Source organism: Flavobacterium sp. GSA192, from assembly GCF_006386525.1.
GTDB classification, from domain to species: Bacteria; Bacteroidota; Bacteroidia; order Flavobacteriales; family Flavobacteriaceae; genus Flavobacterium; species Flavobacterium commune.
In genome coordinates this window covers 865,072-922,742 of sequence record NZ_VAHC01000001.1, presented here as the reverse complement: position 1 = coordinate 922,742, position 57,671 = coordinate 865,072, and the positions used below count along the sequence as shown (strand labels likewise).

Here is a 57,671-nt window from a genome sequence, read left to right as displayed (position 1 = left end):
TACAATTTTGCTCGAATGGGATTTTTTCTTTAATGACTATCCTATTATTATATCAATTATTGAGAATGCATACAAATCTGTCTGCCGACAGGCAGGTGAAACTGATTTTAACTGATTTTTTTTTGCAGATTGTAATTTACAAAAAGCTTAAAAAATCTGTTTTAATCTGTTTAATCAGTCCCGATCGATAGCTATCGGGATTGTGGCCTCTTTTTCATTTGGTCCGCTTAGTGGACAGCCATTTTTTCTTTTATTAAAGAGCTGAAATAATTACCTACTCCATTCGTCTATACTGGCTTTGTTCATTTCAACATATTCTTTATTTCCGGCAGCCTCTGAAGCCGAAATAGACCATTTTGCCGTTTCTATAGCACCTTTTTTATCTCCTTGCTTCGCCTGAATTAACGATTTTAATCTCAAATAATAAAAAGGAACCGATTTAGACAATTCAACGGCTTTATCAATATAAGTTCTTCCTTTTTCAATATCACCATTAGACTGATAATAATATTGAGCAGCAGTATAAAATTCTTCCGGTGTAGGACCGGCTAATGTTTTTTCGATACTGGCAATCGCTTTTTTTTGCGTAGGCACTTCAAACTTTAAAGAAACAAATGAATTCTCCCAGGCAATATCCAAAGTAGCCGAATTAGCATCTAAATTTCCAATTGCCAATGTAAATGTTTCAACCGGTTTAATCAAGGCTTCTTCGTTAACAGTAGTTTTCAAAGCCACTTTTGCTTCATCAAATTCCTTAGGTGTACCCCAATTATTGGTTTCGGTATAAAATAATACGTCCCAACTTTGGATATTAGGAATCGTATATAAAGCATATTTACCTTTCTTTAAAGTCTTACCGTTAATCACTACATCATCACTAAAAGATATTGTTGAATTATCATTAGCTCCAGTTCGCCATAATTTACCCAAAGGAACTAAATTTCCTAAAACCGATCTTCCTCTGGCCGAAGGACGTGAATATACAATCTCTACATCAGTTAAACCCACTACTTGTTTTACAACCGATTTTGGGCTTGTTTCAGGGATTTTCACCTGAGCTTCAACAACATAATGAGAAATAATAAGGAATAAAACAACCAATAATCTTTTCATAATTTTGTATTTTTCTTTAATTTCAAATTTACAACTTCCTCTAAAACAAGATGTTAATAATTACATAATTTAGAATCCATTTCTTTAACTCTGGCATAATCCAACTCATCAAAGTGGTTAACAACATAATCCGCCAATGATAAATCCTGATTTTTAGAATGCAAACTATTGTAACCTATACACAAAATCCCTGCCGCTTTTCCTGCAATAATTCCATTAGTACTGTCTTCAATTATAATACAATTCTCTTTTGGAGCTATGGACAAGCTCGCAGCGTGCTCAAAAATAGCCGGATGTGGTTTTGATTTTGGAAAATCTTCTCCACTTACCTTATATGTAAAATATTGATGCAAATCAAAACGATTAAAAATACGCTCGATAGTAACTTTTGAAGCAGAAGAAGCTAAGATTAACTGCACCCCATTTTGATGTAAATCCTCAATTAAATTGCGAACTCCAGCTAATAATTCCAAATCTTTTTTAGTATCAAAAGCATCATTAAAAATACTTCTTTTTCTTTGAATCAAATCTTCAACTTCGTTTTCAAGTTTGAAAATATCTTTTAACTTTTGGAAAATATTTCGAGTAGAATTTCCCGTAAAAGAAGTGTATAATTCTTCACTTACTTCAATGTTTAATTCGGCAAATTGTTTGTAATATGCATAACGGTGTACCGGTTCAGTATCCACAATTACACCATCCATGTCAAAAATTACTGTTTGTATCATCTTTTTTAGTTTGTTGTTTTTAGTTTATTGTTTTTAGTTTATTGTTTTTAGTTTATTGTTTTTAGTTTTTTTCTACACCCTAATTCCAGCTTACCGCTTCCAACCTCTCACTTTTAAGAATATAACGAATTACGGTTTCGGCTGCATGCAAACCAAATAAACACGGCATATAACTGTTCGTCCCGTAAAAAGATTTTTTAAAGTTAGTTCCATCCGTTCTTTTCACACTGCCTTCGTCTGGTTTTTCGACAGAAAATACCGCTTTTACTCCACGGCTCACTCCCATTTTCTTAAGACGTTTTCGAACCACTTTGGCTAACGGACAAACATCGGTTTTACTAATATCTTTTACAACCACTTTACCAGCTTGCATCTTTCCACCGGCTCCCATGTTTGAAATAATTTTCACTCCTTTTTTCTTAGCACCTACAATCAGGTTCAATTTTGGAGTAATACTGTCAATACAATCTAAAACGTAATCAAAATCGGGAGTTACAATTTCGAAAGCACGTTCCGGAGACAAAAATTCCTGTACGCAGGTCAATTGCAATTCAGGATTAATATCCATCAATCGATCCCCAACAATGGTAATTTTAGGTTCTCCTACAGTTGAATGTAATGCTGGCAATTGTCTGTTAATATTGGTAATATCCACCACATCACCATCAACAATAGTCATTTTGCCCACTCCTGCTCTTGCTAAAAATTCAGCCGCAAAAGAGCCCACACCACCTAATCCTACCACAAGAACGTGTGCATTTTGTAATTTTTCTAATCCTTCTTTTCTAAATAATAATTCCGCTCTTTCTGTCCATTCAGCCATAATAAAGTATTCGTTAATTTGGTAATTTATTTATTAAAAACGGTATTGAAATTATTCGAAATAATTTGCTGCAATCCCGTTACAGTTATTTTTTTATATTTTGCTGCCAAGGCATACACTTCTTCGATAGTGTAATCCGAAGTATCGGTTTCCAGAAAAACCCGATTCTCAGGAATACTGTTAAAAACCGATTCCAATTCGGGATTCATCAGTAAATATTTTCCAAAGGAAAGATAAAATCCGTTATTCAATAATTGGGTAGCCAACTGTTGATTTTTAGAAAAACCATGAATTACAATGGGAACGGTTATTTGTAATTGATTCTTGATTTCTACCAATTCCTGAAAAGCAGCCACACAATGAATCACCACCGGTTTCTTATATTTTTCGGCCAAAAGCAGTTGTTTTTCAAAAACGGCTTTTTGTAAATCCATCGAAATTTCGATGCGTTTGTCCAATCCGCATTCGCCCAGCGCGAGACAATTTTGCAAAGGCAATTTACTTTCAATAATCGCTAAATCACTGTGAATTCTGGCTTCAACAATATGCCAGGGATGAATTCCTATCGAATAATTAGTAATCGAATCATCAAATTCCCAAGGATATTGATTGACTAATTCCAGGATAGCTTCCTGATTTTTAAACTGATGTGTATGTAGATTGAAATACTGCATTAATCATGAAATTTCTTTACACCCGCACGAATAGCTACTTTTAAATCGTTTTCTAAAGGTACTTTTGGACAAGAATAATGATAATTATAAGCACAATACGGATTGTATGAAGTATTAAAATCAATGGCGATGGTATTGCCTTTTGGGATTTTTAAATCAATGTATTTCCCGCCTATGTAACTTTCTTTTCCAGATGTTTTATCAAAAAAAGGTAAAAACAAATCGTCCTTGTATTCTGGATTTCTAGCCGAAACCACATCCTGATAAAGATTTAGTTTGCATTTTTGCCCGTCGATTTCAAAATGTACTTCACCATATTTCACATAAACAGGCGTTCTGTTTGTAGTGGTTTTCATTTGGAATGGCTTCTCTTTTGAAGTTCTCACAAAATGAGCGTTAACAAAAAACTTTTTATTGACAGGATAGAAATCTAAACCTTTAAATCCCCTTAAATCTTCAACTTCCAACGGACTCGTTTTCGGGTCAGTATATTCTTTATTCAGTTCTTGTTGGTACTTTTTGGCAGCAGCCGCATCAAATTTTTTCTGGCTAAAGCCAAAACTACATTGAACTAAAAAAACAAATAACAGAATATACCTCATCTTCAAAATTTTAAGCAAAAATAGTTTAAAACTTAGAAAGGCACAAAGTCTTAAGCAGATAATATTTATCAGTAAAACCGTTTAAAAACTAAAATTTTAGTTAAATAACTAAAAAAATAGTTTTAAAACTAAAAATATAGTTGTAATATTGATTTAAAATTAAACAACCATGGAAAAGTTAACCAATAAAGAAGAAGAAATCATGCAAATTTTATGGAAGCTCGAAAAAGCTTTTGTAAAAGAAGTAATGGCTGAAATTACAGATGAAAAGCCACATTATAACACCCTTTCCACCATTATCAGGAATCTGGAAGAAAAAGGATATGTTTCTTATAATGCTTTTGGAAAAACACATCAATATTTTCCAATTGTAAAAATGGAAGACTACCGAAAAAAGTTCATGAACACTGCCATTGAAACCTATTTTAATAATTCCTATAAAAATATGGTTAGCTTTTTTGCAAAAGAAGAGAAAATATCTGCCGAAGAATTACGTGAAATTTTAGCTATGATCGAAAAAAAGGAATAGTTATGGAAAATCTCTTTATTTACCTCATCAAAACCAGCGGCTTAATTGGTGTTTTTTATCTGGCTTATACCTTACTTTTAAGAAAAGAAACTTTCTTTTCAGGAAATCGTTGGTTTTTACTATTGGGATTAATTACATCAGCAATTCTGCCTTTATTTTTTATCACAAAAACAATCTGGGTAGAACCAACGCCAACCAACATAGACTGGTCGCAAATTCCAGTGACAACTTCAGTAACTATTCCCGAACCGGAAACCATCGACTGGTATGCAATTGCAGCTTATGTTTATTTGACAGGGATAGGCATTTTATTCCTAAAACTACTTTTTGATTTTAAAAGTTTATTCGACTTATTAAAAGGAAAAACAATTCAACTGCAAGGAAACTTCAAGCTGGTCGATATTACCGAAAACATTGCTCCTTTCTCCTATTTTAATTACATCGTGTACAATTCGACCTTATACAGCGCTACCGAATTGGAAAACATTTTAGAACACGAGAAAGTCCACAGTTCACAAAAGCACAGCCTTGACGTATTATTTTCAAGATTGTTTTGTGTCATTTTTTGGTTCAACCCACTGATTTGGCTGTATAAAAAAGTAATTGCTCAAAATCTGGAATTCATTGCCGACAGCGAAGCCGCTAAAAAAATAACCGATAAAAAAGCCTATCAATTTACCTTACTAAAAATAACCACTCAGGAAAATTGTGTTGCTATTACCAATCATTTTTACCAATCCTTAATCAAAAAACGAATTATTATGTTAAACCAAAACCAATCTAAAAAATGGAATTCCTGGAAGTACATTAGCGTATTTCCTGCACTTGTTGCCTTTGTGTTTTTATTTCAAATTGAAGTTGTTGCACAGGAAAGGCCTATTAAAAATGAAGTAAAAGAAACTAAAAAAGATTCAACTGAATTAAAATCTTTTAAAATTGAAAAAGATTTATCTAATTTATCAAAAGACAAAGACATTTACATCAATGGAGAAAAATCAACTCAGGAAGAGTTAGACAAATTAAACCCTAATGATATTGAAAAAATTGATGTTGCCAAAATAAAAGGTAAAGAAGCTATTTTAGTTACTCCAAAACACTTAATAAAACCTGTTAAAATCACAGATAAAGATATTTACATTGATGGTGTAAAATCGACCAATGATGATTTTAACCAATTAGATCAAAGCACTGTTGACAAAGTTGATGTTAATACTTTTGAAAATACAATCAGAATAACAACCAAAAAAGTAAATAAAAATGATAATCAAAATAATGACCCAAATAAAGAAACTGAAAAAATCAATGAAAATCCCAACAAGAAAATAATTAAATCTTATCTTAAAGAATTTTATATTGATGAAAAAAAATCGACTGCTACAGAATACAGTAAACTAGATATAAATAATATTGAAAAAGTAGAAACAGATCCTTTTGAAAATAAAGTGATAATCACTACAAAAAAATCCAACACGAGAAATTCTAATCAAATTTTAAAAAAAGATATAAAAACAAATTTAAAAAACGTTAGCAAAGCGATAGATTCTATAGAATCTCGTAAACTTTTTAAAAATGCTTTGGTTATAATTGATGGAAAAAAAACTGATTATGAAAGTTTACTAAAAATAAAAGATAAGAATATCAAATTTACACATGCTGTTATTTTTGAAAGATCCACAGATGAATCCAAAAAAATTGCTTTAGCAACATACGGAGAAAAAGCCCGTAATGGAGTTCTAGTTGTTGAAACCTCTCCCCTTGAAAAAGAAAAATAATTAAACAAAAAAAGACGGTTTCAATCAAAACCGTCTTTTTTGTATCTTTAAATAAAAAAACTGATGTTTAAAATCTTAGCCAAAATCAACAAACTCCTTTTGCCTAGTTTTACTAAGCAAGGGCTTGATTTGGCTAAAGCCAAAAAATGGCAGCTGGCAATAATTGGCTATCGCTATTATGTTACAACCAGAGCCGTTGACTAATAAGCTACCGCAGCAAAAATATCATAACTGTTTAATTTTTCCCTTCCGTTTAGGAAAGTCAGCTCCATCAGGAAATTCAACTGTACAATTTCGCCTCCCAGTTTTTCAACCAATTCGCAAACCGCCTTAGCCGTTCCTCCTGTAGCCAGCACATCATCGTGAATCAATACTTTATCTCCTTTTTGAATGGCATCTTTATGGATTTCTAAAGTATCCGTTCCGTATTCCAAATCGTAAGAAGCCGAAATGGTTTCATACGGCAATTTATTTGGCTTTCTAACGGGTACAAAACCTGCATTTAATTCCTGTGCCAATAACATTCCAAACAAAAAACCTCTGCTTTCAGCTCCCACAACCTTATTTATTTTTTGTCCTTTCAAGGATTCCGCCAAAATTTTAAGACATTCCTTAGTCGCATCAGCATCATTTAACAGTGGAGTTATATCTTTAAACAAAATTCCTTCTTTTGGAAAACCCTGAATATCACGGATGTAATTTTCTAACTTCATTTTTTTTAGTATTTATTGAAATTTATGCTTGCAAGTTACACATTTATCCCTATATTTGCACCCGCAATCACGCTTACAAAGCGACTGCAAAATGGCCTCGTGGCGCAACTGAATAGCGCATCTGATTACGGCTCAGAAGGTTACTGGTTTGAATCCAGTCGAGGTCACAAATAAAATCCTTAAACATACTGTAATTCAGTATTTTAAGGATTTTTTTTTGTTTTATGCTTTTTTTTATTTATAATTAATCTAAATTAATTTAAAAATAAATTTTACATTTGCACTTCTTTGTTAACAACATATAAAATCCTGAATTATGAAATCAAACTTATTCAAAACCGTTTTAGTTACCCTTTTGTTAATTTCAGCACCTGCTGTATTTGCTCACGCCTTATGGATTGAAACTAAAACTACCGGTACTAAAGGAAAACCACAGGAAATCTCGGTTTATTTTGGCGAATTTTCAGAAAACGACATCACAAAAGCCGACAAATGGTTCTCGGATTTAAAAGATTTTACACTGACGGTAATCAGTCCGTCTAAAAAAGAAATTAAATTACAATCGACCGCACTGGAAAACAAATACCAGGCTTTCTTTACCCCTGATGAAGATGGCGTTTACACTGTAGTGATGCAGCATACTGTAAAAGACGTATATGGGACGATGGTACTGGATTACAATTCGAGTGCTAACATCGTAGTCGGAAATAAATTAAATGGTAATTCCGGCACTAACAACACAAACAAAATAGGTGTATTTAGCGAAAACACTACTTCACTAGCAAAAAACACAAAAATTACTGCTGTTGCTCTTTATAACAATGCTATTGCAAAACAACAAAAAGTAAAAGTAATTGCTCCAAATGGCTGGGAAAAAGAATTATGGACAAATGAAAACGGTGAAATTTCGTTTACCCCAATTTGGTCAGGAAATTATATGATTGAATTTTCTCAAACAGAAAAAAAATCCGGAGAACACCACGGTAAGAAATATGACGAAATATGGAAAATGGCAACTTACCAACTGGTTGTAAACTAACCCAAAGTTAATTTTACACAAAAAGGTCTTTAACGCAAATAAGCATTAAAGACCTTTTTTATTTATTATTGTTATTTACTATTGCTTTTAGCCGCTTTTTCAGCCTTAATTTTTTTGGTATAATCGGCATACATTTGACGCCAGTTACGGCCGTTATTGTTTAAATACTGCTCGGCTTGTGTTTTATAAATTTCAAAAATTGCCGAAATCTGCTTCATGCTTTTAAAATCTACAGCCTGTTCACGTGCTTTTTCTAATAATTTTTGAATCTCGGCAGTTTCAGCAGCCGTCATTTGAGGAACAATAGCCTGATAACCTTTCATAGTAAAAGCCACTTTTCCAATGGTGTATTTATCCAAAACCAAAGCTACCTGGTCTTCGCTCAAATCTTTTCTTAAACCGGACATCAAATCCTGATGAATGGTTGATGGCATAGCCGAATCGGCAATAATTTGACGATGCAATTCCGAAAGCGGTTTTCCGTCTAAAGGATTGATTCCGGCCGGAACTGTAGAAGCTGGATGACTATTGTGCCAGTCTTTTATCAGTGAAAGATGTGTTGCAACCACTTGTACTAATCGGTCTTCTTTTGCATCATCCTTCAACGCTAAAGTACTAATCCACTCTTTGGCTTTTTTAACTTCTTCATCCGCTGCCTGAACCGATTGCGCTTTTGCCAAGGTACCCAAAGTCATCAACCCGATAAGCAGTAGTACTTTAATCTTTTTTACTTTCATTTGTAACTATTTTTTAGTTTTAATTAGGAATATAAAATTATGTGTTAAAAACACAATTGCATTAATTATCAAAAAACAAGCCAAAAAGGTTTTTTAAAAATTTATTGGAATAAATTCGGTCATTTGTATCAAAACAATTTTCAATTGCTTATTTTTAACCATCCCTTAAACAAAAAACCTACTCTATGAAAAAACTACTTTTATTTTCTTTTCTTACTCTATCAACCCTAGGCTGGAGCCAAACTGCCGAAAACTATTTTGATCAGGCAATGAAAAAATCAAATGCCGGAAATACCCAAGGTGCAATAGCCGATTATAACAAAGCCATCAAAATGAAACCTGATTTTGTGGTGGCTTATTTAAACCGCGGCATGGAAAAAATAAAACTCAACGATCTTCAGGGAGCATTAACTGATGTGAATAAAACAATAGAAATGCACGATGACAACACCTATGCTTACACAACCAGAGCCAATATTTATTACAAATTAAAAGACTACAAGGCAGCTTTGAACGACTGTAATGTGGCTATCAAATTCAATTCGGGAGATTATATCACTTACAATTTAAGAGGACTTACCTACATTCATCTGGAAGACAAAAAGAGTGCCTGCGCCGATTTTATCAAAGCCCAACAACTGGGAAGCCAGAGCGCAACTAAAAATCTAAAGATGTTTTGCAAATAAAACTCAAAACACAATAGTCTTATAAACTAAAAAAGCGATTTCAAAATTTGAAATCGCTTTTTTGTTATTCAATCAAAAAATTATTTTTGGGTTAATTTCTTAAGTTCAGTTCCGCCGGGAATTTGCATTTTATCCGTTAAAATAGCAATATCACTCAAACTAAAAACTCCGGTTAACGACATTAAAACAGAACGATTAATTCCGTTAGCATCGTCTTCAATAAACATTAAGAACTCTCTTAATTGATTAGTTCCTGTGCGTTTCACATCTATTGTAACTTGTTTTCCATTCTCGTTTACTTTTTTTAATTCTTCCAAATCAGCCGATTTAATGTAACTATCGGCAACTTCTTTCATTTTTCGGGCAGCCAGAGTATTAGTGGTCGAAAAGACTTTTAAATTTTCTAAATTCTGAATTAATTTCAAATATTGCTGTGTTTCCTTGTCCGAAGGATCTACTTTTACCTTACTCATCAATTCAAACATTTTTTTGTTTACTATTACCGAAACAATTTCTTCTTGCCCATCAAACTGATCAAAAACAGCTTGTCCGTAAAAAAAATTCGAAGCAAAGGCAACTACCAATGTAATCAGTACTTTTTTCATTTTCATATCTTTATATTAAAATTATGTTCTTGTTTACAACTACACTTACCATTTCTATGCCAAAAAAAAATGAACCACTTTTGCATTGGTTACAATCATAGAAAATTCAATTTTAGGTAAAAACAGTTGTATTTATTCTAAAAAAACGATTTATAAAATTAAAGATAGTATTTTTACGTCAATAGCCCTAATAGTTAACAAATATGAAAAGCCTATTCAACTATTTACTGCTGATATTCATCCCTCTTTTGCTATTACAAAGCTGTCAAGATCAGGATGATGCCCTGGCAATACCGACTGATCTTGATATTCCTAAATTTATTTGGAGAGGAATGAACCAAATGTATTTATGGCAGGCCGAAGTACCTGATTTAGCTAACAAACGATTTTCTTCGAATGCTGAATATGATTTTTTTTTAAGAAGTTATGCCACTCCGGAAGAACTATTTCAAAATTTACTATTCAAACCTCCCATTCCCGATGATGAATCGGCTGAAGTTGTGGATCAATACAGCTGGATAGTTAGTGATTACCTTACACTGGAACAACAACTGGGCGGAACCTCAAAAAACAATGGAGTAGATTTTGGCTTAAGTACTTTTAATAATAGCGACCAGATTATTGGTTATGTTCGTTATATCATTCCAAATTCGGATGCTGCTGCAAAAGATATCCAGCGGGGCGAGATATTTTATGCTGTCAACGGAATTAGTTTAACCCTGTCCAACTACCGAAGTTTGTTATTTAGTTCAAACGAAAATTATACTTTAAATTTTGCTAATCTCACTTATGACAGCAATAATAATCCTGTGATTACTCCTAATGGAAAATCTCTGGCGTTAACAAAAACAATCCTTGCCGAAAATCCTATTTTTATTAAAAAAGTCATTCCTAGCGGTGCCCATAAAATTGGCTACCTTATGTATAATGGTTTTTTTCCAAGTTATGATTCGAAGTTAAGTGAGGCTTTTGGTTACTTCAAATCAGAGGGAATTACTGATTTACTCGTTGATTTAAGGTACAATAGCGGAGGTTCTGTCCTTAGTGCAGCACGATTAGCCAGCATGATTACCGGACAATTTAGAGGACAGGTTTTTAGTGAATTAGCTTACAATAAAAAAAAATCATACCTCAACAGAAAATACAATTTCACCAGTACTATCAACGGGACAAGCATCAACAGCCTGAATCTTAACCGAGTTTATGTTTTAACAACAAAAAATACCGCTTCGGCAAGTGAACTCATCATTAACGGACTCGATCCTTATATTAATGTTGTACAAATAGGCGATGCAACTTATGGAAAAAATGTAGCTTCGGTTACACTTTATGATTCTCCGAATATGACAAAAGCCAATGCAAATCCTTCCCACCGCTATGCCATGCAATTAATAGTAGCGCAATCTGTAAATTCAGTAGGTTTTGGTGATTATTTAGATGGCTTAGTTCCTGATTACAAATTAACCGAAAGAATTAGAACCTTAGGGGTACTTGGAGACCCCAGCGAACCACTATTAAGCACTGCAATAGGGAAAATAACAGGAACGGCACGATTTATACCGGCAGAAAAACCAAGCGATAATTTTAAATATATCAATGATTCTAAAACTTTAAGAGGACAAAATCAAATGTATATGGAATAAACAAAAAGTCCCTTCTCGTTACAAAAACAAGATGGGACTTTTTTTTTCAAAGCTAGATTAAATCAGCTCTCATTATTCATTTTCTTCAATATGGTGCGATTTAGAATAATTTCGCCATTTTTCGATACAATCCTTAAAATCATCCGGAAGTTCGGTATCAAAACGCATCATTTTACCCGTATTAGGATGCACAAATCCAAGCGTTTTAGCATGTAAAGCCTGTCTTGGCAAAGCCTTAAAACAGTTTTCTATAAACTGCTTGTACTTAGTAAAAGTAGTTCCTTTCAAAATCAAATGACCACCGTAACGCTCATCATTAAACAACGGATGACCTATGTGTTTCATGTGAGCTCTAATTTGATGTGTTCTTCCGGTTTCTAAAATACAGGAAACCAAAGTTACATAACCAAAACGCTCCAAAACCTTATAATGTGTAATAGCAGGTTTTCCAATTTCAGGGTCGGCAAAAACAGCCATTTGCATGCGGTCTTTTAGGTGTCTTGCTAAATTCCCTTCGATGGTTCCGCTATCATCAGCTACATTTCCCCATACCAGAGCCACATACTCTCTTTCGGTAGTTTTAGCTTCAAATTGTTTAGCCAGATGTGTCATCGCAGCTTCGGTTTTAGCAATTACTAACAAGCCCGAAGTATCCTTATCAATTCGATGTACCAGTCCAGGACGTTCGCTGCTGTTCATTGGTAAATTCTCAAAATGAAACGCCAAAGCATTCACTAAGGTTCCGGTGTAATTTCCATGTCCCGGATGCACCACTAATCCCGGTTCTTTATTTACCAATAATAAAGCATCATCTTCATAAACAATATTCAACGGAATATTCTCCGGAAGCACATGATTTTCAAACGGTGGATGCGATAACATTACCGTTACTATATCAAAAGGTTTTACTTTATAATTAGATTTTACCGTAGCATTATTTACAAAAATATTACCATCGGTAGCGGCATTTTGTATTTTATTTCGGGTGGCATTAGGGATTAAACCCATTAAATATTTATCAATTCGCAATAATGCCTGCCCTTTGGGAACTTCAAATTTATAATGCTCAAATAATTCCTCTTCCTCTAATTCAATCGACTCAATATTATTGTTCATTTGGCAATTCTTCTGTTGGTTCAGCAACTACAGTACTATCTGTTTCACTGGTAATATCTTCTTCGTAACTCGCTTTTCCGTCTCCTAAAACCAAGTCAATTTTAGATGACTTCAACACTCTGTCACCTGGTTTTATATTTCTTCCTTTGTAACGCATTTCAAGAACCATATCTTTTCCAAGGTTAGGAATATAAGTAATTGTACCTTCTTCCAATCCTAATGCTCTTAATGTTGGCAGGGCCTCACGATAGGTCTTTTCGATTAAATTAGGAACTTTAACCGATGAAAAACCCGAACTATTAATCTTAATATATACTTTTCTACCCTCTTTTACCTTAGCACCCGGAATTGGATCCTGCTGAACAACACTGTATTTTGGATAATCACCTCTGTAATCTACACTATCAAGTAATACATAATCCAAATCCAATTCGTCCAATTTCTCTTCCACCTGTTCTTCGGTCAATTTTCTCAAATCAGGTACTGTGATTTCATTTCCATGATCGGTGGTAAAAGTCAACCAGTGCATAAAAAGATAACCCAAAACGGCAATGATTAAAGCAGCAAGAAAAACCTGTGTAAAAAACACACGACTAGTAAGGTATTTACGTAAACTCATAAATTTAATTTTTTCAAAGGTCACAAAGATAAAGCTATTTCGTTTCAAAAAAAATGATAATTTTGTTTAATCTAGCTTCTGTTCTGGCATATTTTATTTCAGGAGCTTTTACCCGCTATTCGTTACAATCTTTTTATCCCTAAAAAATCGGGATAAAAAGGATTTTCACTTCTATCGGGGCTAAAAAACATTTTTTACAATACATAACGAGATTACATGAAAAACATTGCCATCATCATGGGCGGCTATTCCAGTGAGTACAAAATTTCACTTATTAGCGGTAACGTAGTTTACAAATTCTTAGACAAATCAAAATACAATGCGTTTCGCATCCATATTTTCAAAGAAAAATGGGTTTATGTTGACGATGCTGATGTTGAATTCCCAATTGACAAAAATGACTTTTCGGTAACGGTAAACGAAAACAAAATTAGCTTTGACTGTGTTTTCAACGCAATACACGGAACTCCGGGCGAAGATGGTTTAATGCAGGCTTATTTTGAACTATTAGGTATTCCGCAAACCTCTTGCGATTATTACCAATCGGCATTGACATTCAATAAAAGAGACTTACTTTCGGTATTAAAACCATACGGAATTAAAACTGCCATTTCTTATTACCTAAACAAAGGCGATGTTATCAATACTACCGAAATCATCAACAAAGTAGGATTGCCTTGTTTTGTAAAACCCAATAAAGCGGGATCCAGTTTCGGAATTTCGAAAGTAAAAACCGAAGTCGAATTGCCTACAGCCATCGAAACCGCTTACAAAGAAGACAACGAAATTATCATTGAAAGTTTCCTTGACGGAACCGAAGTTTCAGTAGGTGTTATCAATTACAAAGGTGAAATCATTGTGTTGCCAATTACCGAAATCGTTTCTGAAAATGATTTCTTTGATTACGAAGCCAAATACCAAGGAAAATCACAGGAAATTACCCCGGCGAGACTTTCTGACGAAATGACCCAAAAAGTCGGTGCTATTGCTAAACGTGCTTACGAGGTTCTAAAAATGAAAGGATTCTCACGTTCTGAATTTATCATTGTTAACAACGAACCGCACATGCTCGAAATGAATACAATTCCGGGATTAACCACCGAAAGTTTAATTCCACAACAAGCTGCTGCAGCCGGAATTTCACTAGAAGACTTGTTTACTAATGCGATTGAGTTGGCTTTGGCCAATTAAAAACATACATAATTATTTTTGCCACAGCTTTAAAAGATTAGCACAGATTAATCTTTTAAAGCTGTGGCTTTATTTTTTAACACCTCAATATGTCATTGCGAGCGATAACGTAGCAATCTCATCCAGTAACTCGACAAAGTATTCAAGCTTTTTACTCATCTTTGTGGACACAATTTATGTATCGTCCCTACAGGACTTTAAAATACCCCCTTATTATTTTCTCCGAAATAAATTTCGGAGCTACAAAATAGCCCGTTCCTACGGAACTTCATTATAGGTCTGAGTAAAATCTGGTGTATCCTTACCACAATTTACTTCCTCAATCTTGTCATTCCGACGCAAGAGGAATCTCATCCAGTAACTCTACAAAGTATTAAAGCTGTTTACTCATTTTGTAGGTAAAAATTGTAAAACTTCGTTATCGGGTTATGTAATATTCACCTATCTTTTTTGTAGTCGCTTTTTACTTTTTGAATTTCATCATTCATTTTTGCTTCCCAATTTTTACCATTTCTTTTTTCTAAATAAGGCTTTACGATAATTTCATACTTTTTTTGAGCTTCTATTGCTTTATAATCAACTATACAACCAGTATTAAAATAAATTATTCCGTATTTTTTTCTAATACTATCAATTTTATCATAAGTGTTCTTATCATATTCAGGTACAGGTAAACCTCCTGCAAATTTGAAAGTTACTTTGTCATTTTTTACATCTTTTTTTGCTTGCTCAATATATTCGTTTTCAATTTTTCTCAATTCAGACTTGTTTTTTGCAAATGTTGAAATTGTATAGCAAAAAGTATAAAGTAAAATCAGGACATTTAGAACCAAAAGGATTTTTTGAAATTTATTTCCATAACTCATTTTTTTGAGTGGAAACAAAGTAAAAATTAGTGAAAGAATAACCATCCCTAAAAATAAGAAAAACATTTTTTCCCATTCAAGTATATATTATGACTTCCCATATATCAATTATCATTGGATAGTTTATAAAATAAACTCCAAAAAAACTGACTAATAAAATTAAAGTCAAAGTGATTAAATTCCAAAATGTGATTTTATTTAACATTCTTTCGTATATATTAAAAAATATTCGTTCCTTTTCCAAAGTTTTACAACTTGTCTAAACGCTATTTTTGCTATCAAATATATAAAATTTATCTTTCAAAAAACATTTTATTCCTAGTCACTAACAGCTCCAAAACATACCCCCAACTCCTAAAAAACTTTGTAACTTAGCAACTCAACACCTTAGAAACTTAAATATTTTAAAAAAATCCCCAATAGTTCGTCTATTTTCGAAACAAATAGCCATTTATTATGAACTTAACACAACTTCTAATTTCAATATTCTTCCTTTCTGGTTCAATACATGCCCAAAATCCCGATAATAAAGAATTCAACATTCTAAACCAATCAAAACAATGGCAACTGCAATTTAAAGACAGCGGAACTAAAGACTGGCAATCCAAATGGTTTCTGGACGGGCTCGAAGCCACTATCAAAAACACTAAAGCAGGAATGCTTTTTAATGCCGGAACTAAAGCCGGAACTGATACTGACCATGCCGTATTATGGACTAAGGATTCTTTTAAGGGAAATGTAAAAATGGAATTCAGCTTTAGCAGAAAAGATACCGAAACCAAATGGGCTATTATTTTATATCTCCAGGCAACCGGTACAGGCCTTGCCCCTTACGTTGAAGACATTTCAAAATGGAATAATCTAAGAGCAATTCCGGCAATGAAAACCTATTTTACTAATATGAAAACTTTGCATATTAGTTATGCTTCTTTTGAAAATGATAATACTGACAGCAAAAATGATTACATCAGAGTGCGTCAATATCCAGTAATTATAGGACAAAATTTCAACACCACAACCGAAATCCCAAATCCTTATTTTGAAACCGAATTATTTAAAACGGACCAAACTTATAAAATTATATTAATTAAAACCAAAGCAAAACTCTATTTCAAGGTTGCTGGAAAAAACAGTTCCAAATTATTCTCATGGGATCTTAGCAAAAAACCTGAACTTCTGGAAGGTCGAATTGGTTTCAGACAGATGGCAACCCGATCAGCCTTGTACAAAGACATTTTGATTTACACAATTAAGTAGTGTTCAGAAATTAATATCGTATTTTAATAAAGTCTTAAATATCAATTTTTACCACAGATTTCACAGATTTACACAGATTATTTTTAGAAATCTTTTTAATCCTTCAAATCTGTGGTAAAAAGGATTCTTAATAATTGTTGGTGTATTTTTATATTTCGACAATATATCTTTCTAATTAAGTGAGAAAATTACACTTTATAACTAAAAAAACTTAGATTTGTAATTCACTATTACCAAACCATTATATTATGAATTATAAGATTACTAAATGCTTTCTGGCATTACTACTACTATTTAATACAGCTACTTTTGCCCAAAAAATCGAACAATTTTTTCCTTCTAAAGATTTGACTTCAGTGGGAGTGTATTATTATCCTGAACATTGGGATCCGGCGCAATGGGAGCGCGATTTCCAAAACATGGAAAAAATGGGATTTGAATTTACTCATTTTGGCGAATTTGCATGGGCACAACTCGAACCCGAAGAAGGCAAATATGATTTTAAATGGCTGGACAAATCATTAGAACTGGCTAAAAAATACCATCTAAAAGTCATTCTTTGTACTTCTACCGCTACGCCTCCGGTTTGGTTGGTTCGCAAGCATCCTGATGTTTTAGCCACTATGGAAGATGGCTCTAAAATGGATCATGGTACACGCCAGCATGCCACTTTCTCCAGCAATTATTATCGTTCTTATTCGATGAAAATGATTGCCGAATTAGCCAAAAGATATGGTAATGATAAAAATGTAATCGGATGGCAGGTGGATAATGAACCTCGTCGTTTTCTGGATTACGGACAAGATGCACACGAACGTTTTCGCAATTGGTTAAAAGAAAAATACAAAACCATCGATGTACTTAACGAAGCCTGGGGGAACAATTTCTGGAGCGGTACTTACAGCAGCTTTGACGAAATTAATATTCCGAAACATGCCATTTGGGGAATGAATTTACACTCCCAATTGGATCACTATCGTTTTGCTGATGATGAAACAGCGACTTTCCTGGACGAACAGGCTAAAGAAATCCGTAAATATTCGAATCCAAATCAATGGGTAACTTCTAATTACATTCCAATGTACGATGTGGGTTATGTAGGAGCCAGTAAAGAACTGGACTTTGTTTCTTATACCCGTTATATGGTTTATGGCAGCGATTTGGGCATTGGACCAAAAGGCTACCGCGTAGGCGATTATTCCCGAATTGCAATGTCTAATGATTTCTTTCGTCCTCTAAAAGGTGTTTATGGTGTAATGGAACTACAACCTGGACAAGTAAACTGGGGAAGTATTAATCCGCAACCTTTACCGGGAGCCATGCGACTTTGGTTGTGGCATGTTTTTGCCGGTGGCAGTAAATTTACCTGTACCTATCGCTATCGTGCGCCTTTGTACGGCTATGAGCAATACCACTACGGAATTGTAGGTACCGATGGAGTGACTCCTACAACTGGCGGATTAGAATTCAGCCAGTTTATCAAAGACATCAATACTTTGCGAAAAAAATACAATCCTAAAGCCCAATTGCCAAAGGAATATTTGCAACGCAAAACCGGAATTCTGTTCAATACCGATAACGTAATGGGAATTGACTTGAATAAACAAACCAATCAATGGAACACGGAGAATCATTTCTTAAAGTATTACAAAGCAGTGAAATCTTTTGGAGCAGCTGTAGATTTTGTTCGTGATACGACTGATTTTTCTAAATATCCGGTATTGATTGCACCTGCTTATCAAATGATTGACCAGCAAATGATTGATAAATTAACTGCTTATGCTCAAAACGGAGGAAACTTAGTATTGAGCTGCCGTTCAGGAATTCAAAACCGAAAAGGGCATCTTTGGGAAGCTAAATTCTACGAGCCGATGTGGAAATTAATTGGCTCCGAAATTGAATCCTATGATTTGTTAATGCCGCAATCACCTGACAAAATTAAATTTAACAATCAGGATTTTGATTGGGTTTCTTGGGGTGATTTATTAAAACCAAACAAAGGAACCGAAATATGGGGAACTTACCAAGGTGATTTCTATGCCGGAACTGCTGCTGTAATTTCGCGTAAATTAGGTAAAGGAACCGTAACTTATATTGGTGTTGATTCGAAAAAAGGAGATTTGGAAAAACAGGTTTTGACCAAATTATACCAACAACAAAATATCCCGATTGAAAATTATCCAGAAGGAATATTAGTAGAATACCGTGATGGTTTTGGAATCGCTGTAAACTATTCGGATAAAATTTACGAGATGAAACTTCCTGCGAATGCTGAGATTATCATTGGAACAAAATCCATGAAGACTGCTGATGTATTGGTTTGGAAACTATAAATACAATCTCAAATAAATACTAATAAATAAGGCTTCGTTATAAAAATCGAAGCCTTATTCTTTTATTACTCTATTACGTTTATTTCGCAAATAGTGAGATTATTTCCTTTTTCAATAGCTGATTTGGCTATAAATTTTATATACCTGGCATTAACTGCCGAAAAAAGTTTAATCTGTTCTATTGGATTATTTTTAATATTCGAAAACTCACCTTCAGATTGCCTGCTCCAATGTACATTATCCAAACTGGTAAAAAACTCATAATTAGCAATTAAATTAAGATGATGTCCCTGCTGTTTTGGCACATAAGAGAAACCTTTTATACTCATGATTGCTCCCATATCAATTATGACTTCTTGTGGTAGTAGATGGGTTTCATTACCAAAACTCCAATCGGTCATTGGGTCTCCGTCTATAATTCGCTGTACATTAGTCATATCTCCACTGGAAACGGAAACTACTTTCCAATTTTCTTTTGACATGCCATACTTAGCTATTTCAATAGCACTACTCCTCTTTTCTAAGGTATCTATAGCTATGGCTTGTATTTTTACCGCTTTAGGGTATCGAAAAGGGGTTGTGTACAAAACACTCTTTGTTGATGGAACTGAGCCGTCAAGAGTATAGTAAATTCGGCTGCCTTGTTCGGATTCCATACGTACTACGCCATTTTTATCTCTACTTATTTCAGGCATACGAACAAAAACAGCTGCATCAAAAGCCTGAATATTGGATAGCAGAATACTGGCTTTTGAGTCGGTAATATTCACTCGCAGTGCCGAAGCTACAACTCTGTCAAATCTTAAAATTCGTTTGTAACCAATAGTGGTTTGGCTTGCAATTGTTTTCCATTTTCCATCAATCTTAGCCTCAACGGTAAATGCTTTTACTCTTTGCCCCAGCTGTATGTACTCCTGAAGTAATAGTCTGTTAACCGCTGTTGGTTTTTTAAATTCAAATGCAATACTGGCCGTTTTCACTTCATCATCGGTAGCCCAGTAAGTGTTTTTATTGCCATCAATTGCGTTTTGAGGAGCATATTTATCATTGTTCCCTCTGTAATTATTAGCTGTTACTCTGGTTTTTGCCAGAACTTCGGTTCTAAAATCGGCTTTGATAGTTGCGGTAAATTCTTTTAATCTTCGAATATCATTCTCATTAATTAATCCTCTTTTATCAGGTGGTAAATTCAACAAAAGCGTAGCATTGCGACCTATGGATTTATAATAAATATCGACCATTTGGTCTAATGATTTCACTTTGTCATCTTCGGAAGCATGATAAAACCAACCTGGTCTAATGGAAACATCGGCTTCGCCCGGCACCCATTTTTCACCATCTTCATGCCCTGATGTGTATTCAGAATAATGTACTTTGCCTGCTAAATCGTCTTTTTGACGTAACAAACTCCAATTGGTTTCATTAGCAAAACCGTCCTCATTCCCTATCCATCTGGCTTCCGAAGGTCCTATCCCCCACACTAATGTTTTAGGAGCTATTTTATAAATCAATTGATAAGTTTCTTCCCAATCGTAATAGTCTAAAGTGTTTATTTTTCTGATTTCATTGGCACCACCATAATAGCCATCGCCACCATTGGCACCGTCAAACCACATTTCGAAAACCTCTCCGTAATTTGTCAATAACTCTTTTAGTTGGTTTCTAAAATAGCTTATGTATGCCGGTTTACCATAATCGGCATGATTTCTATCCCAGGGAGAAAGATACAAGCCTAATTTTAGACCGTACTCTTTACAGGCAGCGGCTAATTCTTTAACAACATCCCCTTTTCCGTTCTTCCAGGGAGCATTTTTTACAGAACGCTCAGTATATGCCGATGGCCACAAACAAAATCCATCGTGGTGTTTGGCTACTAAAATAATTCCTTTCATTCCGGCTTCTTTTGCCACTCTCGCCCATTGGCGTACATCTAGGTCTGAGGGATTAAATAACTGAGGCGATTCGTCCCCAAAACCCCATTCTTTATTAGTAAAAGTGTTTAGCGAAAAATGGATAAAAGCATAGAATTCCATTTGCTGCCAGTCCATTTGTTTCTGAGTGGGCACAGCGGCAAAAGGCTGTGGAGCATTGAATAATTCCTGAGCACTGATAGTCGATAATACTCCAAAAAAACTCAGTAAAAAAAGAAACTGTTTCATTAAAATCGTCATTTATAGGGTATGAATAAATATTGGAAAGATAAATTTAACCCAAAACCGTTGCATGGCTAACACTATTTCGACCAATAACATTTTTAAACATATTTAGGTTAAACAAAGGAGTTCCTTTGCCAATCAATCCAGCCCGAAACCTTAAGATAAATAATACGGAAACAACAAAACCATGTACTAATTTGTAAGATTTATTTATATATTAGCAAAAAATAAGCACTGACGTATATCAGATAAAACTAACCTGTTTTTTTTGGTAGATTGGAGTCATTTTGTAGCTTGTATGAACGATTTAACAGCTATGCCAAGACGATAATTTAAACATCAAAAACAATAAGTAAAAACAACAAACAAGACAAATGAAAAAACTATTAACAATCGTAATGACAGTTCTGACAGCAACTGTTTTCGGACAAAATTTTCAAGGTCAAATCGTTTACCAAAACACTTACACAAGTAAACTTCCAAACGTAACGTCCGAACAATTTTCAACAATGATGGGTTCAACACAAAACTACATCATCAAAGATGGCGACTACAAATCAAGTACTAACGGAACAATGTTTCAATGGCAACTTTATATCAACAAAGACAACAAACTTTACAACAAAATGTCAAACTCTGAAACTGTTTTCTGGAATGATGGTGCGACAAATCCTGATGGAATTTTAAAAATTGAAGTAAACAAAGGCGTTACAGAAGTTCTTGGTCACAAATGTGACGAAATTGTTTTTACTTGTAAAAGTGGAATACAGAAATATTATTTCAACTCTAAAATTAGCGTTGAACCTTCGATTTTTACAGGACATTTGTTTGGAAATTGGTATGATTATTTAAAAGTCGCAAAAGCATTACCATTAAAAATGGTTATTGAAAATGCCCAATTTACCTTGACAAGCATTGCTACAGAAATAAAAGAAATGAAACTTGATGCCAAAGAATTTCAACTATCTAAAAATACAAAGACAGTGAAAAGCCCATACTAACAAAAAAGAAAAAGACGCAAGCTGCTAACTCATTTTTTACATCAGGCAAACTAACGTGCAGAAATGGAGTTTTGTTATTCTACTCATAATTCAGTACTGGTTGGCAGTTTTGTGTTCCAATACCAATCAGAACGAAAATTCGGAAACATTAGCAATAAATAAAATATTATGGAATCATTAGCAACTGTAGAAATAATTTTAATTGTAGCAATAACAGTTTTGCCAATAGTTATTATCTTGATAATTAAGAAAAGAAAAAAACAATAATTATGACACAAAACGACCTAAAACTTGCAAATCAAGGACAACGAATTTTAAATGCCATTATCGATATGGTTACATTTTTAGTCATTTGGTTTTTACTTTCAATCGGACTTATGCTTTTAGAGCTTAATCAAACATACACAGACGAAACGCACAAACAATTACCAATAATCCCAATTATCATTTTACTTCCGACTTTTTGGGGTTATTATCTTTTGACTGAGTATAAATTTCAAAGAACATTAGGAAAAGTATTAACCAAAACAAAAGTAGTTTCATCATCGGGTGACAAACCTACTTTAAAACAACTAATCTTTAGAACATTGAGCAGGAGCATCCCGCTTGAGTATTTTTCATATATAGTAACAGTTAAAGGAATACATGATAAGCTTTCTAGCACAAGAGTGATTAAAAACTGACAAAACAGAGACCGCTTTAGTAGCAGAAAGAAAACCTGCAACTAATAATTAGAATTTTACTGTCTTCAAAAAACTAAGAAGGAAAAACCTCTTGAATCGACCGCAGCGGACTAGTGGAATCAATGCAATACAACGACTATGAATTTTTCGATAAACTATTTTTAAAACTCAAGAATTCCTTGTCCTCATTTTTATTCTAAACCGTTAAAAGCCTGCTAAAATTGGGTAATTGTTGTTTGTCTTTTTACTAAGTTCCTACCTTTGCCTGCTCATTTAGTTTACAAATCAGATAGCATAGTATGAAATTTAAAATTGACAAATTCGTCCTTTCGATCATTTTGGTAGTGCTTCTGGCCTATATTTTTCCACAATTAGGTAGTACATCAAGTTCAATTCCTTTAGATAGTATTGCCAGTTTGGGCGTTTCGTTGATTTTCTTTTTCTACGGTCTCAAACTTAGCCCTGAAAAAATAAAATCAGGATTGAAAAACTGGAAATTACATCTTTTAGTACAAGTCTGCACTTTCTTGATATTTCCTGTCATTATTCTGTGTTTTTACCCTTTAATCCACTCTGAATACGATAAAAATATTTGGCTTGCCTTTCTATTTTTAGCTTCCCTGCCTTCAACGGTTTCTTCATCGGTAGTAATGGTTTCCATAGCCAAAGGCAACATTCCTGCCGCCATTTTTAATGCCAGTATTTCGGGTTTAATCGGGATTATTGTTACCCCACTTTGGTTGGGACTGTTCCTGAATACTACAACAAACAGTTATAATTTAGGAGACATTTATACCAAATTGATTATAGAAGTGGTAGTTCCGGTTATTTTGGGCTTGTTTTTACATCGTTTTTGGGGTAATTTGGCTCAAAAACACAATAACTACCTGACCTTATTTGACAAATCCATCATCCTATTAATTATCTACAAAAGTTTTGCCCACTCTTTTGAAGAAAATGTCTTTAGCGAAATTGATGCTTTTGCCATTATGACTATTGCAATAGCGGTCACTGTTTTATTTTATTTAGTTTATTTCCTTACGGGTTTTATAAGCAACAAACTTGGATTTAGTGCCGAAGATAAAATTACAGCTCAATTTTGTGGTACTAAAAAATCATTAGTCCACGGAACCGTATTTGCTAAAATATTGTTTCCAAATCCAAGTGTCATGGGGATTGTTCTTCTTCCCATCATGCTTTTTCATGCTTTACAAATTTTCATCATCAGCTTTATAGCCACTCATGCCGCTAATCGAAAAGAGGAAAATCCGATTTATTTAAACCTAAAATAACTCTTTGTTTTTCAAAGAAGTAAAACCCCAAACCAATAGTATTATTTCTTAACTTTATAAGTACAAAAACATTTGTTTAACTTCTAATTTTTGTACTCATGTATATTGTTCGAGAAATTTTTTATCTGCAATTTGGCCGTTATAAAGAAGCCAAAGTTTTGATTGATGAGGCCACCCAGGGTGGATTGTTTCCTCAAACAACCGGAAACAGAGTTTTAACTGATTTTACCGGAGAAAGCTACCGACTTATTTTTGAATCGTCTTATGCCACACTTGCTGATTTTGAACAAGAATTAGCAAGAGATATGGGAGTTGCAGACTGGAAGCCCTGGTACGAAAAATTCAAAGTCCTGGTTCGTCATTCTGAAAGAGAAATTCTCAAACAAATTGATATTAAAAAATTAATCAGTTGAATTGGAATGAAATCAGTATTTCTCTTTTGGATTATAAACAAGATTAAAACAACTTAACTATTGGAAAATTTAGCCTTATTTATTCTCTTAGCACTATTGGCAGAAATTCTGGGTACTGTGGGCGGATTTGGCTCTTCGCTGTTTTTTGTTCCTATTGCCAGTTATTTTTTAGATTTTCATTCGGTATTAGGAATCACAGCCTTGTTTCATGTATCGAGTAATATTAGTAAAATTGCTTTTTTCAGAAAGGGCTTTGATAAAAAACTGCTCATCTCCATAGGAATTCCGGCAGTAATCTTTGTAATTACCGGAGCTTTTATTAGCCGGTTTATTAATCCCAAAACGCTTGAAACAGCACTGGCAATCTTCCTGATTGGGACTAGTTTAGTTTTTTTATTTTTTAAAAACCTGAGTATCAAACCCACTACAACAAATTCAATTTTAGGTGGAACTTTCTCAGGATTAATTGCAGGTTTATTAGGTACAGGAGGTGCCATTCGGGGAATGACTCTGGCAGCTTATAATCTTAAAATGGAAGTTTTTATTGCAACTTCGGCCATCATTGATTTAGCCATCGATTCCAGCAGAAGTATTGTGTATAGCTACAACGGCTATGTTCATAAACACGACATCTACCTCATCCCTATTCTGCTTTTGGTAAGCATAGCAGGTACTTTTATTGGAAAAAAAATATTAGACCGTATTTCGGAAACGCAATTCAAATCGATTGTACTGATTTTAATTTTGATTACAGGAATTGTAACGCTTTCTAAAGTGCTATTCAACTAAAAAAATTGCAAATTAGATTGGCATTCGTATTAAAAAATTTTCACCATAAATTACACAAATAAACACAAATTAAACCCGTTATAATTACACGAATCTGCCAAAGGCAGATAGAAATTTGTGTTATTCAATTTTAATTTTATCAGAATTAGTGACAATTGGTGTAATTTATGTTCAACTTTTTTTAAAAACCAAAAAAAATCGCAAATTAGACACTCAAAAGTTAATGCTAATTTGCGATTTTATTTGAATAGAATCAGCACTATACCGTTTCTTCCTCTTCAGTAACAAATTCCATGTGGTCTTCTACCTCTGAAACAATTTCTGGCTTAGAAGCTTTAAGTGCATTGAACTTTTCTAATTGTTCCAACTCGTCTTCAGCACCACTGAAATAAGGGAAAACATCCAAAACAGCTGATTCAGAAATTGCAGGAATGGTATAATCGCCCATCGTACCTTTCATCGTATGTACCGTATTGTCATAAGCTTCTTTTACATCATTAGCCTGAACTAAAAAATACATATTGGTCTTGCGCTCTTTACCGCTTTCTTCATCATAAGCCAATAATGAAATTTTGGATTTAAACCAGCGATCGGCATTTTCAAAAGGATGAATTTCGGCATAATTAGCCACTTTAATATTGGCTATTTTAAACTCTTCACTCACATAAGCTTTCATCTCTTCATTGATTCTGCTCTCGGCCTCTGTGAAGGAAATTGCGTCAACCAAATAAATTTCGCCTACCATTTTTTGATTTCCTGTCTCGTCAGTTTTTCTATATTTTACTTTGCATTCGTACCAAATTGCGCTCATAATTTCTTTTTTTAAGGATGCCAAAGATAGATTTTAGAGCAAAATAAACATCAAATAAACAAAAATAGATATTCACAATTTTGAATCAAAAAAGCTATCCATTTTACTACGAAGCATTTAGCTTTTATTAAAATAAGCTGCTGAAAAAATCCTTAATTTTGTATTTCACAATAACTTTTCATGGATTTAGTTGCTCATTACAATCAATTGTTTACCGAATCGGCAGAGGCAATTTCGAATAATAATTATGTAATAGACCCTAAAATTGATGCAGAAAACGACAATCGTTTTGGGATTACTTTACTCATTCGCCCCCCGGAATCAATAAAAAATAAGATTCAGTCGTTTTTAAACGAACTTAAGAAAGAGGATACTGCTCAATATTATTATCCCAATTCGGATATGCACATCACCGTTTTATCTATCATTTCCTGTCATGACGGTTTTTCTTTAAGTCAAATCAATCCTTCTGCATATATTGCTGTCATCCATGAAAATTTAATTCACTTGAAGAATTTGGAAATTAATCTAAACGGAATTACAGCTTCCAATTCGACCATTATGATTCAAGGATTTCCAACGAATGAGAGTCTAAATTCATTTCGGGATTCGCTTAGAAAAGCATTCAAAAAAACTAATTTGGAACAAAGTATCGATAGTCGTTATACCTTATTTACTGCTCACATTAGTGTTTGTCGCTTTAGAAAACCTATTACCGATACGACAAAACTCGTTTCTTTATTGGAAAAATACCGCAACGAGGATTTTGGAAAATTTGCAGTAAACCAACTCGAATTAGTCTATAATGACTGGTACCAAAGAAAAGAAAAAACGCAACTTTTGCATCAGTTTAGGATTCAAAAATAAAGGTCTTTGTTAGTTTAATGTTTCCTTCCATAATTCTATTTCTCCATAAAATCCAAGCAACAAAACCAAACAAGCACAACAGAACCAACAACTTACCACATTAAAAACCTCTCAAAAAGACCGAATCAACTTTGTTAATATTACGTTAAAAAATAATTAAACAGCTGTTTAAATTAAACAGTTGTTTAATTTTGTACTGTAATTAAAAACAAATCCAATTGAAAACTGATTTTAACGAAAAGCAAATTCAAATTCTTCTGATAGCAGAAACGCTATTTGCCGAGAATGGATTCGAGGGAACTTCGATTAGAACGATAGCTAAGGAGGCCGAGATTAATGTCGCGATGGTTTCCTATTATTTTGGTTCGAAAGAAAAATTATTAGAAGCATTGATTGTTTATCGAACTTCTGATTTAAAAATTCAAATAGAAAATCTATCTGTTGAAGATTTAGACCCTATTGAAAAAATTGACAAACTGATTGAACTGTACGTCAACCGTATTAGATGCAATAAAGGGATTTACAGAATCTTACATTTTGAATTTGCAACAGAAGAAAAAGAGGATAAATTGAAAGTTCTTAACGAAGTAAGGGATCGAAATTTAAAATCATTGGAAACTATAATTCGGGAAGGACAACAAAAAGGTATTTTTAGAAAAGACGTCATTATTCCACTGATTCCTCCCACAATTATGGGTACGTTTTTCCACTTTAGTATGAATAAAGCTTATTTCAAAAAACTGTTGGCTTTAGAAACCGACGAAGATTTCGAAAATTATATCCAAACAAAATTTAAAACGCACATCCAACAAACAATAAAAGCACTTCTAATATATGAAAGCTAGACAATTAATGCTTTTAGGGATTTTATTTCTAGGGATAAGCTCCACAGAAGCACAACAAAGAAAGAGTTTATCACTCAACGATGCCGTTCACTTGGCCTGGGAAAAGAGTAACGAAGTCAACTTAGCTAATGCCAAAGTAGCAACTAAAAAACACGAATTGCAATCGGTAAAAAACAACTTATATCCCGATTTAAAAGCTTCGGCACAATACCAACGATTGACAAAAGCTTCAGTTAATATAAAAAGCAATAGTAGCGACAGCGAATCAGCTAATAAAGCACCAAACGTTGACCAATTGGTTTTGGGACAAATTAATGCCACTTTGCCTATTTTCTCAGGCTTTAAATTAAAGAATAGCATTAAGGTTTCGGATAATTTGTATCAGGCTGAAACGGCTAATGCTTTGCAAACCAAAGAAGAAACAGCAATGAAAGTCATCAACTACTATGCAGCCTTGTACAAAGCACAAAAAACAGTTGAATTGCTGAACGAAAATTACAAAAGTGCCGAACAACGTGTTAAGGATTTTACAGAATTAGAAAAAAACGAAATTGTTCCTAAAAACGATTTGCTAAAAACACAATTACAACTTTCTAAAGTACAACTGTCTTTAGACCAGGCCAAAAGTAATTTAAGTGTTATAAATTATGAATTGACCAATTTCCTGAAACTGGATCCTAAAACTGCAATTGAAATTAAAGAAAGTGATTTCTACAATTTTGAAACAAATAACATTCCCATAGATGAAAATCCGGCATTGGAAAACCGTAAGGATTTAGAAGCAATCCGCCTTCAGGAAAAAGCAAGTCAGGCCAATATTAAAGTAGCTAAAAGTGGCTACTACCCTTCCCTTTCATTAATTGGCGGATACACTACACTTGATTTAAAAAATGTTGTAACGATTCAAAACGCAATGAATTTTGGAGTGGGAATTTCGTATAATTTGAGTGGTATTTTTAAAAATGCAACTGAGGTAAAAGTAGCAAAAAGTCAGGCCGAAGAATTACAGGCTTCGGAAATGATGCTTACCGATTACATCAAAATTGAGGTACAAAAAGCAATTGAAGATTATGATTTGGCAATGAAACAAAAAAATGTTTACGCCCAGGCTGTAGAACAGGCAACTGAAAATTATAGAATTTTAAAAGACAAATACGACAACGGTCTTGCAGACACGAATGATTTACTGGAAGCCGATGTAGAACAACTCAGTGCAAAAATCAACAATACTGTAGCTAAGGCTGATGTAACTCAAAAATATTACAGGCTCCTGGCCGCAACAGGACAACTAAACCAAACCTTCAAGCTTTCTAAAATATAATCGATACCTAAAATGGAAAAGAAAAAAACAAACAAAAAATTTATCGTTATAATAGGTTCCTTAATTCTATTAGGCGTTGTATATGGTTCCTACAAATACATTCACTCTCTATCGCACGAAGGAACAGATGATGCGCAGATAGAAAAATACATGACACCAATAATCCCGAGAGTTTCGGGTTATGTAAAAAAAGTCTATATCAAAGACAATGATTTTGTAAAAAAAGGAGATACGCTGTTTACCATTGATCAGAGAGATTACCAATTAAAGATTGACGAAGCTACAGCTGCATTGGCAGCCGCCGAAGGAAATTTTGAAGTTTCAAAAGCAGATGTGAGTAGTATTCTGGCTAATATTTCGGTATCGGATGCCAATGTAAAATCGGCAGGCGGAAATATTCAATCCGCTAAAATCAAATTAGGTTTGGCAACCAATGATTTCAACCGCTACAGCAATTTATATAAAAACCATACGATTACCAAACAGCAATACGAGCAAGCTTTGGCCGCTAAACAGGAAGCCGAAAATCAGGTGCGTATTTTACAACAACAAGAAAGAGCAAGTGCTTTTCAAAAATCGGTTATTCAGGCAAAATCAGTTGTTTCCAACAAAGAAACCGATGTGGCTGCTGCCAATATCAAAAGAGCACAAGCCTTATTAGAATCGGCTAAATTAAACTTAAGCTATACCGTAATTACAGCAGCTATTGACGGACAGGTTTCTAAAATTGATATTCAACCGGGACAATTGGTACAACCGGGACAATCTTTGTTTTACATTATCAACAACAACGAAGCATGGGTAATTGCTAATTTCAAAGAAACGCAGTTAAACAAAATGGTAGCTGGTCAAAAAGTAGCCCTAAAAGTAGATGCTTATCCTGATTATGAATTTACAGGAACCATTACTTCATTTTCTCCGGCAACAGGATCTCGTTTTTCAATTTTACCTCCGGATAATGCAACCGGAAATTTTGTAAAAACAATCCAACGTTTGCCTGTAAAAATTAGTATTGATGCTGGCAACGACATTGAAAAAGTGAAACTATTACGTCCGGGAATGAATGTGGATGTAGATGTACATATAAAGTAATATGATACTAGCAGATGACGATTTAGTAGAATATGGCTTTAGAAGAGTTATCATAACAATTACAGCGGTACTTTGTGCACTGCTGGAAATTGTAGATACCACTATTGTCAATGTGGCTTTGACCAATATGCGAGGAAGCCTTGGAGCCACTTTAACGGATGTTGCCTGGGTGATTACGGCCTATGCCATTGCAAACGTTATTATCATCCCAATGACAAGCTGGCTTTCGCAGCAATTTGGAAGACGTAATTATTTTGCTGTTTCGATTGTAATATTTACGGTTGCTTCTTTTTTATGTGGAAATGCAACGAATATTTGGGAATTAGTAGCCTTTCGATTTGTTCAGGGCTTAGGTGGTGGTGCTTTGCTGGTAACAGCACAAACCATCATTACCGAAAGTTATCCTATTGCCAAACGTGGAATGGCACAGGCTATTTACGGAATGGGTGTAATTGTAGGCCCTACCCTTGGCCCACCATTAGGAGGTTATTTAGTAGATAATTTTTCATGGCCCTATATTTTTTATATCAATATTCCTCTGGGAATTATTGCTACGCTTTTAACTTTGAGCTTTGTGAGAAGTCCAAAATATGGTGAAAAATTAAAATCGAATCAGGTCGATTGGTACGGAATCATTCTTTTGGCAACTTTTATTGGTTCGTTACAATTTGTTTTGGAACACGGCCAACAGGATGATTGGTTTAACAATAATCTGATTTTAAGCTTAAGTATTATTTCATTATTTGGATTAATCCTTTTTATCTGGCGACAATTGGTTTACAAATATCCAATTGTGAATTTAAGTGTATTAAAAGACAGTAATTTAAGAATTGGAACCATTATGAGTTTTATTCTTGGATTTGGGCTCTATGGTTCTACGTTAATTATTCCTATCTATACCCAATCTCTTTTGGGATGGACTGCTACCGATGCCGGTTTATTATTAATTCCGGGATCGATAACTACAGCCATTATGATGCCGTTTGTGGGTAAAATGATTCAGAAAGGTGTTCCGCAAGGTTATATGGTGGCTGCCGGTTTCTTTGCTTTCTTTATTTTTACCTTGATGATGTATTATAACATGACTCCGGATACAGGAGTAGAACACATGTACTGGCCTTTAATATTGAGAGGAATTGGATTAGGACTACTTTTTGTACCTATTACCACTTTATCACTCTCTACTCTAAAAGGAAAAAACATTGGCGAAGGAGCGGCTTTTACCGGAATGATGCGACAACTGGGAGGATCTTTTGGTATTGCTATTATTACCACTTTTATCACCCGATTAACACAAACACATCGTGTAAATCTTGTTGCTAATTTGGATGGCAGTAAATTAGAAGTACAACAACGTCTGAACCAGTTACAGCAAGGTTTTATGGCTAAAGGCTATTCGATTAACGAATCTTTGAAAAAAGCATACGAAGTACTTGATTTTTCGGTTATCAAACAAAGTACGGTATTGGCTTATATGGATATTTTTCTATATCTCGGATTACTGTTTTTGTGCTGTATTCCTTTTATTTTATTAATTAAAAAAGGAAAAAACAAAATTAATGCAGCCGATGCAATGCACTAAAAAAAACTGATACAAAAACAAAACTGCCCCCAAAAAGTCATCACTTATTGGGGGCAGTTTTAATTTAAAGTATTTTATTATAAATTGATATTTAATCCTAATTTAAAGTTTCTTCCTCTAGTACTGAAACCTCTGGCTTCAACAAAATCCTTATTCAAAATATTTTCTGCAGATGCAAAAACATTAAGTCTGTTTTTAATAACAACATAACGAATATTTGCATTTACCAATTGGTAATCTTTCAATATTTCTGAATTAATAATTGTTTCATAATCAGGTGCCGGACCATAAGTACTGTATTCAGTATATCTATCCGAAACAAATTGATAAGTTGCACTAAAAGCTAAACGTTCAGTTGCCTGAATATCCAATCCTGTATTTACTTTGTGTTTAGGATTTAAAATTCTGGACTGTCTTTCCATTTCTGTAAAAGTATAGTTAGCATTCCATTTTATTCTACTATTTAATTGATACGAAAACATAGTTTCAATTCCTCTTGCCTTATTCACACCAGAAACACTAAAATATTTATATGTAACTAAGTCAAAACCTATGGCATCTACTTCATCTCTCAAAAATGCAATTGAAGTAAGTGTTAATTTTTTATTGAATAATTCAGCTTCAAAACCAGCTTCCAGTGTTTTATCTTTCTCTGGAGATAAATTTACGTCTCCATAAGAAGAATACAATTGGTACAAACTAGGTGCAATAAAAGCAGTACTGTAAGAGGCTAATAATTTTATTGGCGTATTAGGTATTGAATACGATGGATTCAAATTAAAAACCCAATTATTCCCAAACTTACTATGAATAGTATAACGCAGACCTGCATTAAAATTAAACCCAAAATCAGAATTATAAACCACCGTTGTATAAGGATCAATCATATTAAATTTAGCCAATTCTTTAGGCAAATCAACATAATCACTCTTATTAGACATTTCATGAAATTGAAATTGAGCACCTGTTACAACAAACAGTTCCGGTAGAATACTATATTTATTAAATAAATCAGCATTAATACTTCTGGATTTGTAATACGAAAAACTTCCATAATTAAACAATGCCCTATCCATCACATTCGCACTGGAGTTAAGCACAATTTCGCCATTTGTATATTTATATTTTGGAGAAAAGCCTACTCTATATTGTTCAGAAGTTGCAAAATTATCCGGATTATCTGCAAATGAGCCTGAATCGAATTCATTTTTTATTTTATCATAATTAGCAAAGAAATCCAATGCTAATTTTTTATTTGGTGTAAAACCAAACTTCACAACAGAATTGATTCTGGAAAAACTATCCGCTTCAAAATTTTCTGTATCCAAAGCAGGTTTTGCTTCCGAAATCCCTGATGTCTCTGTACTATTCAAAGAAGCAAAATAATTGAACTTATCTGATTTCCCATTAAATGAAAATCCCTGATTAAAATCCTGAGCCGAATAATCCTTGTCTTTGGCAGCTGTTTGTGTACCCACATTCATATAAACGTTTCCTGCAATAGCATTCTTTGCTGCTTTTTTCAAAGTAATATTGATTACTCCAGTTGCAGCTCCCGAGCCATAAAGTGTACTCGCAGCCCCTTTCATTACCTCAATGCTTTGTACCTGATCAGCAGCAAGTAAACGCAAATCATAAGACAAACTAATTCCTGAGGCATCAGTAACAGGAACACCATCAATTAAAATTAAAACCTGATGTCCTCGTCCACCTCTAATAAAAACACCTAAATCTTTTCCGTTTCGGCTTTGATTTCCGTTAATTTCGACTCCGGCTACAGTACTTAAAACCTGAGCTATGGATTGCCCTGGTCTTTTTTTCAAATCATCGGCTGTAATTTTTACAATTACTTTTCCTGATTTTTCCTTAGGCAATGCAAATTTAGAATCCGAAATAACTACCTCATCCAATTCATTAACAACAGGAAGTACAACCCCTTTTTTTTGCGCAAAAGCACAAGCACTTATTAATGCAAAAAATACACTAATACGAACGACTTTTTTGTTCATTTTAAACAAATTTAATAACAGCTTTTTTTTAACCGTTACATGACTAATAAATGGGAGAAAAGCATAGAATTACCCATACCCAAACCTTTTTTCCCGAAAGTTTGATACTCGATGTAGTAGGCAGGTCTCCTGGCTTGCGTCTTGTTGTTGACCTTCTCATCCGCCGCGGCGAACAATGGTTTTGTAGATAACAACAAGCTTTATAGCTTACAGTTGCGGGTACAGCTCAGGTATTTAACCTGATTCCCTTTTAATGTTATTTTTCGAATAGAAAAACAGCAACCTCAATACGGCGGCAAAGATAAAACTTAATTCAGCTAAAAATCAAATTTATTTATAGAACCATTCAAAAGAAAACAAAACAACTAAAAACCAGACAATTAAACTGTTTTTATTGAAGTTATAATTCCAGTTTTATAACATCTCCAAAATCGACTTTATTAGTAAAAGCATCTTTTAAAGGTAAATTAGAAATGGTACATAAGATACTTCTAATTACTCCGGCATGAGTAACAAGCACTATTGGTTTTGAGGTATTTTTAATAAAATCAGCAGTTAAAAAATCACTTACGCGATGATGTAAATCCACGAACGATTCGCCATTGGGAACGGCTACATTTACAAAATCGGTCATCCAGGGTGTAAAATCAACTTCGGGAATAGCATCCCATTTTTTCATTTCCCAATCGCCAAAATGCATCTCCATCAATCGGGAATCGGTAATTATCGATGGGGCTAAATAATTTGCCAATTGAACACAGCGCAATAACGGACTCGAATAAACAATCGCATCAACAGGAATTTGGCTTTTAATATATTCAAACTGCTCCAAATAAGGTTCTTTCAAAGCCACATCGGTTTGTCCGTAGCAAATGCCTTTTTCAAAAACCGTTTCGGTATGACGCACTAAATAAACTTCCATAATGCAAAACTTGACAAATAAAAAACTACTTCACATACTTGCTGTGTTGCACCAAGACAATCCCCGGTATAGCCGCCTATCCATTTTTGAAAATAACGAGCCAGAAAAAATCGGAATAAGAAAACAGTAATTACAGCATACAGTATTTGCCAGCAAAAAATGGCAAGTATCAAAAGCGGTAACAATCCGAAAAAGAAAGCACCAAATACTTCTCTCCAGGTATAACTTTGAGCTATAGGCTTGCTTTTGCTGGTTGCATCTTCTCTTGAATATTGATGTGTAAAAACAATTGATATTGCAGCTAGACGGCTTACAGAATGAGCAGAAACAAAAAGTAAAAAACCGATTGCTATTGAATTTGTCTCTTCAACCAATTGAACCAAACCTTGAAATTTCAACAAAAACAGCAAAACTAAACCAATCGCACCATAAGCCCCAATGGCACTATCTTTCATAATCAAAAGAATCTTTTCTTTGGTCCATCCGCCTCCAAAACCATCACAAACATCGGCAAAACCATCTTCATGAAAAGCTCCGGTAACAAGAATACTGGCAATCATCGAAAGTACAATTGCAATTTCGTTCGAAAAAACAAAAGTTGAAAGATAAAAAACCATAAAACTAATACTACCTACTAACCAGCCAATTACAGGGAAATATCTCGAAGCTTTATTTAAGTAATCTGGATGGTGATCTATAGTTGCAGGACAGGGAATCCGGGTGTAAAACATCAATGCCGTAAAAAATATATGGAGTTCTTTTTTCATTATTTTCTAATAAATACTTTAATTAATTCTAAAATCTGACTTATAACTTCCCACCTCTAACCTCTAACCTCTAACCTCTAACCTCTAACTTCTAACTTCTATTCTCACTCACTCCGGCACTTTCAAAACTGGCCATCTCATTTAAAAAAGCCACAGCCGATTCTATTATTGGAAACACAAGTGCGCAACCCGTTCCTTCGCCCAAGCGCAAATCTAATTGTAAAACAGCCGACACTCCAAGATAATCCAACAATTTTTTATGTGCTTTTTCAGCCGATTGATGGCTAAAAATAGCGTTGTCAATTATAGCAGGATTTTTTTTGAAAGCGATTAAAAAAGCAACACTACAGATAAAACCATCTACCAGAAAAATCATATTCTGTCTGTAAGCCTCCAGCATTCCACCAGCCATTTGCAAAATTTCAAAGCCTCCAAAATAAGTCAAATAACTATCCAAATCCTTTGGTCCGTGATAATTTTCAATGGCTTTTCTTAAAATATCAATCTTAAATTGCAGCTTTTCGTCATCAACTCCTGTACCTCTGCCTACACAATCTTCGATAGAAAAATTACAAATCACACTCATTAAAACCGAAGCGGTAGCTGTATTGCCAATGCCCATTTCGCCAAAACCAATACAATTACTTCCTTGTTTAGCAATGTTTTCTACAATTTCGCTTCCTTTGCTTAAACACAATTCCATTTGCGCTTTGCCCATAGCCGGACCACCTAAAAACGAATGCGTTCCTTTGTCAATCTTAGCCGAAATCAGTGTTGTATTAGACGGAAAATCATAATTCACACCCGCATCAACTACCGAAAGAGCTATTTTATTTTGTTTGCAAAATACATTTATTGCCGCTCCGCCATCCAGAAAATTAGTCAGCATCTGGCGTGTTACATCCTGCGGATAAGCACTCACCCCATGCTGTGCAATACCGTGATCGGCAGCAAAAACCACTATATTTGGATTGCTAATTTTAGGTTCCAAGGTTTGAAAAACAGTTCCTATCTGTTTCGCGATTTTTTCCAAAACACCTAATGAACCAATCGGTTTTGTTTTTTTGTCGATTTTATCTTCTAAGGCTTTCAATGAAAAATCAGCTTTATTGGTACGAACAACATCTTCTTCAAGTTCCTTTGTTGCTATTGAATGAAGTTGTCTAATTTCCGAAACAAAAGGTGCTTCGGTTTTTTGTTTCCAATGCAACTGTTGCAACATTGGTTGGTTCTCGTAATTTGTCGCTGGTTTGCCTACGCAAAAATACCCCAGCGGTTCAATATGTTCCGGCAAACCCAATATTTTCTTGAATTGGTAATAATTCAAAATCGAAACCCATCCCATTGAATACCCTTGTTCGGTAAGCGAAAGCCAAATATTTTGAGCTGCACAAACTGCGCTGAATTTTATGGCTTCATTACTTCCCACTGTCCCGATAGTAAAATGATTCAACACCGAACGGTCGTAACAAATGACTAATCCTAGTGGTGCATCTTCAATTGCCTCGAGCTTTAATTTTTGATATTGTACTTTTTGTAATTCATCATCCGTACAGGCTGCAGCTTTTTTATCGTATTCCAAAAACAATTCCTTAACTGCTTTTTTAATTTCAGCCGATTTGATTAGATAATATTTGGTTGCCTCAGTCAAACCAACAGAAGGCGCCCAATGCCCCGCCTCTAATGCTTTTTCGATTACAGCATCAGGAACGGCATCATTGGTAAAATGACGGGTATCCCGGCGTGATTTTATTATTTCGTCTAAATTGGTCATCGTCAATTATTACTTTGTTTTTTTATTTCAACGGATTAATCCCGAATACTTTCGGGACGTTGCTACAATATAAGCCATTACATTGATACTAAACCGAATACTAAATACTGTCCACTGAACACTACTCAGCTATTCCCAAACCACAAAACAATAGTCCTTATAGGTTTTAGTCGTAAAAGCAGGCAATTCAACAGCTTCTGAAAACAAGGGACAATTAATTACCATAGTATGAAATTCGCCATTCTCCCCACAAGGATCTATTCCTTTTTCCAATAACTCCAAGGCCAATTCCTTAGTCAAAATCTTCCCTAAATAACTTTCACCCATCATCGTATTACAGGAAACAATCATGGTTACAATTCCGTTTTCAATCATTTCATTTACCAATGCAATACGGTCTTGCTGCCACAACGGTAAAATTGCCTTTAAAGAAGCCGCCTGACAAACTTTCTCTTCCCAATCTCTGTGAGGCTGCAAATCGATATCTCCAAAAACAGCTGCTTCCAAATCAAAATTTGCTTTAAGCGATTTTAAAATTGCTATGAACTTTTCCTCATAATCACCCCAAGTAGCCGGAACGGTCTCTATAGGTAATTGCATTTTTTGGGCCTGTTGTTTCAAAATAGCTAATGGCAAACCATGCGAACGGGAAATTTTGCCATTTTCATTCATCATGTTTAGCAAAACCTTGGGTTTAAATCCTTGTTTGACTGCCTGCATCATCGCATAACAGCTGTCTTTTCCACCGGACCAAGAGGTTACAAAATTCATAATCCTCCTTTTATTACTACAGGAATTCCGGAAACCATTAGGATTGCCTTATCCGCTTTTTTAGCTAAATACTGGTTCATCCAACCTTGTAGTTCTGTAAACTTTCTACCTATATGTGTATCAGCATGAACCCCCATTCCTATTTCGTTAGAAATAATAATGATGGTCGCATTAGGCTGATTGGCTACCGCTTCAAATTCTGCCTTAGCCTGAATCAAACTCAACTCAACATCGTTTTTAGTATCAATAAAAAAATTGGTCAACCATAAAGTTACGCAATCAATTACAGCCACCTGACCTGAAAAATCAATTTCGCTTAAAAATTTTTCTTTTTCGATGTTAATCCAACGTTCGTCTCTATCTTTTTGATGACGGTCAATTCGTTTTTGAAAATCATCATCCCATTTTCGGGCTGTAGCAACATACATAGGTCTCGCCGATAATTCTTTGGCTATATTTTCGGCATAACTGCTCTTTCCTGAGCGTTCTCCTCCTGTTATGAAATAAATCATTTTTAATTATTAATGGTTAATTAAATCAATTATTGATTATAGATATTAATTTCTAATTGCATTTTCACTTATGTTAGATCCCCCTCTTCTTCACTTCTAACTTCTAACTATTTTTCAGTACGGACAATGACGGCAACCATTACCACAGCAAGAACCTCTTTTTAAATGAAACCAAGCTTTGAAAACATAATTCCCGTTCTCCAAATAATAATCGATTCCTTCAATCAAATAAGTAGTTTTAGGCAAATCTTTAGCTTTATTTTCTAAAGCATTTTCCGGAGAAATAGTGGCTACATATTCTTCAATCTTTATCGCGCAACTATTCTTAAAACAATCAGGACAAAGACAATCTGCTCCTTCCGAAAGATTAAAAATAGGCGGAAAATCATTGCACCAACATTTCTTTTCCTCAGAAACATCTCCGCAATCAAAGTTTGTCCCGCAATTGGAACATTGTTTTACTTTTATAGCATTCATGAGGTAAAGATAGTACTTGTTGTTTTTTTTATCCTAAAAAACAAAGAAGATATTTTATGGATTTTCTTATACCTTTGCCTTAAATTTTAAAAATTACTATGAAAACCTCTTTGTATAAAATCTTTTTCATTTTGTTTATTAGTTTTTTTGCAAGCTGTAAAAAATCAGAAAACACTAGCTCTAAAACCATTACAGCTGTAAAAAATGAAATTGAATATTCGAGCAATCTAGCCATTTATAAATACAATGGTTTTTCTATTGTTAAGGTACTCAATCCCTGGCCTGATGCTAATAAAAATTTTACTTATATACTGAAAGAAAAAAATGCTACTGTTCCTGACAGTTTACAAAAATATACTCAACTATCAGTTCCTTTACAATCTATAGTGGTGACTTCGACTACTAATGTTCCTTTTTTAGAAATGCTGAACGTTGAGAAATCCTTGACCGGGTTCCCGCACACTGACTATGTTTCTTCTGCAAAAACCCGAAAACTGATTGACGCAGGAGTCGTGAAAAATGTGGGACAAAACGAACGCTTAAATATTGAAAAGCTAATTGATTTAGCTCCCGAAGCCATTGTTACTTTTGGCGTTGACAACAACAATCCAATGATTGCTAATCTGGAAAAAAGTGGCTTAAATGTAATTATTCAGGCCGATTGGATGGAACAATCCCCACTAGGGAAAGCCGAATGGATTAAATTGTATGCAGCCCTATTCGGTAAAGAAAAAGAAGGTAAAATCCTTTTTGATAATATTGTAAAAAACTACAATGACGCTTTAAAATTAGTAACCAATCAAAAAGCAGAAAAAACTGTTTTATATGGTTCCATGTACCAAAATCAATGGTTTGTAGCCAAAGGACACAGCTGGGTTGCCGAGTTTATGAAAGATGCCAAATCCAATTATTTATGGGCTGATGTTGATGGAAGCGGAAGTTTGGGATTGCCTTTCGAAAAAATATTAGAAAAAGCTAAAAACGCAGAGGTTTGGATTGCTACAGGTTCTTTTAAAAATGCTACTGAACTAGGAAACAGTAATCCGCATTATGAACAATTTGATGCTTTTAAAGCTAATAATGTCTATACTTTTGAAAGCAAACTAGGTGCAACGGGAGGGACAATTTATTATGAATTAGCCCCTAGCCGACCGGATTTAGTTTTGAAAGATTATATCAAGATTTTTCATCCTGAATTATTAGCCAACTATAATTTTACCTTTGCAACGAAACTAAACTAGAAAATAAATTGAAAAACCAAAAACGAAATACAATTCTATTTTCCTACCTTGTTATAGGACTGTTTTTTTTATTTTTTATAAATATCAGTTTAGGATCAATAACCATCCCTTTCAAAGAAGTTTATCATAGCTTAAGCGGAAGTCAGGCCAGCAAATCGACTTGGGAATACATTATTATGGATTACCGATTACCTAAAGCCATCACGGTAGTTTTAGTTGGAATCGGGCTTTCAATCAGTGGTTTATTGATGCAAACTTTATTCAGAAATCCATTGGCGGGACCTTATGTTTTAGGACTGAGTTCGGGAGCGAGTTTAGGAGTGGCTTTTGTAATTTTAGGAGCCGGTTTACTTCCTCCGTTTTTACAGGAAATAGTACTTTCGTCTTACGGAATTGTCTTAGCCTCAACCATAGGGAGTTCTTGTGTATTAGTAGCCGTTTTATTGGTTTCTATCCGATTAAGAGACACCATGACCATCCTGATTGTGGGATTGATGTTCGGTAGTTTAAGTTCTGCAATCGTAGGAACATTGAGTTTCTTTAGCACTGCCGAGCAATTGCAAAAATTCACATTTTGGTCTTTAGGAAATCTGGGAAATCTTTCCTGGACTTCCATTATTATTTTAGCTGTTTGTGTGTTAACGGGATTACTGTTGAGTGTAGCCTGTATCAAACCTTTGAATGCACTGCTACTTGGAGAAAATTATGCCCGAAGCCTTGGTTTAAATTACAACAAAGCGAGGCTAATTATTTTGTTTGCCACCAGTATTTTAGCGGGGAGCATTACTGCTTTTGCAGGCCCTATAGCCTTTATCGGACTGGCAGTTCCTCATATTGCCAAATTGGTTTTCCAAACCAGTAATCATACTATTTTGTTTTGGAGTACCCTGCTATTTGGAGCCATTATCATGCTTGTTTGCGATACCATTTCGCAAGTTCCGGGTGGCGAAATTACTTTGCCTATCAATGCTGTGACTTCTATTTTTGGTGCACCAATAGTGATTTGGTTATTACTCAGAAAACAGAAAATGGTGGGTTAAAAACGTCTAATTCTAACTAAATATTTAACCTCAAAGGGCGCAGTAAAAATCATTTTTTGTCTTTAAAAACGCAAAGAACACAAAGCTTTGCGTTGCTGGCGCAATACTTTTTAATCTTTGCGGTTAAAAAACAGCATTGATGGATTCCTAAAAATATATAAGAAACCAAAGAGATTTTGTTAGATTTTGAAAAATCAACCTTTATAAACAGCATTCTGTTAAAAGTTTGTGCTTTTGTGAGTTTCAAAAACAGAATAAATCCTTAAATTCGCAGTCTCAATTAATTTAGTAATCTACAGAAGATGAAGACCACATTGGCAAACTTCATTTTTTACAACTAAAAAATAAAATACATAGAAATGACATGAGCTTGCTCATCGCATTTCACAAATAATAAACAAATAAATACATAGAAATGAAATACGACGTTATTGTTTTAGGAAGTGGTCCCGGCGGATATGTAACTGCCATTAGAGCATCACAATTAGGCTTTAAAGTAGCCGTAGTTGAAAAAGAAAACTTAGGTGGAGTTTGCTTGAACTGGGGATGTATCCCAACAAAAGCATTACTAAAATCGGCTCAGGTTTTTGATTATCTAAAACACGCTTCCGATTACGGATTGACGGTTTCTGAATTTGACAAAGATTTCCCTGCAGTAATTCAACGTAGCCGTAATGTTGCTGATGGAATGAGCAAAGGAATTACTTTCCTAATGAAGAAAAACAAAATCGACGTTATTAATGGTTTTGGAAAATTAAAACCAGGTAAAAAACTAGACGTTACTGATAAAGACGGAAAAGTTACTGAATACAGTGCTGATCATATTATTATTGCTACTGGTGCCCGTTCTCGTGAGTTGCCAAACTTACCTCAGGACGGTGTAAAAGTAATTGGTTACCGTCAGGCAATGACTTTGCCTGAACAACCTAAAAAGATGATTATCGTAGGTTCAGGAGCTATCGGAGTGGAATTTGCTCACTTCTACAACTCTATGGGAACTGAAGTTACCATCGTTGAATTCATGCCAAACGTAGTTCCTGTAGAAGACGAAGACATCTCAAAAGAATTTGAAAAGTCTTTGAAAAAATCTGGAATTACAGTTATGACTAACTCTTCTGTTGAAAGAATTGACACTTCAGGAAAAGGAGTAAAAGCATTTGTGAAAACAGCTAAAGGAGAAGAAATTTTAGAAGCTGATATTTTACTTTCTGCTGTTGGTATCAAAACGAACATCGAAAACATCGGATTAGAAGAAGTAGGTATTGCTACTGACAGAGATAAAATCTTAGTAAACGCTTACAACGCAACTAACATCCCAGGTTACTACGCTATTGGTGACGTAACTCCGGGACAGGCTTTAGCTCACGTAGCTTCAGCTGAAGGAATCAACTGCGTAGAGAAAATTGCAGGTATGCACGTAGAAGCTATCGATTACGGAAACGTACCGGGTTGTACTTATGCTACACCAGAAATTGCTTCTGTAGGTCTAACTGAAAAAGCAGCCAGAGAAAAAGGATACGATTTGAAAATTGGAAAATTCCCATTCGTAGCATCTGGAAAAGCAAAAGCATCTGGAAATGCTGACGGATTTGTAAAAGTAATCTTTGATGCCAAATACGGAGAATGGTTAGGATGTCACATGATTGGTGCCGGAGTTACGGATATGATTGCTGAGGCAGTTGTAGCCCGTAAACTGGAAACTACAGGTCACGAAATCCTTAAAGCAATCCACCCACACCCAACAATGAGTGAGGCAGTTATGGAAGCGGTTGCCGCAGCATACGGTGAAGTAATTCACATCTAAGTAGTCATTGCGGAGGAGTTGCAAGGCGTGAAGCAAAGCAATCTCAACCTCATAATATAAGAATCCGATTGGTGAAAACCAGTCGGATTTTTTTGTTCATGCAAGTACATCAACTATTATTTTTAAAAATTGATATTGATTTTTGAAATTGCTATTGAAATTCAAAATGATTTGTAGGAAAAAAATAATATATTTGGATAAACATAAACGAAACCAAACTTCGCTAATCACTTCATATTTGGACGTATTCACGAAAGTTTGTTTCATATATAAATGAGTTAGGCAGTAATAGTCCCAAAAAACAGAAAGAAATGAGTTACGATTTATACTTTTTTAAAAGAAAAGAAAGCAAATTAACCGAAAAAGAAGTTGAAGTTTATTTATCTGAAAATTTAGTTACAGAAGAAAAAGGTCAATGGTTTTTTCAAAATAATGATACCGAAGTTTATTTTATAATTGAGAAAAACGAAACTGAAATAGACGTAGAAGAAATTGAATTCGTTGAAAATCACGAAGATTTTGAAAATCTAAATTTAACATTCATTTTAAATTTTTTGCGCCCTAGTTTTTTTGGAACTGAAGCATTTGAGTTTATAGAAAAAATGATTAATGATTTGGATATTTACATTTCTAATCCGCAATCTGACAAAGAAATTCCATACAAACCTAACAGCGAAGAATTATTTAAAAATTGGAACTCAACAAATTTAAATTCGAGTTCAAAACATTTTGGCGAACAAAACAGTTATTTAGAAATTGAAAAATCTAACGAAATTTGGAAATACAATTTTAACAGAAATGAAATACAAGAAAAACTTGGAGAAAATTATTTTGTGCCTAAAATTTTCTTTTTCAAAACAAAAGCAGAAAATAAAGTAATTACACTTTCAAGTTGGACAGAACATATTCCAAACTTAATTCCCAATGCAGACTATTTTTTACTTACTAAAATTCACACAAAGTTTTTTAGAAAAGTTCAAGAAAACGTACTCTTATCAAGAGAAAATTTATTGAATAGATTTGGAGAATATTTTAGTGATTATGAATATTCTAATTGTAAAATTATTCATCCTGAAAACGCTAAAAAAATTAAAAATTTATTCAATTCAACAAAATCAGAATTAAAACTTGAAAATTTTGCAGAAAGAATACAAATTGAAAACTTGTTTAACGAAAAACCAAGTGAATAAAACTACTTCCGTCAACAACTACAACGGATTTGGGCAATCGATTTAATACAATGTTAGTTTTGGCAAATCCGAATAACTAGCCTAATTCAGCTACAAACCAGCTGATTACCAAAACATCAACACTCAACAACAAACACATTTTTTCAACCTAACAACTAAACACTTAAAAAATGGCAAAACAAGTTTTTATCAATTTAGCAGTAAAAGACGTTCAAAAGTCTATGGATTTTTATACTGCATTGGGTTTTACAAATAATCCTCAATTTTCGGACGATGCCGGAAAGTGTATGGTTTGGAGTGAAAACATTTTTGTAATGCTTTTATCGCACGAAAAGTTTGCCAGCTTTGCAACCAAACCCATTGCCGATACAAAATCAGCCGTAGCAGGACTTTTCTCCTTATCGGTTGACAGTGTTGATGAAGTAAACAACATCATGACAAACGGATTAAAAGCAGGGGGAACAGAACCTAACGAAATGAGGGATTACGGTTTTATGCAACAGCGAACCATTGAAGATTTTGACGGACACACCTGGGAAATTTTCTACATGGACATTTCAAACCCAACAGAACAATAATCAAGTAATAACAGCATAGCATTTGATACTTTTTTTTACTTTTATATAGTTGATTTTAATCTAAAAAAATGGATAGCATAACAATTTATCCGAAATACTAAAAGCTAAAATCTTTGCTAAAATCCTTATTGGAAAAAATGAAAGTTCGTTTTGAAATTACAAGATATGATGAGGAAACTTCGCTAAGCGAAAGTGAATTGATCGCTAAAATTGATAAATCTATCTTACAGGCTGATTCAGGAAAAACAAAAAAACTCACAAAAGACCAACAAAAGAAATTTTTAGGTTTATGATTTTTTGTGGATTCTAAAATTCAAATTCCATAGAGTATCGTAAAACCAAACAAATTGCTACAATTCAACAAAACTTATTTTACATTTACGGTTTTACTATTTCTGGTAGAAACCTTAATCGCTTTGTTTGTACATGACCAATTGATAAGACCTTATTTTGGGGATGTTTTAATAGTAATCTTGATTTATTGTTTTTTAAAATCCTTTCTCAATTTCTCGGTTTGGACTACTGCAATAATTGTATTTTGTTTTTCTTTTTTCGTTGAATTCACACAATATATAGATTTAATTGGAAAGCTCGGCTTGGAACATTCAGGAATTGCAAAGGCTATTCTTGGTAATTCCTTTTCTTACTTGGATTTGTTTGCTTACGCTACAGGAATTCTAGTTGTTCTTATTTTCGAAAAAATTTACTCTAAAAATCCTTATTAAGCCAATATCCAGCTCTACACTTCGAATAGCAATTAAAAATACGAAAAATCGTATTTTTAATTGAATTATTTTCTATATTTGATACTGCTCAAAAAAATGCTGTTTTGTTATAACATGCTAAACCAGAATTTTTAGATACAGTGCATCAAACTGATAAACAATTATTTAATCACACAAATAAGTCTGTCGATATGGAAAAATCACCAAATAAAGATTATAGCAAAATCATCACTATACTTATTTGGTTTTTACTGTTATTTCCACTCCATATTGAGGCGCAAGAAAGCGACTTAATTGTTTCCAATACTTCCTTTGCCGAAAAAATATACCTGCAATTAGACCGAAAAGTTTATACTAATAGCGATACGGTGTGGTTTAAATGTATTGTTTCAAATGCTTCCGAACACATTCTTTCACCTTTAAGTGGTGTATTATATGTCGAACTCATTGATGCCGATGAAGTCATACGCCAAAAAAAATTAATCAAAATAGAAAATGGTATCGGTCATGGAAATTTTGAATTAGATAAAAAAATCCCAAAAGGCAATTACCTCATCAGAGCCTATACACAATGGAATCAGAATTTTGATAATGCTTTTGTTTTTGAAGAATACATTCAGGTATTTACAACCGAAACTCAAAATAATGCAGCAATCGAGAACATTAAACTCATCAAGGATGAGGCTACCGGCGATCATTTGGAAGTTTTTTTCAATCCGCAGGTCATTGATTCATTACAAAAAAATAAAATCACCGTATTTGTCACTGTTGATGATAAAAAAGACAGCTTACTGATTAAAAAAGGAAAAAACGACAAATATGTTCTGGATTATTCTCTTGAAAAAGAAAGCCAGTTTGCTACCTTAAAAATACAAACCGAAAACGAAAAAAAATACAGCAAAACATTTGTTTTAAACAAGGATTATCTGGACTTGCAATTCTTTCCCGAAAGTGGTGAATTAGTCCACGGACTCAGTAGCAAAGTGGGTTTTAAAGCTTTAGATGCGAACGGAAAAGGAAAAATTGTAGCAGGTGATATTATTGATGAAAAAGGAAATAATATCTCTTCGTTTAAAAGTAATACATTGGGAATGGGCAGTTTTTTTATTACTAATGCAGACAGTTCCCAAAAATATTATGCCAGATTAAAAGTTCCTTCTTTAAAAAAATCATTATTATATCCATTACCGAATGTTGCTGCAATCGGAAATACTTTGGCTGTAAATAAACAAGGAGATAAAGTTCTCCTTAAGGTCTTATCTAACTACTTGAAAAACGACAGTATCTTTGTTCGAATTTCATTTAGAGGGATGGATTTATATGAAAAAAAAGTCAGTCTGAATCAGGGGTTTTACCAATCCTTAATCTCTACATCTGAAATTCCGGAAGGCATTATTTGCTTTAGCATTTTGGATAATTCTAAAAATCCCATTGCCAGAAGACTTTATTTTAATGAAAAACCACAAAGCAGAATAAAGATTCAACTTTCCGCCGATAAGAACAAATACAGCAAGCGGGAATTGACTAATCTCAGTATTCAAACCACAAATTACAGCGAAGAACCGATAAAAACCAATACCTCCCTACTGGTTATCAACAAAGAAGATTTAGGGAATATGCAAAGTTTACGTCAAAACATACTTTCCTACTTTTTAATCAACTCCGAATTAAAAGGAAACATCGAGAATCCGGGCTATTATTTTAACAATAACAGCAACTATGCCGATTTAGAAGCACTGCTGCTCACGCAAGGATGGAGTAAATACAATTATTCTAAATCGTATCCATCCCTTACTGTCAATCCCGAAAAATCACTAACGGTATCCGGTAAAGTAAATAAGCTTTTTTCAGAAAAAAAAGGAGTAAAAGACATCCAATTAACGATGATGACCAATGGAAAAGACAAATCCTTTTATACTCAGGTAACCGACAGCTTAGGTAAATTTAATTTTAGTTTGAATGACGAATATGGAAAGGAAATAGAAATACTGATTCAAACTGCTAAAAAAACAGATAGAAAAGTAAGCAATTCAGTTGTTCTGGACCAAAAGAAATCACCTGCTATTCTTTTTGAGCATCATAAATCTATTGAACCAATAGACAGTATTGTAGAGAAATTCATCAAGAAAAGTATTCAGCAAAAAGAGATAGAAGAAAAATTCAAACTGCAATTTGGCGGAATTCTTCTAAATCAAGTTACCATTAGTGGTAAAATGGCTCCTAACAAGCAAAAAGTAACGGAGAAATACGGCAAACCAACTACCATAATTAGTGGTAAAGAGATTCTTTCCAAAGAAAAAAAATGGTCTTATGGATTGTACAGTATATTATTATTTAATTATCCTGATAAAGTCAGGATAGAAAGAATGCCCGATCAAAATTTATATGCCATTGTCAACAACGAACCTACTCTTGTTCTTATTGATGGCGTTCCTGTTACATATTATGACTATGCACATATTCCTGCTATCTCACCAAGTGAAGTAAAAAGTTTTGAAATTATTGAATATGCCAGCGGTTTTTCAACATTATTTTGCGAAGTACATACTGAACTTAATAATTGCGAATTAGCAGCTCCTATTTGGGGAAATGTCATAGCAATCTATACCCATGCTGGAATAGGTCTTGCAGGTGCATACAAACCAACAGGATTAACAAAAACCGCTATTCCTGTCTTTGCTTCGCCTCAGGAATTTTATGCTCCAAAATATGAAAACATTCAGCCCGACAGTTGGCAACATTCGGACATCAGAACATTAATTCACTGGCACCCCATCCTAAAAACAGATGATTCAGGCAAAGCATCAACTTCTTATTACAATGCCGATAATAAAGGCGAAATAATGGTAGTTGTAGAAGCTATTTCAGACAAAGGCGAAATTGGCTATCAGGAACTTAATTACGAAATAAAGGAATAATGAAGTCTAAAGACTAATTAAAAGCAATCCGTTTATAGATTTTAGAATTTTGATGTCTTGTTATTGCTGTAAAACGTCTCGGTAATTTTTTTTAAAATGGACAATGAGATTGACTTTTGATATTGTTATTTTTCCCTTTTCATCACCCTAATCAACTATTCACCTGAAAAACAACAAACTAAAACAAAGATAAAAATCGCTTTCGTTAATTTTATTTAGAATAAGTAAAAATAATTTGTTTAAGAAATATTTAGCATTTACTTTTGCGCAGAATAATTCTAAATAAGAAATAAATGAAAATAGCTCACATCCAAAAATTCTTATGTTCATTACTACTACTGAGTACAATCAGCGCTATAGGACAACAAGGAAACGGTAAAATAAATGGTAAAATTTCATTAAGTGACAACACCCCTGCCGAAAGTGTTGCCATTGCTCTAAAAGATACTAAATACAGTACCAATGCCAATCATAATGGACAATATGAAATTAAAAACATAAAACCCGGAAATTATACACTAGTTATTAATGGAATAGGAATAAAATCCATTTCAGAAAACATTACAATACGCAACAATCAAACACTTCTAAAAAACTTCAAACTAACGGAAAGCAAAGAAGAACTAAATGAAGTAATTGTTAAAAGAAATAAATACAAACAGGACAAACCTTCCTTATCGCTGCGTTTAAATACACCTGTATTAGAAATACCTCAAAATGTGCAAATTATTAGTGGTCAAACATTAAAAGACCAACAAATTACCAGCATGAGTGATGGTGTAATCCGAAATGTGAGTGGCGCTGTTCGTTTAGAACATTGGGGTGATTTGTACACCAATATCACTATGAGAGGTTCCCAAATACAGGCTTTTCGTAACGGTTTTAATGTAGTATCTTCTTTTTGGGGACCACTTACCGAAGATATGAGTTTTGTAGATCATATCGAATTTGTAAAAGGACCTGCCGGATTTATGCTTTCCAGCGGAGATCCAAGCGGATTATATAATGTAGTTACTAAAAAACCAACCGGAATTACTAAAGGTGAAGTAAATTTAATGGGAGGAAGTTTTGATTTTTACAGAGCCAGTATAGACTTAGATGGCAAACTGGATAAGAAAGGAAAACTATTGTATCGTTTTAATGCCATGGGACAAAACAAAGGTTCTCACAGATCTTTTGAAAAAAACGATCGCTACGTTATTGCCCCTGTTATCTCCTATCAATTGGATGATAAAACCAAAATTACAGCTGAATATAACTATCAAAGAGCCAACATGACCGAAGTGGGTTCCTATTATGTATTTGGTAAAGATGGATACGCAACAACACCTAGAAATTTCACAATGACACAACCTGGTTTACCGGATACAAAAATTAACGATCATAGTGCTTACTTTTTGTTTGAACACAATTTTAACAGCAAATGGAAGCTTACAGCACAAACATCTTATTTTAAATACATGCAACAAGGTTACAGTTCCTGGCCTGCTGCTGTAGGACCACTTAGTATTGATACTAATAACGATAATATTCCTGATACTCAAGTGTTAGATTCAGACGAAATAATTAGAGGAGTGAGCATTTGGGATGCCGATAGTAATATGTACTTAGGACAACTATTTGTTAACGGAAAATTCAACACAGGATCAGTAACACACAAAGTATTAGGAGGAATCGATTTAGGAAGTAAAGATTATATGGCCGATTGGGGACAATCGCACGCTTTAGATACTTTTGAAGACCCTTTTAATGTAAACAATCCTGATTATGGAACTCCAGCTAACGGAATGCCTAATTTTGATCGTGAAACACCACTGAAAGAAAGAGCCGGAGGATTATACGGTTCAGAATACGCAGCGGGTTATATTCAGGATGAAATGGGATTCCTTGAAAATAAAATCAGATTAACACTTGCAGCCAGATATACCTGGATAAATCAAACCAGTAGTTATAGTGCTCCTGCTTCAGACAGTCATATTACACCTCGTGCCGGATTAAGTATTTCACTTACACCTAATACTGCAATTTACGGTTTATACGATCAGGCATTTACTCCTCAAGCTGGAATTGTCAGAGAAGGAAGTGTAAAACCACTGACAGGTAATAATGTCGAATTCGGAATTAAAAGAGATTGGTTTGACGGAGCATGGAGTACCACATTTTCTGCATACAGCATCTTGAAGAAAAATGAGTTAACTGCAGATCCTGCAAACACTCCAGGACAAAATTTTAGTGTGGTTTTAGGTGAAAAAAGAGCCCGTGGTATAGAGGTTGACCTAAGAGGTAAAATTGTAGAAGGCTTGAACTTGATTGCTAATTATGCTTTTACTGAATCTACAGTAAAAAGTTCTAATGTACCTTCTATTGTTGCCGGTTCTACGGTTCCTGGTTTTGCTAAACACACTGCAAATGCCTGGCTAAACTACACTGTTGTAAACGGAAAACTAAAAGGATTAGGTGCCTCTATTGGAGGAACTTATTTAGCAGGTCGTCAAACCGATACCTGGAGTGTAGGACTTGAAAAACTACCTAATTACTTCAAAATGGATGGTGGACTATCCTACGAAACAGGAAAGCTTAAGTTTACAGCCAATATGTTTAATATTCTTGACAAATATCTATACAGTGGTTCTTACTATGCCTGGTTAGGTGCTTACTACTGGCAATCTGAAGCTCCAAGAAATATTAGAGTTGGCGTTACTTACAAATTTTAAAACAGCCACACTTAATACTAAAAAGCCTGCGAAATTTATGATGTCGCAGGCTTTTTTTTATTTCTTTATTTATATCATTCGAAAATAAATTGACACAAAAGCTTTATTGAAATTTACATTTACAGAACTAAAATCCGATACTATTTCCACCATCCACCGGTAAAACCGTTCCGGTTACATATTTAGATTCGGCTGTAGCATAAAAATAAGCAGCATCGGCAATATCATCCGGTTCGCCTAAAAATCCCATTGGAGTTCTTCCTAAAACCTTGTTTTTTCTTTCCGGATCAGTATCTAAAGCTTTAGCAGACATTTTAGTTTTGATAAATCCCGGAGCAATACAGTTTACACGAATACCAAAAGTAGCCAACTCAACTGCCATGGCACGGGTCATTGCTTCAATAGCTCCTTTACTGGCACTATAAGCAATTACCTTTGGGATTCCGTATTGAGAAGCCATCGAACTAATGTTTACAATGCTTCCGTTTTTGTGTTCTTTCATGTTTTTTACAACCTCTCTGCTTACAGAAAAAACGCTTAAAAGATTCGTGTGTATCACAGACAGAAAATCCTCATCTGTAACATCAGTAAATTCTTTTTTCAAATTGATACCGGCATTATTAACTAAAATATCAATTGGGGCGTCTTTAGCAATTTCGGCAATCATGGCTGGAATTCCTTCTAAATTGTTCAAATCAAAAATTACAGGAATGGCATTACTCCCTATTTCAGCACAGGCTTCCTCCGTTTTATCTTTCGAGCGTCCAATTATATAGGTTTTAACACCGTTGTCGCATAATTTTTTTGCTGTTGCAAATCCTAATCCTGAATTTCCTCCGGTAACAATTGCTGTTTTAGCACTCATAATATATTTTGATTAAATAAGTTGATTGAAAAGCCCAAAAATAGTCATTTTTTTCAGCAGATTAATATCAAAACAGCCGGTTTATTCAACTGTTTTAGAACAAAAACCGAAAACATTGTCAATTTTTCTAAATCTTATTCTGCTTCACATTCAGCAAAATGTACAATGGGAAAATTGCAGGAATTCGCAATAAAACAAAGTTCATTTGCCTTTGTGTGCAAATTTAAAGCTTCCTCTATTTTTTCTTTTTCTTTTATGATTACCTTAGGATATAAACGAATTTCTATAAAACGTCCCGAACCATTTTCAGAAACTTCAAGAGTTGCCTCAGCATCATCCTGATAAGAAACTACCGTTATATCATTTTGTGAACACACATACAAATAAGACATCATGTGGCAGGAAACCACACTGCTCAGCAACAAATCTTCCGGATTATACAAAGCAGGATCTCCTTTGAATGCTTTGGCAGCCGAAACATCCAATATTGCTTTTCCGTCAATAGCAATTTGGTGTGTTTTACTGTATTTTTTTGAATTTGAATTCGTTTCTTTTGGAACCGAAGTCCAATTTAATTTTGCTTTAAATAAATGTTTAAATCCCATATTTATTTTTTAAGAAGAACCAAATATAGCCAAATAATACCAGCCCTTTAAATTCGAAAAATTAGGATATTATAAACAATGATTGTGTAAATGCTTTTTATCTTTGTATAAACAGTAATATCCCAAATTATAATCTCCATTTAAAAATTCAAAAATGAAACACTACTTAACTACAATTAGTTTATTTTCTTTATCCCTATTATTTATTTCTTGCTGTACCAGCAAAAAATCGATTTCAGAAAACACTGTTTCTCCAAAAGAATCTACTGAAATAGTAGAAAAATACTGGAAACTAATTGAAATCAGAGGTCAAAAAGTAACTGCCGACGATTTTGCTTCCAAAGAACCTCATCTAATTTTGAAATCAGCGGATAATAGAGTGACTGGAAATGGCGGATGTAATTCTTTTTTTGGAACTTATGAACTTCAAGCCAACCTAAACCGAATTTCTTTTTCAAAAATGGGTTCGACAAAAATGGCCTGCATGAAACCTACCGTTGAAAACGAATTTTTGAACGTATTGGAAACTGTCGATAATTATACCGTAAAAAACGATACCTTACAATTAAACAAAGCCCGAATGGCTCCACTGGCAAAATTTGTAGCAGTCTATCTTAAATAAAAACCCTATGTTAAACTGGAACGATCTTATAAAATTTGCCACACATGGTAATCCTACTCCACCAAAAAGAGTAGAGAAAACAGAACTGGAATGGAAATCAGAATTGAGCGATGAAGAATATTATGTAACGCGTCAAAAAGGAACCGAAAGAGCGCATAGTTCAGAACTGTGCAATCTTTTTGAAGCGGGAAAATATGCCTGCAAATGTTGCAAAACACCTCTTTTTGATGCTACAACTAAATTTCAAAGTGGAACAGGTTGGCCATCCTTTACACAGCCTATAGTTATTGAAAATGTAGCCTATAACAAAGATGTGAGTTATGGAATGATTCGCATTGAATGTGTTTGTAATATTTGCGATGCGCATCTGGGACATGTCTTTCCTGATGGACCGGAACCAAGCGGTTTGCGTTATTGCATCAACGCTGTTTCTTTAGAAAAAATAAAAGAATAAAAAATTTTTAAACCATTAAGGAATTTCGAACATTAAAAAACAAAGCCGACAGTTTAAAAAAAACTTGTCGGCTTATTTATTTTTAAAGTAAGTTTAATATAAAACTTAAATTACCTTAATTTCTTAATGTTTTCAACAAACAATTAGTCCATCAAAAAAACAGTCAATCCTCTGGCTCCATGGGCTCCAAGAACTAATGACTGTTCGATATCGGCAGTTTTAGAAGGTCCTGCTATAAAAGTACCAAAACCGTAATCTAAATCACCAATGCGCTCATAAGCCTGTTGCATTGTAGCCAAAATATCTTTTTTATTGACAATGATCGATAAATATTGAGGAATAAAAGGAGAAACTCTTTGCCCTAAAATAGCATCCGTTACCCAAAGTGCTGAATTCTCAGCCACACCAAAATGTGCTTTCACAATTGCTAATTCTACATTTTGTAAACTATGTGGATCATCATTTGTCCATTCGGTTTCAGCAATATCAGCTAATTCCTGAATGGTAGTAATCTTTCTTTTGTCTGCTGGGTAATGCGCAGCAATGTAGGCTTTGACTTCGTCTAAGCTACTCACTTCTTCACAAAATCCACCAATACCTTTCAGTACTGTTTTATAAGTCTCAATTACATCAATTTTGTCTAATCCTAAAAAACTAAGACTAGGCAATTCGTTCACTGATGTAGGCTGATTGTTTTTGATTTTACTTAAAATACTGTCTCTACTGCTCATTATTTTTTGTCTTTAGATTCTTTTGCTTTTCTGGCATACCATTCTCTAAATGATTCTTCTGGCGGTGCTGGCATTTCTCTTTGCTTGTACCAGGCATTAAGATTGTTGTTTACCATAAAAGGCAAATTCTTCATTACAAATCGACCTGCTTTTCCTGCAATTTTAAAAACTGATGGATTAGCTAAAACAGCCGACATTCCTTTCATAGCCATTGTTTTAGAAGATGGCGTATAGCCTTCTTTCACCAATACCTGACGCCATTTGTACAATTGGTCATGAATATCAATTTTTACCGGACAAACATTAGTACAAGAACCACATAGTGTACTTGCAAAAGGCAAATCGGCATTCTTTTTCATGTCTAAGTTTGGCGCTAAAATAGAACCAATAGGACCTGCAACCGCATTGTGGTAACTGTGTCCTCCACTTCTTCTGTAAACCGGACAAGTATTCATACAAGCCCCACAACGGATACATTTTAGAGAGTTTCTAAATTCTTCACGTCCTAATTGCGTACTTCTGCCATTATCAACAATTACAATGTGCATTTCCTGACCTTCTCTTGGTTTTTTAAAATGACTTGAAAAAGTTGTAATTGGCTGACCTGTTGCACTTCGGGCCAAAAGTCTTAAAAATACACCTAAGTGTTTGCGCTCAGGTACTAATTTTTCAAATCCCATACAGGCAATGTGAACATCGGCAAGATGCGCACCCATATCGGCATTTCCTTCATTGGTACAAACCACAAATTCACCCGTTTCGGCAACTGCAAAATTCACTCCTGTAAGGGCTACTTTTCTAGTTAAGAAAGTATCTCTTAATTCTTTTCGAGCCGCTTCTGTTAAATATTGTGGATTGTTATTTCCTTTTTCTGTTCCAAGATGTTCGTGAAACGTATTACTTACATCTTCTTTTTTAAGGTGAATAGCAGGCAATACGATATGGCTTGGTGGTTCTTTTCTTAATTGAACAATAAATTCCCCTAAATCGGAATCAATTACTTCAACTCCATTGTCTGCTAAATATTCATTCAAATGACATTCTTCGGTAAGCATTGATTTTGATTTTACCATTTGGGTAACACCATGCTTAGCAATAATCGAATGCACTATTTTATTGTGTTCTGCTCCATCAGCAGCCCAATGCACAATAATTCCGTTTTCTTTGGCTTTGGCCTCAAACTCCTGCAAATAGTGATGCATGTTTGAAAGTACATTGTTTTTAATATTTGAGGCTGTCTCACGAAGCGTTTCCCACTCTGGGATAGCATGAGCTGATTTATCTCTTTTTGAACGAACAAACCAAAGCGTATCATCATGCCAGTTTACACGTTCCACATCTTTATTAAAAATAGCCGCTGCGTGACTATGATCTATTGTATTTTCTTTCATATTGAGTTTAAAATTTCTGCAATGTGAATTACTTTAATATTGCTTTTTTGTCTTTTTAGAATTCCTTCTAAGTGCATTAAGCAGGACATATCTCCACCGGTAATGTAATCTACCTGGTGTTTTTTGTGATCTTCTATACGGTCTTGTCCCATTTTTACTGAAACTGCCTCTTCGGTGACACAAAAAGTACCTCCAAAACCACAACATTCATCTTTTCTGCTTAAGGATACTAAATCCAAACCTTTAATTTTACTCAGTAATTGTTCCGGTTTAGAAAAAGGAGCCGCATTTAACTCTGTCATTTGCGATAATTTCAATCCACGTTGACCGTGACAACTTTGGTGCATTCCTACACGATAAGGAAAATTTCCTTCGATAGATTCTACCTTCAATACATCGGTTAGAAATTCTGTAAGTTCGTACACATTATTTCTAATATGTGTAGCAGCAGCTTCATTCTCCTTAGAATGAAGGTGATCCTTCACATGTAGCGTACAACTTCCTGATGGGCAAACGATGTAATCAAATTCAGAAAAATTAGCTACAAAATTACTATCACATCCTCCTGTTAAATGAGCATAACCGCTGTTTGCCATCGGCTGTCCACAGCAGGTTTGATCCATTGGAAAACTCACTTCGCATCCAAATTTTTGTAATAATTCCAAGCTTGCAATACCTATCTGTGGATAAAACTGATCCACATAGCAAGGTATAAAAAGTCCAACTTTCATATGCTGATTTTTATTTTTTTTAAAGTCATACCTGTCTGCCGACAGGCAGGTGTAATTCGCATAACTACTATTGGTATTTACATCCAATTTAAGTTCATGCTCATTTCATAGGTTGTTATTTATATTTATGTCAAAAAAAAAATTGCCTATCAATATTCGTTTTAAGATTGAATTATGATAGGCAAATTTAGATATTAATGTTTGTAAAATTTTAAATCAATTAAATCATTTTGAATTGGTTTTGTATTCCAATTTTTATGAATGGCTAAGGCAGCTCCTAACGAACTGGCTTGCGCCATTGACGCTGCGTACACTTCCATTTCAGGGAAAGCTTCGGCTAACAAATTCATGTAAATCGAATTTTTACTGAAACCTCCGTCTACAAAAACTTTCTTTACCGGACTGTTATGAATCACTAATTGAGTCGAAACAATTTGTTGGGCAATTAAATCCAACATTAACTGGTGATACCCTTCATCGTAATTTTCAAAATCAGATAACTCTCTCTCATTGAAAGGACAATCTTTTAGAATATCACTATCTTCCTTAGTATATTGTTTGAATTTAGCTCTCAACTTAGTAATGATGTCTTTATCGTAAAGAACGTGTTTGTAAGAATCAAGGGCAACATCAAAATGCTTTGCCAATTTTACTGATTGAATTTCATGCTCATTTCCTGCAAACAAACGGGAAGCCTTAACCGGTTTTCCTTTGTAATGTAAAAAGCACAAGCAATCGTTTTGCAATTCGTCAAAGGTAAGCTTTTTAGAATTAAATGGATTCATTGTAATTACCCAGGTTCCAGTTGACAACAATACAAACGGATCTTCAAAATTGATAATGTAAGGTATCAAAGCCGAAGAACTGTCATGCAACCCAATCCCTACTGCTATATCATTCTCGATGGTAATAGCATCTTCAGAATCGTGAAT

56 protein-coding genes, 1 tRNA gene and 1 riboswitch (1 of these 58 running past the window's edge) are annotated in these 57,671 nt (G+C 34.2%); of the genes, 31 read left to right on the top strand and 26 right to left on the bottom strand.

What is annotated here, in order from left to right; genetic code table 11:
* Positions 1–270: 270 nt before the first annotated feature.
* From FDM27_RS03870 to FDM27_RS03850, 5 genes are all read right to left on the bottom strand, one after another.
* Positions 271–1,113: a DUF2911 domain-containing protein gene (locus FDM27_RS03870; RefSeq protein WP_140485244.1), complete on the bottom strand. Its 843-nt coding sequence runs from the start codon at positions 1,111–1,113 to the stop codon at positions 271–273.
* 53 nt (positions 1,114–1,166) lie between these two features.
* Complete coding sequence (locus FDM27_RS03865) at positions 1,167–1,841, bottom strand: HAD family hydrolase (RefSeq protein WP_140485243.1); 675 nt, start codon at positions 1,839–1,841, stop codon at positions 1,167–1,169.
* Positions 1,842–1,920: 79 nt separating this feature from the next.
* The gene (locus tag FDM27_RS03860) at positions 1,921–2,664 is read right to left on the bottom strand and encodes a ThiF family adenylyltransferase (protein ID WP_140485242.1); all 744 of its coding nucleotides are present in this window, start codon (positions 2,662–2,664) and stop codon (positions 1,921–1,923) included.
* Between the two features lie 26 nt (positions 2,665–2,690).
* Positions 2,691–3,338 (bottom strand): TatD family hydrolase, encoded by a 648-nt coding sequence (locus FDM27_RS03855; RefSeq protein WP_140485241.1) that lies wholly within the window; start codon positions 3,336–3,338, stop codon positions 2,691–2,693.
* A complete protein-coding gene (locus FDM27_RS03850; RefSeq protein ID WP_140485240.1) occupies positions 3,338–3,940 on the bottom strand; it encodes a DUF1684 domain-containing protein in 603 nt (200 codons plus the stop codon). The genes FDM27_RS03855 and FDM27_RS03850 overlap by 1 nt, the downstream gene beginning before the upstream one ends.
* Before the next feature lie 169 nt (positions 3,941–4,109).
* Here FDM27_RS03850 and FDM27_RS03845 point away from each other — a divergent pair, with 169 nt between their 5' ends.
* The 3 genes from FDM27_RS03845 to FDM27_RS03835 all read left to right on the top strand — a co-directional run bounded on the left by FDM27_RS03845 (position 4,110) and on the right by FDM27_RS03835 (position 6,445).
* Positions 4,110–4,469: a BlaI/MecI/CopY family transcriptional regulator gene (locus FDM27_RS03845; RefSeq protein WP_140485239.1), complete on the top strand. Its 360-nt coding sequence runs from the start codon at positions 4,110–4,112 to the stop codon at positions 4,467–4,469.
* A 2-nt stretch (positions 4,470–4,471) separates the two neighbouring features.
* Entirely contained in the window at positions 4,472–6,241 is a 1,770-nt protein-coding gene (locus FDM27_RS03840; protein WP_140485238.1) for a M56 family metallopeptidase, read from the top strand.
* A 63-nt stretch (positions 6,242–6,304) separates the two neighbouring features.
* Positions 6,305–6,445, top strand: a complete 141-nt coding sequence (locus FDM27_RS03835) for an SsrA-binding protein (protein ID WP_140485237.1) — start codon at positions 6,305–6,307, stop codon at positions 6,443–6,445.
* Here the strand turns inward: FDM27_RS03835 and FDM27_RS03830 are convergent.
* On the bottom strand, positions 6,442–6,954 hold the full coding sequence (locus FDM27_RS03830; RefSeq protein ID WP_140485236.1) for an adenine phosphoribosyltransferase: 513 nt from the start codon (positions 6,952–6,954) through the stop codon (positions 6,442–6,444). The two genes, FDM27_RS03835 and FDM27_RS03830, sit on opposite strands and share 4 nt — an antisense overlap.
* Before the next feature lie 93 nt (positions 6,955–7,047).
* Here FDM27_RS03830 and FDM27_RS03825 point away from each other — a divergent pair.
* Positions 7,048–7,121 (top strand) — tRNA-Arg (locus tag FDM27_RS03825).
* Between the two features lie 149 nt (positions 7,122–7,270).
* Positions 7,271–7,993, top strand: coding sequence for a hypothetical protein (locus FDM27_RS03820; RefSeq protein WP_140485235.1), 723 nt, complete (start codon positions 7,271–7,273; stop codon positions 7,991–7,993).
* Positions 7,994–8,064: 71 nt separating this feature from the next.
* On the opposite strand, the gene FDM27_RS03815 is transcribed toward FDM27_RS03820, so the two are convergent.
* Positions 8,065–8,730, bottom strand: coding sequence for a DUF3826 domain-containing protein (locus FDM27_RS03815; protein ID WP_181161624.1), 666 nt, complete (start codon positions 8,728–8,730; stop codon positions 8,065–8,067).
* Between the two features lie 185 nt (positions 8,731–8,915).
* Here FDM27_RS03815 and FDM27_RS03810 point away from each other — a divergent pair, with 185 nt between their 5' ends.
* Positions 8,916–9,416 (top strand): tetratricopeptide repeat protein, encoded by a 501-nt coding sequence (locus tag FDM27_RS03810; protein ID WP_071185411.1) that lies wholly within the window; start codon positions 8,916–8,918, stop codon positions 9,414–9,416.
* Between the two features lie 80 nt (positions 9,417–9,496).
* Here the strand turns inward: FDM27_RS03810 and FDM27_RS03805 are convergent, their stop codons facing one another.
* Entirely contained in the window at positions 9,497–10,021 is a 525-nt protein-coding gene (locus FDM27_RS03805) for a DUF4252 domain-containing protein (RefSeq protein WP_140485234.1), read from the bottom strand.
* Between the two features lie 203 nt (positions 10,022–10,224).
* Between FDM27_RS03805 and FDM27_RS03800 the strand changes: the two genes are divergently transcribed.
* Positions 10,225–11,664, top strand: a complete 1,440-nt coding sequence (locus tag FDM27_RS03800; protein ID WP_140485233.1) for a S41 family peptidase — start codon at positions 10,225–10,227, stop codon at positions 11,662–11,664.
* A 72-nt stretch (positions 11,665–11,736) separates the two neighbouring features.
* Here FDM27_RS03800 and FDM27_RS03795 read toward each other — a convergent pair whose 3' ends face one another.
* Complete coding sequence (locus FDM27_RS03795) at positions 11,737–12,780, bottom strand: RluA family pseudouridine synthase (protein ID WP_071185409.1); 1,044 nt, start codon at positions 12,778–12,780, stop codon at positions 11,737–11,739.
* Positions 12,770–13,399, bottom strand: coding sequence for a PASTA domain-containing protein (locus FDM27_RS03790; RefSeq protein ID WP_071185408.1), 630 nt, complete (start codon positions 13,397–13,399; stop codon positions 12,770–12,772). The genes FDM27_RS03795 and FDM27_RS03790 overlap by 11 nt, the downstream gene beginning before the upstream one ends.
* Before the next feature lie 216 nt (positions 13,400–13,615).
* Here FDM27_RS03790 and FDM27_RS03785 point away from each other — a divergent pair, with 216 nt between their 5' ends.
* Entirely contained in the window at positions 13,616–14,590 is a 975-nt protein-coding gene (locus tag FDM27_RS03785) for a D-alanine--D-alanine ligase (RefSeq protein ID WP_140485232.1), read from the top strand.
* A 437-nt stretch (positions 14,591–15,027) separates the two neighbouring features.
* On the opposite strand, the gene FDM27_RS03780 is transcribed toward FDM27_RS03785, so the two are convergent.
* Positions 15,028–15,456 carry a hypothetical protein gene (locus tag FDM27_RS03780; protein WP_140485231.1) on the bottom strand — a complete coding sequence of 143 codons (429 nt, stop codon included), beginning with the start codon at positions 15,454–15,456 and terminating at the stop codon, positions 15,028–15,030.
* A gap of 456 nt (positions 15,457–15,912) precedes the next feature.
* Here FDM27_RS03780 and FDM27_RS03775 point away from each other — a divergent pair, with 456 nt between their 5' ends.
* Entirely contained in the window at positions 15,913–16,713 is an 801-nt protein-coding gene (locus FDM27_RS03775; protein ID WP_140485230.1) for a DUF1961 family protein, read from the top strand.
* A 248-nt stretch (positions 16,714–16,961) separates the two neighbouring features.
* Positions 16,962–19,046, top strand: a complete 2,085-nt coding sequence (locus tag FDM27_RS03770) for a beta-galactosidase (RefSeq protein ID WP_140485229.1) — start codon at positions 16,962–16,964, stop codon at positions 19,044–19,046.
* 65 nt (positions 19,047–19,111) lie between these two features.
* Here FDM27_RS03770 and FDM27_RS03765 read toward each other — a convergent pair whose 3' ends face one another.
* Positions 19,112–21,205 carry an alpha-L-fucosidase gene (locus FDM27_RS03765; RefSeq protein ID WP_140485228.1) on the bottom strand — a complete coding sequence of 698 codons (2,094 nt, stop codon included), beginning with the start codon at positions 21,203–21,205 and terminating at the stop codon, positions 19,112–19,114.
* A gap of 371 nt (positions 21,206–21,576) precedes the next feature.
* Between FDM27_RS03765 and FDM27_RS03760 the strand changes: the two genes are divergently transcribed.
* The 5 genes from FDM27_RS03760 to FDM27_RS03740 all read left to right on the top strand — a co-directional run bounded on the left by FDM27_RS03760 (position 21,577) and on the right by FDM27_RS03740 (position 25,380).
* Positions 21,577–22,203 carry a hypothetical protein gene (locus tag FDM27_RS03760; RefSeq protein WP_255510459.1) on the top strand — a complete coding sequence of 209 codons (627 nt, stop codon included), beginning with the start codon at positions 21,577–21,579 and terminating at the stop codon, positions 22,201–22,203.
* A gap of 269 nt (positions 22,204–22,472) precedes the next feature.
* Entirely contained in the window at positions 22,473–22,886 is a 414-nt protein-coding gene (locus FDM27_RS03755) for an RDD family protein (RefSeq protein WP_140485227.1), read from the top strand.
* 299 nt (positions 22,887–23,185) lie between these two features.
* The gene (locus tag FDM27_RS03750; RefSeq protein WP_140485226.1) at positions 23,186–24,178 is read left to right on the top strand and encodes a bile acid:sodium symporter family protein; all 993 of its coding nucleotides are present in this window, start codon (positions 23,186–23,188) and stop codon (positions 24,176–24,178) included.
* 98 nt (positions 24,179–24,276) lie between these two features.
* Entirely contained in the window at positions 24,277–24,591 is a 315-nt protein-coding gene (locus tag FDM27_RS03745; protein WP_071185398.1) for a hypothetical protein, read from the top strand.
* Between the two features lie 60 nt (positions 24,592–24,651).
* Positions 24,652–25,380: a sulfite exporter TauE/SafE family protein gene (locus FDM27_RS03740; protein WP_140485225.1), complete on the top strand. Its 729-nt coding sequence runs from the start codon at positions 24,652–24,654 to the stop codon at positions 25,378–25,380.
* A gap of 259 nt (positions 25,381–25,639) precedes the next feature.
* Here the strand turns inward: FDM27_RS03740 and FDM27_RS03735 are convergent, their stop codons facing one another.
* Positions 25,640–26,191 (bottom strand): DUF4494 domain-containing protein, encoded by a 552-nt coding sequence (locus FDM27_RS03735; RefSeq protein WP_071186388.1) that lies wholly within the window; start codon positions 26,189–26,191, stop codon positions 25,640–25,642.
* A gap of 180 nt (positions 26,192–26,371) precedes the next feature.
* On the opposite strand from FDM27_RS03735, the gene FDM27_RS03730 reads away from it, so the two are divergent.
* The 5 genes from FDM27_RS03730 to FDM27_RS03710 all read left to right on the top strand — a co-directional run bounded on the left by FDM27_RS03730 (position 26,372) and on the right by FDM27_RS03710 (position 31,898).
* Complete coding sequence (locus tag FDM27_RS03730) at positions 26,372–27,058, top strand: 2'-5' RNA ligase family protein (protein WP_140485224.1); 687 nt, start codon at positions 26,372–26,374, stop codon at positions 27,056–27,058.
* A gap of 218 nt (positions 27,059–27,276) precedes the next feature.
* A complete protein-coding gene (locus FDM27_RS03725) occupies positions 27,277–27,903 on the top strand; it encodes a TetR/AcrR family transcriptional regulator (protein ID WP_071185395.1) in 627 nt (208 codons plus the stop codon).
* Positions 27,893–29,224 (top strand): TolC family protein, encoded by a 1,332-nt coding sequence (locus FDM27_RS03720; protein WP_071185394.1) that lies wholly within the window; start codon positions 27,893–27,895, stop codon positions 29,222–29,224. The genes FDM27_RS03725 and FDM27_RS03720 overlap by 11 nt, the downstream gene beginning before the upstream one ends.
* 12 nt (positions 29,225–29,236) lie before the next feature.
* Entirely contained in the window at positions 29,237–30,316 is a 1,080-nt protein-coding gene (locus FDM27_RS03715; RefSeq protein ID WP_140485223.1) for an HlyD family secretion protein, read from the top strand.
* Between the two features lies 1 nt (position 30,317).
* Entirely contained in the window at positions 30,318–31,898 is a 1,581-nt protein-coding gene (locus tag FDM27_RS03710) for an MDR family MFS transporter (protein WP_140485222.1), read from the top strand.
* Between the two features lie 77 nt (positions 31,899–31,975).
* Here the strand turns inward: FDM27_RS03710 and FDM27_RS03705 are convergent, their stop codons facing one another.
* The 7 genes from FDM27_RS03705 to FDM27_RS03675 all read right to left on the bottom strand — a co-directional run bounded on the left by FDM27_RS03705 (position 31,976) and on the right by FDM27_RS03675 (position 39,130).
* On the bottom strand, positions 31,976–33,907 hold the full coding sequence (locus FDM27_RS03705; protein WP_255510457.1) for a TonB-dependent receptor plug domain-containing protein: 1,932 nt from the start codon (positions 33,905–33,907) through the stop codon (positions 31,976–31,978).
* Between the two features lie 101 nt (positions 33,908–34,008).
* Positions 34,009–34,209: riboswitch (cobalamin riboswitch) on the bottom strand.
* A gap of 98 nt (positions 34,210–34,307) precedes the next feature.
* Positions 34,308–34,829: an alpha-ribazole phosphatase gene (cobC, locus tag FDM27_RS03700; protein ID WP_140485221.1), complete on the bottom strand. Its 522-nt coding sequence runs from the start codon at positions 34,827–34,829 to the stop codon at positions 34,308–34,310.
* Positions 34,814–35,596: an adenosylcobinamide-GDP ribazoletransferase gene (locus tag FDM27_RS03695; RefSeq protein WP_140485220.1), complete on the bottom strand. Its 783-nt coding sequence runs from the start codon at positions 35,594–35,596 to the stop codon at positions 34,814–34,816. The genes cobC and FDM27_RS03695 overlap by 16 nt, the downstream gene beginning before the upstream one ends.
* A 91-nt stretch (positions 35,597–35,687) precedes the next feature.
* Complete coding sequence (gene cobT, locus FDM27_RS03690; protein WP_140485219.1) at positions 35,688–37,370, bottom strand: nicotinate-nucleotide--dimethylbenzimidazole phosphoribosyltransferase; 1,683 nt, start codon at positions 37,368–37,370, stop codon at positions 35,688–35,690.
* A 129-nt stretch (positions 37,371–37,499) separates the two neighbouring features.
* A complete protein-coding gene (locus FDM27_RS03685; RefSeq protein WP_140485218.1) occupies positions 37,500–38,141 on the bottom strand; it encodes a diphthine--ammonia ligase in 642 nt (213 codons plus the stop codon).
* Entirely contained in the window at positions 38,138–38,653 is a 516-nt protein-coding gene (locus FDM27_RS03680; RefSeq protein WP_140485217.1) for a bifunctional adenosylcobinamide kinase/adenosylcobinamide-phosphate guanylyltransferase, read from the bottom strand. The genes FDM27_RS03685 and FDM27_RS03680 overlap by 4 nt, the downstream gene beginning before the upstream one ends.
* 114 nt (positions 38,654–38,767) lie before the next feature.
* Complete coding sequence (locus tag FDM27_RS03675) at positions 38,768–39,130, bottom strand: DUF5522 domain-containing protein (RefSeq protein WP_140485216.1); 363 nt, start codon at positions 39,128–39,130, stop codon at positions 38,768–38,770.
* A gap of 98 nt (positions 39,131–39,228) precedes the next feature.
* Between FDM27_RS03675 and FDM27_RS03670 the strand changes: the two genes are divergently transcribed.
* The 9 genes from FDM27_RS03670 (at position 39,229) to FDM27_RS03630 (ending at position 51,340) form a co-directional block, all read left to right on the top strand.
* Positions 39,229–40,371 carry an ABC transporter substrate-binding protein gene (locus tag FDM27_RS03670; protein WP_140485215.1) on the top strand — a complete coding sequence of 381 codons (1,143 nt, stop codon included), beginning with the start codon at positions 39,229–39,231 and terminating at the stop codon, positions 40,369–40,371.
* Between the two features lie 8 nt (positions 40,372–40,379).
* On the top strand, positions 40,380–41,411 hold the full coding sequence (locus FDM27_RS03665; RefSeq protein WP_140485214.1) for an iron ABC transporter permease: 1,032 nt from the start codon (positions 40,380–40,382) through the stop codon (positions 41,409–41,411).
* 415 nt (positions 41,412–41,826) lie between these two features.
* A complete protein-coding gene (gene lpdA / locus FDM27_RS03660; protein WP_071185384.1) occupies positions 41,827–43,215 on the top strand; it encodes a dihydrolipoyl dehydrogenase in 1,389 nt (462 codons plus the stop codon).
* A gap of 311 nt (positions 43,216–43,526) precedes the next feature.
* Positions 43,527–44,405 carry a hypothetical protein gene (locus FDM27_RS03655; RefSeq protein ID WP_140485213.1) on the top strand — a complete coding sequence of 293 codons (879 nt, stop codon included), beginning with the start codon at positions 43,527–43,529 and terminating at the stop codon, positions 44,403–44,405.
* Between the two features lie 170 nt (positions 44,406–44,575).
* Positions 44,576–44,983, top strand: coding sequence for a VOC family protein (locus FDM27_RS03650; RefSeq protein ID WP_140485212.1), 408 nt, complete (start codon positions 44,576–44,578; stop codon positions 44,981–44,983).
* Positions 44,984–45,096: 113 nt separating this feature from the next.
* Entirely contained in the window at positions 45,097–45,276 is a 180-nt protein-coding gene (locus tag FDM27_RS03645; protein WP_140485211.1) for a hypothetical protein, read from the top strand.
* 54 nt (positions 45,277–45,330) lie between these two features.
* A complete protein-coding gene (locus FDM27_RS03640; RefSeq protein ID WP_140485210.1) occupies positions 45,331–45,708 on the top strand; it encodes a DUF2809 domain-containing protein in 378 nt (125 codons plus the stop codon).
* 191 nt (positions 45,709–45,899) lie between these two features.
* Positions 45,900–48,626, top strand: a complete 2,727-nt coding sequence (locus FDM27_RS03635; RefSeq protein ID WP_140485209.1) for a hypothetical protein — start codon at positions 45,900–45,902, stop codon at positions 48,624–48,626.
* 293 nt (positions 48,627–48,919) lie between these two features.
* The gene (locus FDM27_RS03630) at positions 48,920–51,340 is read left to right on the top strand and encodes a TonB-dependent receptor (RefSeq protein ID WP_140485208.1); all 2,421 of its coding nucleotides are present in this window, start codon (positions 48,920–48,922) and stop codon (positions 51,338–51,340) included.
* Between the two features lie 127 nt (positions 51,341–51,467).
* On the opposite strand, the gene FDM27_RS03625 is transcribed toward FDM27_RS03630, so the two are convergent.
* Together FDM27_RS03625 and FDM27_RS03620 are read right to left on the bottom strand one after the other, a co-directional pair.
* The gene (locus tag FDM27_RS03625) at positions 51,468–52,205 is read right to left on the bottom strand and encodes an SDR family NAD(P)-dependent oxidoreductase (RefSeq protein ID WP_071185378.1); all 738 of its coding nucleotides are present in this window, start codon (positions 52,203–52,205) and stop codon (positions 51,468–51,470) included.
* Between the two features lie 134 nt (positions 52,206–52,339).
* Positions 52,340–52,810 (bottom strand): OsmC family protein, encoded by a 471-nt coding sequence (locus FDM27_RS03620; RefSeq protein WP_140485207.1) that lies wholly within the window; start codon positions 52,808–52,810, stop codon positions 52,340–52,342.
* Positions 52,811–52,964: 154 nt separating this feature from the next.
* On the opposite strand from FDM27_RS03620, the gene FDM27_RS03615 reads away from it, so the two are divergent.
* Positions 52,965–53,432 carry an META domain-containing protein gene (locus tag FDM27_RS03615; RefSeq protein ID WP_140485206.1) on the top strand — a complete coding sequence of 156 codons (468 nt, stop codon included), beginning with the start codon at positions 52,965–52,967 and terminating at the stop codon, positions 53,430–53,432.
* A gap of 7 nt (positions 53,433–53,439) precedes the next feature.
* Positions 53,440–53,886: a peptide-methionine (R)-S-oxide reductase MsrB gene (gene msrB / locus FDM27_RS03610; protein WP_140485205.1), complete on the top strand. Its 447-nt coding sequence runs from the start codon at positions 53,440–53,442 to the stop codon at positions 53,884–53,886.
* Positions 53,887–54,029: 143 nt separating this feature from the next.
* Here the strand turns inward: msrB and FDM27_RS03605 are convergent, their stop codons facing one another.
* From FDM27_RS03605 to FDM27_RS03590, 4 genes are all read right to left on the bottom strand, one after another.
* Positions 54,030–54,617, bottom strand: coding sequence for a lactate utilization protein C (locus FDM27_RS03605; protein ID WP_140485204.1), 588 nt, complete (start codon positions 54,615–54,617; stop codon positions 54,030–54,032).
* Positions 54,617–56,008 carry a lactate utilization protein B gene (locus tag FDM27_RS03600; RefSeq protein WP_140485203.1) on the bottom strand — a complete coding sequence of 464 codons (1,392 nt, stop codon included), beginning with the start codon at positions 56,006–56,008 and terminating at the stop codon, positions 54,617–54,619. Before FDM27_RS03600 ends, FDM27_RS03605 begins: the two co-directional genes overlap by 1 nt.
* Positions 56,005–56,739: a (Fe-S)-binding protein gene (locus FDM27_RS03595; RefSeq protein ID WP_071185372.1), complete on the bottom strand. Its 735-nt coding sequence runs from the start codon at positions 56,737–56,739 to the stop codon at positions 56,005–56,007. Before FDM27_RS03595 ends, FDM27_RS03600 begins: the two co-directional genes overlap by 4 nt.
* A gap of 194 nt (positions 56,740–56,933) precedes the next feature.
* Positions 56,934–57,671, bottom strand: partial view of an FGGY-family carbohydrate kinase gene (locus FDM27_RS03590; RefSeq protein ID WP_140485202.1) — the 3' portion only. Its footprint extends 615 nt past the window's final position; 738 of the gene's 1,353 nt are visible here — the last part of the coding sequence; its start codon lies off the right edge, out of view — the gene reads right to left on this strand; it ends in the stop codon at positions 56,934–56,936.

Coding starts and splice junctions, on each gene's coding strand:
- FDM27_RS03870 (WP_140485244.1), bottom strand. CDS start 1,113: ATGAAAAGATTATTGGTTGTTTTATTCCTTATTATTTCTCATTATGTT.
- FDM27_RS03865 (WP_140485243.1), bottom strand. CDS start 1,841: ATGATACAAACAGTAATTTTTGACATGGATGGTGTAATTGTGGATACT.
- FDM27_RS03860 (WP_140485242.1), bottom strand. CDS start 2,664: ATGGCTGAATGGACAGAAAGAGCGGAATTATTATTTAGAAAAGAAGGA.
- FDM27_RS03855 (WP_140485241.1), bottom strand. CDS start 3,338: ATGCAGTATTTCAATCTACATACACATCAGTTTAAAAATCAGGAAGCT.
- FDM27_RS03850 (WP_140485240.1), bottom strand. CDS start 3,940: ATGAGGTATATTCTGTTATTTGTTTTTTTAGTTCAATGTAGTTTTGGC.
- FDM27_RS03845 (WP_140485239.1), top strand. CDS start 4,110: ATGGAAAAGTTAACCAATAAAGAAGAAGAAATCATGCAAATTTTATGG.
- FDM27_RS03840 (WP_140485238.1), top strand. CDS start 4,472: ATGGAAAATCTCTTTATTTACCTCATCAAAACCAGCGGCTTAATTGGT.
- FDM27_RS03835 (WP_140485237.1), top strand. CDS start 6,305: ATGTTTAAAATCTTAGCCAAAATCAACAAACTCCTTTTGCCTAGTTTT.
- FDM27_RS03830 (WP_140485236.1), bottom strand. CDS start 6,954: ATGAAGTTAGAAAATTACATCCGTGATATTCAGGGTTTTCCAAAAGAA.
- FDM27_RS03820 (WP_140485235.1), top strand. CDS start 7,271: ATGAAATCAAACTTATTCAAAACCGTTTTAGTTACCCTTTTGTTAATT.
- FDM27_RS03815 (WP_181161624.1), bottom strand. CDS start 8,730: ATGAAAGTAAAAAAGATTAAAGTACTACTGCTTATCGGGTTGATGACT.
- FDM27_RS03810 (WP_071185411.1), top strand. CDS start 8,916: ATGAAAAAACTACTTTTATTTTCTTTTCTTACTCTATCAACCCTAGGC.
- FDM27_RS03805 (WP_140485234.1), bottom strand. CDS start 10,021: ATGAAAAAAGTACTGATTACATTGGTAGTTGCCTTTGCTTCGAATTTT.
- FDM27_RS03800 (WP_140485233.1), top strand. CDS start 10,225: ATGAAAAGCCTATTCAACTATTTACTGCTGATATTCATCCCTCTTTTG.
- FDM27_RS03795 (WP_071185409.1), bottom strand. CDS start 12,780: ATGAACAATAATATTGAGTCGATTGAATTAGAGGAAGAGGAATTATTT.
- FDM27_RS03790 (WP_071185408.1), bottom strand. CDS start 13,399: ATGAGTTTACGTAAATACCTTACTAGTCGTGTGTTTTTTACACAGGTT.
- FDM27_RS03785 (WP_140485232.1), top strand. CDS start 13,616: ATGAAAAACATTGCCATCATCATGGGCGGCTATTCCAGTGAGTACAAA.
- FDM27_RS03780 (WP_140485231.1), bottom strand. CDS start 15,456: ATGAGTTATGGAAATAAATTTCAAAAAATCCTTTTGGTTCTAAATGTC.
- FDM27_RS03775 (WP_140485230.1), top strand. CDS start 15,913: ATGAACTTAACACAACTTCTAATTTCAATATTCTTCCTTTCTGGTTCA.
- FDM27_RS03770 (WP_140485229.1), top strand. CDS start 16,962: ATGAATTATAAGATTACTAAATGCTTTCTGGCATTACTACTACTATTT.
- FDM27_RS03765 (WP_140485228.1), bottom strand. CDS start 21,205: ATGAAACAGTTTCTTTTTTTACTGAGTTTTTTTGGAGTATTATCGACT.
- FDM27_RS03760 (WP_255510459.1), top strand. CDS start 21,577: ATGAAAAAACTATTAACAATCGTAATGACAGTTCTGACAGCAACTGTT.
- FDM27_RS03755 (WP_140485227.1), top strand. CDS start 22,473: ATGACACAAAACGACCTAAAACTTGCAAATCAAGGACAACGAATTTTA.
- FDM27_RS03750 (WP_140485226.1), top strand. CDS start 23,186: ATGAAATTTAAAATTGACAAATTCGTCCTTTCGATCATTTTGGTAGTG.
- FDM27_RS03745 (WP_071185398.1), top strand. CDS start 24,277: ATGTATATTGTTCGAGAAATTTTTTATCTGCAATTTGGCCGTTATAAA.
- FDM27_RS03735 (WP_071186388.1), bottom strand. CDS start 26,191: ATGAGCGCAATTTGGTACGAATGCAAAGTAAAATATAGAAAAACTGAC.
- FDM27_RS03730 (WP_140485224.1), top strand. CDS start 26,372: ATGGATTTAGTTGCTCATTACAATCAATTGTTTACCGAATCGGCAGAG.
- FDM27_RS03720 (WP_071185394.1), top strand. CDS start 27,893: ATGAAAGCTAGACAATTAATGCTTTTAGGGATTTTATTTCTAGGGATA.
- FDM27_RS03715 (WP_140485223.1), top strand. CDS start 29,237: ATGGAAAAGAAAAAAACAAACAAAAAATTTATCGTTATAATAGGTTCC.
- FDM27_RS03710 (WP_140485222.1), top strand. CDS start 30,318: ATGATACTAGCAGATGACGATTTAGTAGAATATGGCTTTAGAAGAGTT.
- FDM27_RS03705 (WP_255510457.1), bottom strand. CDS start 33,907: ATGAACAAAAAAGTCGTTCGTATTAGTGTATTTTTTGCATTAATAAGT.
- cobC (WP_140485221.1), bottom strand. CDS start 34,829: ATGGAAGTTTATTTAGTGCGTCATACCGAAACGGTTTTTGAAAAAGGC.
- FDM27_RS03695 (WP_140485220.1), bottom strand. CDS start 35,596: ATGAAAAAAGAACTCCATATATTTTTTACGGCATTGATGTTTTACACC.
- cobT (WP_140485219.1), bottom strand. CDS start 37,370: ATGACCAATTTAGACGAAATAATAAAATCACGCCGGGATACCCGTCAT.
- FDM27_RS03685 (WP_140485218.1), bottom strand. CDS start 38,141: ATGAATTTTGTAACCTCTTGGTCCGGTGGAAAAGACAGCTGTTATGCG.
- FDM27_RS03680 (WP_140485217.1), bottom strand. CDS start 38,653: ATGATTTATTTCATAACAGGAGGAGAACGCTCAGGAAAGAGCAGTTAT.
- FDM27_RS03675 (WP_140485216.1), bottom strand. CDS start 39,130: ATGAATGCTATAAAAGTAAAACAATGTTCCAATTGCGGGACAAACTTT.
- FDM27_RS03670 (WP_140485215.1), top strand. CDS start 39,229: ATGAAAACCTCTTTGTATAAAATCTTTTTCATTTTGTTTATTAGTTTT.
- lpdA (WP_071185384.1), top strand. CDS start 41,827: ATGAAATACGACGTTATTGTTTTAGGAAGTGGTCCCGGCGGATATGTA.
- FDM27_RS03655 (WP_140485213.1), top strand. CDS start 43,527: ATGAGTTACGATTTATACTTTTTTAAAAGAAAAGAAAGCAAATTAACC.
- FDM27_RS03650 (WP_140485212.1), top strand. CDS start 44,576: ATGGCAAAACAAGTTTTTATCAATTTAGCAGTAAAAGACGTTCAAAAG.
- FDM27_RS03635 (WP_140485209.1), top strand. CDS start 45,900: ATGGAAAAATCACCAAATAAAGATTATAGCAAAATCATCACTATACTT.
- FDM27_RS03630 (WP_140485208.1), top strand. CDS start 48,920: ATGAAAATAGCTCACATCCAAAAATTCTTATGTTCATTACTACTACTG.
- FDM27_RS03625 (WP_071185378.1), bottom strand. CDS start 52,205: ATGAGTGCTAAAACAGCAATTGTTACCGGAGGAAATTCAGGATTAGGA.
- FDM27_RS03620 (WP_140485207.1), bottom strand. CDS start 52,810: ATGGGATTTAAACATTTATTTAAAGCAAAATTAAATTGGACTTCGGTT.
- FDM27_RS03615 (WP_140485206.1), top strand. CDS start 52,965: ATGAAACACTACTTAACTACAATTAGTTTATTTTCTTTATCCCTATTA.
- msrB (WP_140485205.1), top strand. CDS start 53,440: ATGTTAAACTGGAACGATCTTATAAAATTTGCCACACATGGTAATCCT.
- FDM27_RS03605 (WP_140485204.1), bottom strand. CDS start 54,617: ATGAGCAGTAGAGACAGTATTTTAAGTAAAATCAAAAACAATCAGCCT.
- FDM27_RS03600 (WP_140485203.1), bottom strand. CDS start 56,008: ATGAAAGAAAATACAATAGATCATAGTCACGCAGCGGCTATTTTTAAT.
- FDM27_RS03595 (WP_071185372.1), bottom strand. CDS start 56,739: ATGAAAGTTGGACTTTTTATACCTTGCTATGTGGATCAGTTTTATCCA.